This is a genomic window from Cellulomonas gelida, assembly GCF_006538725.1.
Taxonomy (GTDB): Bacteria; Actinomycetota; Actinomycetes; order Actinomycetales; family Cellulomonadaceae; genus Cellulomonas; species Cellulomonas gelida.
Genome location: NZ_BJLQ01000003.1, coordinates 55,486 through 112,698 on the forward strand (window position 1 = coordinate 55,486; position 57,213 = coordinate 112,698).

At 72.2% G+C, this 57,213-nt stretch carries 52 protein-coding genes and 1 other RNA gene (2 of these 53 cut by a window edge); 32 read left to right on the plus strand and 21 right to left on the minus strand.

Going from position 1 to position 57,213, the window contains the following annotated elements:
- The 4 genes in view from CGE01nite_RS01725 to CGE01nite_RS01740 are tightly spaced (at most 18 nt apart) and all read right to left on the minus strand, a layout consistent with a single transcriptional unit that may run on beyond the window.
- Positions 1-798, minus strand: partial view of a DUF2705 family protein gene (locus CGE01nite_RS01725; RefSeq protein WP_229747460.1) — the 5' portion only. 9 nt of this gene lie to the left of the window's left edge; only the first 798 of its 807 coding nucleotides appear in the window; the start codon lies at positions 796-798; the stop codon falls past the left edge of the window.
- Positions 795-1,859 (minus strand): ABC transporter ATP-binding protein, encoded by a 1,065-nt coding sequence (locus CGE01nite_RS01730; RefSeq protein WP_141368604.1) that lies wholly within the window; start codon positions 1,857-1,859, stop codon positions 795-797. Before CGE01nite_RS01730 ends, CGE01nite_RS01725 begins: the two co-directional genes overlap by 4 nt.
- Before the next feature lie 18 nt (positions 1,860-1,877).
- The gene (locus CGE01nite_RS01735) at positions 1,878-3,002 is read right to left on the minus strand and encodes a sensor histidine kinase (protein WP_048343829.1); all 1,125 of its coding nucleotides are present in this window, start codon (positions 3,000-3,002) and stop codon (positions 1,878-1,880) included.
- A 5-nt stretch (positions 3,003-3,007) separates the two neighbouring features.
- On the minus strand, positions 3,008-3,793 hold the full coding sequence (locus CGE01nite_RS01740) for a response regulator transcription factor (RefSeq protein ID WP_048343830.1): 786 nt from the start codon (positions 3,791-3,793) through the stop codon (positions 3,008-3,010).
- 355 nt (positions 3,794-4,148) lie between these two features.
- On the opposite strand from CGE01nite_RS01740, the gene CGE01nite_RS01745 reads away from it, so the two are divergent.
- The 3 genes from CGE01nite_RS01745 (at position 4,149) to CGE01nite_RS01755 (ending at position 8,621) form a co-directional block, all read left to right on the plus strand.
- Positions 4,149-5,519: a hemolysin family protein gene (locus tag CGE01nite_RS01745; RefSeq protein ID WP_141368606.1), complete on the plus strand. Its 1,371-nt coding sequence runs from the start codon at positions 4,149-4,151 to the stop codon at positions 5,517-5,519.
- The gene (locus CGE01nite_RS01750; RefSeq protein WP_048343831.1) at positions 5,516-6,571 is read left to right on the plus strand and encodes a hemolysin family protein; all 1,056 of its coding nucleotides are present in this window, start codon (positions 5,516-5,518) and stop codon (positions 6,569-6,571) included. The genes CGE01nite_RS01745 and CGE01nite_RS01750 overlap by 4 nt, the downstream gene beginning before the upstream one ends.
- 355 nt (positions 6,572-6,926) lie before the next feature.
- Entirely contained in the window at positions 6,927-8,621 is a 1,695-nt protein-coding gene (locus tag CGE01nite_RS01755) for a M15 family metallopeptidase (RefSeq protein WP_141368608.1), read from the plus strand.
- Between the two features lie 81 nt (positions 8,622-8,702).
- Here CGE01nite_RS01755 and CGE01nite_RS01760 read toward each other — a convergent pair whose 3' ends face one another.
- Positions 8,703-9,638, minus strand: a complete 936-nt coding sequence (locus CGE01nite_RS01760; RefSeq protein ID WP_048343832.1) for an aldose 1-epimerase family protein — start codon at positions 9,636-9,638, stop codon at positions 8,703-8,705.
- A gap of 211 nt (positions 9,639-9,849) precedes the next feature.
- Here CGE01nite_RS01760 and CGE01nite_RS01765 point away from each other — a divergent pair, with 211 nt between their 5' ends.
- The 8 genes from CGE01nite_RS01765 to prfB all read left to right on the plus strand — a co-directional run bounded on the left by CGE01nite_RS01765 (position 9,850) and on the right by prfB (position 15,871).
- Positions 9,850-11,076 carry a TadA family conjugal transfer-associated ATPase gene (locus CGE01nite_RS01765; RefSeq protein WP_141368612.1) on the plus strand — a complete coding sequence of 409 codons (1,227 nt, stop codon included), beginning with the start codon at positions 9,850-9,852 and terminating at the stop codon, positions 11,074-11,076.
- Position 11,077: 1 nt separating this feature from the next.
- Positions 11,078-11,938 carry a type II secretion system F family protein gene (locus tag CGE01nite_RS01770; RefSeq protein ID WP_141368614.1) on the plus strand — a complete coding sequence of 287 codons (861 nt, stop codon included), beginning with the start codon at positions 11,078-11,080 and terminating at the stop codon, positions 11,936-11,938.
- Positions 11,935-12,867: a type II secretion system F family protein gene (locus CGE01nite_RS01775; RefSeq protein ID WP_141368616.1), complete on the plus strand. Its 933-nt coding sequence runs from the start codon at positions 11,935-11,937 to the stop codon at positions 12,865-12,867. The genes CGE01nite_RS01770 and CGE01nite_RS01775 overlap by 4 nt, the downstream gene beginning before the upstream one ends.
- Before the next feature lie 117 nt (positions 12,868-12,984).
- Positions 12,985-13,239, plus strand: a complete 255-nt coding sequence (locus CGE01nite_RS01780) for a hypothetical protein (protein WP_141368618.1) — start codon at positions 12,985-12,987, stop codon at positions 13,237-13,239.
- Positions 13,240-13,298: 59 nt separating this feature from the next.
- Positions 13,299-13,652 (plus strand): TadE/TadG family type IV pilus assembly protein, encoded by a 354-nt coding sequence (locus tag CGE01nite_RS01785; protein WP_255318464.1) that lies wholly within the window; start codon positions 13,299-13,301, stop codon positions 13,650-13,652.
- A gap of 29 nt (positions 13,653-13,681) precedes the next feature.
- Complete coding sequence (locus CGE01nite_RS01790; RefSeq protein ID WP_141368620.1) at positions 13,682-14,158, plus strand: pilus assembly protein; 477 nt, start codon at positions 13,682-13,684, stop codon at positions 14,156-14,158.
- 131 nt (positions 14,159-14,289) lie between these two features.
- The gene (locus CGE01nite_RS01795) at positions 14,290-14,703 is read left to right on the plus strand and encodes a hypothetical protein (RefSeq protein ID WP_141368622.1); all 414 of its coding nucleotides are present in this window, start codon (positions 14,290-14,292) and stop codon (positions 14,701-14,703) included.
- 55 nt (positions 14,704-14,758) lie between these two features.
- Entirely contained in the window at positions 14,759-15,871 is a 1,113-nt protein-coding gene (prfB, locus tag CGE01nite_RS01800) for a peptide chain release factor 2 (RefSeq protein ID WP_141368624.1), read from the plus strand.
- A 366-nt stretch (positions 15,872-16,237) separates the two neighbouring features.
- On the opposite strand, the gene CGE01nite_RS01805 is transcribed toward prfB, so the two are convergent.
- Positions 16,238-17,236 carry a LacI family DNA-binding transcriptional regulator gene (locus CGE01nite_RS01805; protein WP_048343879.1) on the minus strand — a complete coding sequence of 333 codons (999 nt, stop codon included), beginning with the start codon at positions 17,234-17,236 and terminating at the stop codon, positions 16,238-16,240.
- Between the two features lie 302 nt (positions 17,237-17,538).
- On the opposite strand from CGE01nite_RS01805, the gene chvE reads away from it, so the two are divergent.
- The 10 genes from chvE (at position 17,539) to CGE01nite_RS01855 (ending at position 29,553) form a co-directional block, all read left to right on the plus strand.
- The gene (gene chvE / locus CGE01nite_RS01810; protein ID WP_141368626.1) at positions 17,539-18,693 is read left to right on the plus strand and encodes a multiple monosaccharide ABC transporter substrate-binding protein; all 1,155 of its coding nucleotides are present in this window, start codon (positions 17,539-17,541) and stop codon (positions 18,691-18,693) included.
- Positions 18,694-18,932: 239 nt separating this feature from the next.
- Complete coding sequence (gene mmsA, locus CGE01nite_RS01815) at positions 18,933-20,453, plus strand: multiple monosaccharide ABC transporter ATP-binding protein (protein ID WP_048343944.1); 1,521 nt, start codon at positions 18,933-18,935, stop codon at positions 20,451-20,453.
- Positions 20,450-21,682, plus strand: coding sequence for a multiple monosaccharide ABC transporter permease (mmsB, locus tag CGE01nite_RS01820; RefSeq protein WP_048343881.1), 1,233 nt, complete (start codon positions 20,450-20,452; stop codon positions 21,680-21,682). Before mmsA ends, mmsB begins: the two co-directional genes overlap by 4 nt.
- 49 nt (positions 21,683-21,731) lie before the next feature.
- Entirely contained in the window at positions 21,732-22,934 is a 1,203-nt protein-coding gene (locus tag CGE01nite_RS01825) for an ROK family transcriptional regulator (protein WP_048343882.1), read from the plus strand.
- A gap of 71 nt (positions 22,935-23,005) precedes the next feature.
- The gene (locus CGE01nite_RS01830; RefSeq protein ID WP_048343945.1) at positions 23,006-23,776 is read left to right on the plus strand and encodes an ATP-binding cassette domain-containing protein; all 771 of its coding nucleotides are present in this window, start codon (positions 23,006-23,008) and stop codon (positions 23,774-23,776) included.
- 200 nt (positions 23,777-23,976) lie between these two features.
- Positions 23,977-24,666, plus strand: coding sequence for a cell division ATP-binding protein FtsE (gene ftsE, locus CGE01nite_RS01835; RefSeq protein ID WP_048343883.1), 690 nt, complete (start codon positions 23,977-23,979; stop codon positions 24,664-24,666).
- Positions 24,667-24,678: 12 nt separating this feature from the next.
- Positions 24,679-25,596 carry a permease-like cell division protein FtsX gene (ftsX, locus tag CGE01nite_RS01840; RefSeq protein WP_048343884.1) on the plus strand — a complete coding sequence of 306 codons (918 nt, stop codon included), beginning with the start codon at positions 24,679-24,681 and terminating at the stop codon, positions 25,594-25,596.
- Between the two features lie 2 nt (positions 25,597-25,598).
- Positions 25,599-26,948, plus strand: a complete 1,350-nt coding sequence (locus tag CGE01nite_RS01845; protein ID WP_141368628.1) for a M23 family metallopeptidase — start codon at positions 25,599-25,601, stop codon at positions 26,946-26,948.
- A 178-nt stretch (positions 26,949-27,126) separates the two neighbouring features.
- On the plus strand, positions 27,127-27,597 hold the full coding sequence (smpB, locus tag CGE01nite_RS01850) for an SsrA-binding protein SmpB (RefSeq protein ID WP_141368630.1): 471 nt from the start codon (positions 27,127-27,129) through the stop codon (positions 27,595-27,597).
- Between the two features lie 39 nt (positions 27,598-27,636).
- On the plus strand, positions 27,637-29,553 hold the full coding sequence (locus tag CGE01nite_RS01855) for a DUF2207 domain-containing protein (RefSeq protein WP_141368632.1): 1,917 nt from the start codon (positions 27,637-27,639) through the stop codon (positions 29,551-29,553).
- 54 nt (positions 29,554-29,607) lie between these two features.
- On the opposite strand, the gene CGE01nite_RS01860 is transcribed toward CGE01nite_RS01855, so the two are convergent.
- On the minus strand, positions 29,608-30,672 hold the full coding sequence (locus tag CGE01nite_RS01860) for an ATP-dependent DNA ligase (RefSeq protein WP_141368634.1): 1,065 nt from the start codon (positions 30,670-30,672) through the stop codon (positions 29,608-29,610).
- An 87-nt stretch (positions 30,673-30,759) separates the two neighbouring features.
- Between CGE01nite_RS01860 and CGE01nite_RS01865 the strand changes: the two genes are divergently transcribed.
- From CGE01nite_RS01865 to CGE01nite_RS01875, 3 genes are all read left to right on the plus strand, one after another.
- The gene (locus CGE01nite_RS01865) at positions 30,760-31,899 is read left to right on the plus strand and encodes a matrixin family metalloprotease (protein ID WP_141368636.1); all 1,140 of its coding nucleotides are present in this window, start codon (positions 30,760-30,762) and stop codon (positions 31,897-31,899) included.
- 119 nt (positions 31,900-32,018) lie between these two features.
- Positions 32,019-32,507, plus strand: coding sequence for a hypothetical protein (locus CGE01nite_RS01870; RefSeq protein ID WP_141368638.1), 489 nt, complete (start codon positions 32,019-32,021; stop codon positions 32,505-32,507).
- Positions 32,508-32,654: 147 nt separating this feature from the next.
- Complete coding sequence (locus CGE01nite_RS01875) at positions 32,655-33,044, plus strand: hypothetical protein (protein WP_141368640.1); 390 nt, start codon at positions 32,655-32,657, stop codon at positions 33,042-33,044.
- A 5-nt stretch (positions 33,045-33,049) separates the two neighbouring features.
- Here CGE01nite_RS01875 and CGE01nite_RS01880 read toward each other — a convergent pair whose 3' ends face one another.
- The gene (locus CGE01nite_RS01880; RefSeq protein ID WP_141368642.1) at positions 33,050-33,847 is read right to left on the minus strand and encodes a DinB family protein; all 798 of its coding nucleotides are present in this window, start codon (positions 33,845-33,847) and stop codon (positions 33,050-33,052) included.
- 141 nt (positions 33,848-33,988) lie between these two features.
- Here CGE01nite_RS01880 and ssrA point away from each other — a divergent pair.
- Positions 33,989-34,357, plus strand: a transfer-messenger RNA (tmRNA) gene (gene ssrA, locus CGE01nite_RS01885).
- A gap of 64 nt (positions 34,358-34,421) precedes the next feature.
- Here the strand turns inward: ssrA and CGE01nite_RS16825 are convergent.
- Positions 34,422-34,589, minus strand: coding sequence for a hypothetical protein (locus CGE01nite_RS16825; RefSeq protein ID WP_170210860.1), 168 nt, complete (start codon positions 34,587-34,589; stop codon positions 34,422-34,424).
- A 242-nt stretch (positions 34,590-34,831) separates the two neighbouring features.
- Between CGE01nite_RS16825 and CGE01nite_RS01890 the strand changes: the two genes are divergently transcribed.
- The 6 genes from CGE01nite_RS01890 (at position 34,832) to CGE01nite_RS01915 (ending at position 46,172) form a co-directional block, all read left to right on the plus strand.
- Positions 34,832-35,338, plus strand: a complete 507-nt coding sequence (locus tag CGE01nite_RS01890; RefSeq protein WP_141368644.1) for a hypothetical protein — start codon at positions 34,832-34,834, stop codon at positions 35,336-35,338.
- Positions 35,339-35,567: 229 nt separating this feature from the next.
- The gene (locus CGE01nite_RS01895; protein WP_218022587.1) at positions 35,568-40,550 is read left to right on the plus strand and encodes a 2-oxoacid:acceptor oxidoreductase family protein; all 4,983 of its coding nucleotides are present in this window, start codon (positions 35,568-35,570) and stop codon (positions 40,548-40,550) included.
- A complete protein-coding gene (locus tag CGE01nite_RS01900) occupies positions 40,550-43,378 on the plus strand; it encodes a sulfide/dihydroorotate dehydrogenase-like FAD/NAD-binding protein (protein WP_141368646.1) in 2,829 nt (942 codons plus the stop codon). The genes CGE01nite_RS01895 and CGE01nite_RS01900 overlap by 1 nt, the downstream gene beginning before the upstream one ends.
- 64 nt (positions 43,379-43,442) lie before the next feature.
- A complete protein-coding gene (locus CGE01nite_RS01905) occupies positions 43,443-44,600 on the plus strand; it encodes a methyltransferase (protein ID WP_174773402.1) in 1,158 nt (385 codons plus the stop codon).
- A 108-nt stretch (positions 44,601-44,708) separates the two neighbouring features.
- Entirely contained in the window at positions 44,709-45,605 is an 897-nt protein-coding gene (locus CGE01nite_RS01910) for an SDR family oxidoreductase (RefSeq protein WP_141368648.1), read from the plus strand.
- Between the two features lie 90 nt (positions 45,606-45,695).
- On the plus strand, positions 45,696-46,172 hold the full coding sequence (locus tag CGE01nite_RS01915) for a CoA-binding protein (RefSeq protein ID WP_141368650.1): 477 nt from the start codon (positions 45,696-45,698) through the stop codon (positions 46,170-46,172).
- 15 nt (positions 46,173-46,187) lie between these two features.
- On the opposite strand, the gene CGE01nite_RS01920 is transcribed toward CGE01nite_RS01915, so the two are convergent.
- A complete protein-coding gene (locus tag CGE01nite_RS01920) occupies positions 46,188-46,502 on the minus strand; it encodes a DUF5808 domain-containing protein (protein WP_048343897.1) in 315 nt (104 codons plus the stop codon).
- Between the two features lie 42 nt (positions 46,503-46,544).
- On the minus strand, positions 46,545-46,880 hold the full coding sequence (locus tag CGE01nite_RS17515) for a response regulator transcription factor (protein WP_141368652.1): 336 nt from the start codon (positions 46,878-46,880) through the stop codon (positions 46,545-46,547).
- On the opposite strand from CGE01nite_RS17515, the gene CGE01nite_RS16830 reads away from it, so the two are divergent.
- The gene (locus tag CGE01nite_RS16830) at positions 46,822-46,995 is read left to right on the plus strand and encodes a hypothetical protein (RefSeq protein WP_170210861.1); all 174 of its coding nucleotides are present in this window, start codon (positions 46,822-46,824) and stop codon (positions 46,993-46,995) included. The genes CGE01nite_RS17515 and CGE01nite_RS16830 overlap by 59 nt on opposite strands.
- 7 nt (positions 46,996-47,002) lie before the next feature.
- Here the strand turns inward: CGE01nite_RS16830 and CGE01nite_RS01930 are convergent, their stop codons facing one another.
- The 10 genes from CGE01nite_RS01930 to CGE01nite_RS01975 form a co-directional block, all read right to left on the minus strand.
- Positions 47,003-47,731 (minus strand): GNAT family N-acetyltransferase, encoded by a 729-nt coding sequence (locus CGE01nite_RS01930; RefSeq protein WP_170210862.1) that lies wholly within the window; start codon positions 47,729-47,731, stop codon positions 47,003-47,005.
- Between the two features lie 124 nt (positions 47,732-47,855).
- Entirely contained in the window at positions 47,856-48,284 is a 429-nt protein-coding gene (arr, locus tag CGE01nite_RS01935) for an NAD(+)--rifampin ADP-ribosyltransferase (protein ID WP_048343949.1), read from the minus strand.
- Positions 48,285-48,647: 363 nt separating this feature from the next.
- Complete coding sequence (locus CGE01nite_RS01940) at positions 48,648-49,235, minus strand: hypothetical protein (protein WP_141368654.1); 588 nt, start codon at positions 49,233-49,235, stop codon at positions 48,648-48,650.
- Between the two features lie 41 nt (positions 49,236-49,276).
- Complete coding sequence (locus CGE01nite_RS01945) at positions 49,277-49,924, minus strand: DUF6318 family protein (RefSeq protein ID WP_141368656.1); 648 nt, start codon at positions 49,922-49,924, stop codon at positions 49,277-49,279.
- 265 nt (positions 49,925-50,189) lie between these two features.
- Positions 50,190-50,516, minus strand: coding sequence for a TM2 domain-containing protein (locus tag CGE01nite_RS17520; RefSeq protein WP_218022590.1), 327 nt, complete (start codon positions 50,514-50,516; stop codon positions 50,190-50,192).
- 460 nt (positions 50,517-50,976) lie between these two features.
- The gene (poxB, locus tag CGE01nite_RS01955; protein WP_141368658.1) at positions 50,977-52,698 is read right to left on the minus strand and encodes a ubiquinone-dependent pyruvate dehydrogenase; all 1,722 of its coding nucleotides are present in this window, start codon (positions 52,696-52,698) and stop codon (positions 50,977-50,979) included.
- A 64-nt stretch (positions 52,699-52,762) separates the two neighbouring features.
- On the minus strand, positions 52,763-53,347 hold the full coding sequence (locus CGE01nite_RS01960; RefSeq protein WP_141368817.1) for a TetR/AcrR family transcriptional regulator: 585 nt from the start codon (positions 53,345-53,347) through the stop codon (positions 52,763-52,765).
- Between the two features lie 82 nt (positions 53,348-53,429).
- Complete coding sequence (locus CGE01nite_RS01965) at positions 53,430-54,437, minus strand: DUF2804 domain-containing protein (RefSeq protein ID WP_229747457.1); 1,008 nt, start codon at positions 54,435-54,437, stop codon at positions 53,430-53,432.
- Between the two features lie 65 nt (positions 54,438-54,502).
- Positions 54,503-56,206 (minus strand): alpha-amylase family protein, encoded by a 1,704-nt coding sequence (locus CGE01nite_RS01970; RefSeq protein ID WP_141368660.1) that lies wholly within the window; start codon positions 56,204-56,206, stop codon positions 54,503-54,505.
- On the minus strand, positions 56,203-57,213 hold the 3' portion of the coding sequence (locus CGE01nite_RS01975; RefSeq protein ID WP_141368662.1) for a TIGR03885 family FMN-dependent LLM class oxidoreductase. Its footprint extends 21 nt past the window's final position; 1,011 of the gene's 1,032 nt are visible here — the last part of the coding sequence; the start codon falls outside the window, past its right edge — the gene reads right to left on this strand; its stop codon occupies positions 56,203-56,205. Before CGE01nite_RS01975 ends, CGE01nite_RS01970 begins: the two co-directional genes overlap by 4 nt.

Genomic DNA, 57,213 nt, shown 5'->3' on the forward strand with positions numbered 1-57,213 from the left:
GTCGCGACGCAGCGTCGTGATCCGGCCGATCGCGGACAGCACGACGACGTAGGCGAGCAGGACCAGCAGGCCCTGCCACCACGACAGCAGCGAGGTCATGCCGGTCGCGCTGTAGAGGCTGCCGCCCGAGACGGCCTCGCCCGCCGCACCGGGCAGGAACGCCGCGACGCGCGAGCCCCACGACGTCAGGCCGAGCACGACGCGCGCGATGGGCTCCACGAACTGCGTGAAGGCGAGCACGACGACGATCACGGCGACCTGGTTCGTGAGCACCGAGCCGAGCGCGGTGCCGAGCAGCGCCCACAGCGCGAGCGCGAGCACCGACAGGCCGATCGAGCGCCACGTCGAGGCCGAGTCGAGGAACGTCTCCTCGCCGATCGCCGCGAGCACGCCGGCCCCGACCAGGACCGCGGCGGCCGTGCCGACCGCGCCGAAGAGCAGGCCGACGACGCCGTTCGCGCCGAGCTTGGCGAGCAGGACGCGCGTGCGGCTCGGCTCGGCGAGCAGGGTGGGCGTGATCGTCTTGTGCCGGAACTCCGCCGAGAACGCGAGCGCCCCCACCAGCAGCGGGAAGACGTAGCCCAGCGAGACCGCGACCGTGTAGACCGAGCGCACGACGGCGTCGGGCGTCAGCACGACCTCGTCCCCGGTGCCCGTCGTCGTCGTGTCCTGCGACAGGCTCCAGCCCAGTCCCGCGGCGATGAGTGCCATGTACGCGGCCATGACGGCGAGCAGGATCCACCACAGGCGGGTCGTGACGAGCTTGCGGTACTCGGCGACGAGCGCGGCGCGCATCATCGCTCACCTCCCTGAGGGGCGTGGGTCGTCGGTGCGTCGCCGTACGAGGCGCCGGCGGGGGGAGCATCCTGGGCGGGCGAGGCGTCGCCCGGAGCAGCCGTGAGCTGCAGGAACAGGTCCTCGAGCCCGACGTCGTGCCCGGTCAGGCGGTGCAGCTCGACGCGCCCGGCGAACGCCGCGGCACCGACCTGCGGCGCGGCGACGTCGAGCAGCTCGTACGCGGTGGCGTCGCCGTCGCGGCTCGTCGAGCCGACCGTCCAGCCCTGGGCCGCGACGAGCGCGTCGAGCGCGGTGCCGTCGGGCGAGACCACGCTGACGCGCGACCGCGCGAGGCGGGCGAGGTCCGGCAGGGACGAGGCGTGCACGAGCCGGCCACGGGCGATGATCACCACGTCGTCGACCGTCTGCTCGACCTCGGACAGCACGTGGCTCGAGACGAGCACGGTGCGACCCTCGCGGGCGAGCGCACGCAGGAATCCGCGCAGCCAGGCGATGCCCTCGGGGTCGAGCCCGTTCGCGGGCTCGTCGAGCAGCAGCACGGGCGGGTCGCCGAGCAGCGTCGTCGCGAGCGCGAGGCGCTGGCGCATGCCGAGCGAGAAGCCGCCCACGCGCCGCTTGGCGACCTCGGACAGGCCGACGAGCGCGAGCACCTCGTCGGCGCGCGAGTCCGGCACCCCGACCTGCGGCGCGTACACGCGCAGGTGGTCGCGCGCCGTGCGGCCCGGGTGGAAGCTCGCGGCCTCGAGCGCCGCGCCGACGACGTGCGCGGGCCGCTCGAGCTGGTCGTACCGCAGCCCGCCGACCGTCGCCGTGCCGCTCGTGGGCGCGACGAGCCCGAGCAGCATCCGTAGCGTCGTGGTCTTGCCGGCGCCGTTCGGCCCGAGGAAGCCGGTCACGCGGCCGGGACGGACCTCGAACGAGAGGTCCTCGACCGCGTGCACGGCGCCCGCTCCGGCGCCGAAGGTCTTGGTCAGGTGCTCGACGCGGACGACTCCGTCCGTCGCGTCGGCCCGGCCGCCCGCGGGCGGCCGATCGTGCGTGGTGGGGGGTGCCTGGCTCATGTGCGGCACCCTACTGTTCTAGTTGCGATAGAACAAGTGGCCGCCGGTGACGGGGCGCACCGCACCCGGCAGCGTCACCCGCATGGTGCAGCCCTCGGGCACGTCGGCGACCTCGATCGTCCCGCCGTGCAGCTCGACGGCCCAGCGCACGATCGCCAGGCCCAGACCCGTGCCGCCCGTGGAGACCTGGCCGGTCGCAGCGGGGGAGTTGCCCCGCACGAACCGCTCGAACACGTGCGCACGCTGGTCGCGCGAGATGCCCGGCCCGTGGTCCACCACGTCGATCCGCACGTTCCCGCCGGCCAGCCGCGCCACGAGGCGCACCTCCTCGTCGGGCGGCGAGTGGCGGACCGCGTTGTGCAGCAGGTTGGCGATGACCTGGTGCAGACGCTCGGGGTCGGCGCGGACCGTCAGGTCCTCGGGCTCCACGTCCACCGGGAAGCGCAGGTTCTTCGACGCCCCGACGAGCGCGGCACCGTGCGCGGCCTCCTGCAGGAACTCGACGAGGCGCAGCTCGGTGAGCTGCAGCGGCACGTCACCGGCCTCGAGGCGGGACAGGTCGAGCAGGTAGGTCACGAGGCGCCCGAGCCGCTCGGTCTGCGCGAGCGCGGCCTCCATGGTCGCGGGGTCCGCGGGCGAGACGCCGTCGACGATGTTCTCGAGCTGCGCCTGCAGCGCGGTCACGGGCGTGCGCAGCTCGTGCGACACGTTCGCGACGAGCTCGCGGCGGAAGGCGTCGGCCTGCTGCAGGTCGTCGGACATCGTGTTGAACGCCTCGGCGAGCTGGCCGACCTCGTCGGCGCTCGTCGCGCGCACGCGCTGCGAGTAGTCGCCGGCTGCCATCCGGCGCGCGGCCTGGGTCATGTCCCGCAGCGGCGAGGTCATGCCGCGCGCGAGCAGCTGTGTGAGCACCAGGGAGATCGCGATCGCGAGCGGGAACGTGCGCGACGGGCCGAACTCGTACGACAACCCGATCCACGTGATGAACGAGGCCATCGTCACCGTGGCGGCGACGAGGACGCCCAGCTTCATCTTGATCGACCGGAACCGGTCGAGCGGTCGCACGTCGGGCAGGCGCGCACGGTTCGGGGCACCACGCCCGTGGCGAGGGCTCTGCCTGGCCTCCTGGCGAGGGCTGCTCATGCGCGTCAGGTGCCGGCGCCCTCGCCGGACGCGGCGTCGTCGGTGACGGGCTCGAACGCGTACCCGACGCCGTGGACGGTACGGATGAGGTCGGCACCGAGCTTGCGGCGCAGGGCCTTGACGTGCGAGTCGACCGTGCGCGTGCCGCTCGCGTCGACCCAGTCCCAGACCTCGGCGAGCAGCCGCTCACGCGTCAGGACGGTGCGCGGCGAGGCGGCGAGCGCGACGAGCAGGTCGAACTCGGTGGGGGTCAGGTGGACCTGCTCGCCGTGCCGCACGACCCGGCGCTGCGCCTTGTCGATCGTCACGTCGCCGATCGCGAGCGGCGGGTCGGGCGCCTCGGCCGCCTGCAGCTCCACGGCGCGTGCCGCGCGCTCGGTGCGCCGCAGCAGCGCCTTGGTCCGCGCGACGAGCTCACGCATCGAGAACGGCTTGGTCATGTAGTCGTCGGCGCCCACGCCGAGCCCGATCAGCATGTCCGTCTCGTCGTCACGGGCCGTCAGCATGAGGACCGGGACCGGCCGCGCCGCCTGGATGCGTCGGCACACCTCGAGGCCGTCGATGCCGGGGAGCATGACGTCGAGCACGACGACGTCGGGGGCGAGGCGAGCCGCCGCCTCGACGCCCGCGAGACCGTCGCCGACCGCCTCGACGGTCCAGCCCTCGGCGGACAGCCGTCGCGCGATCGCCTGCGCGATCGCGGGCTCGTCCTCGACGACCAGCACCTTCGTCGCTCCCGCAGGCCGGGCGGCACCGCCGACGCCGCCCGCGGCTCCTCCCACCGTGGTCATGCCCCCAGACTGGCACAGCACGTCGTCCACAGCCCTCTACGCGCGGCATGACGCGCTGGGCGAGGCGCCCGTATGATGGCGCCACTATGAGCAGCTCAAGTAGCTGCCGGCGTCCCACCCCCACCGCTCCGACCGTCTGCACGGTCGACGAAGCGGCGGCAGGGTCCGACGAAGCCGGCCCCCACCTGAGAACCCGCGTCGCCCACGAGCGGCTCGCCCCCTCCCCGCTGCGCACCCGCGCCTCACGCTCCCGAGCATCACGCACCCGAGCGTCAGGCACCTCTGTGCCCGGCCGCGGTGCGCCGCGAGCGGCAGACCGGTGCGCTGAGCCGCGGCGACGCCGCGCGGGGCGCACGTGCTGACTGAGTGGCTGCTCGTCGTCCTCGGCGTGGTGCTCACCCTCGGGACTGCGGTGTTCGTCGCGGGGGAGTTCTCCCTCGTGACGATGGACCCCGGTGTCGTGGAGAAGCAGACCCGCCCCGACGACCGGCGGGGACAGTCCGTCCTCAAGGCGCTGCGCGGCCTGTCGACCGAGCTGTCGGGCGCGCAGGTCGGCATCACCGCGACCACCGTCCTGCTCGGCTACACCACGCAGCCCGCGGTGCAGAAGCTGTTCGCGGGCTGGCTCGGCTCGGGCGCGCTCAGCGCGACGGCCGCCACGACCGTGGCGATCGTGCTGGCCATCGTGTTCGTCAACGGCTTCTCGATGCTCGTCGGCGAGCTCATCCCCAAGAACTTCGCGATCGCCAACCCGTACGCGACCGCACGCGTCGTCGCGCCGCTGCAGCGCGGGTTCACGCGTGCGCTGCGGCCCGTCATCGCCTTCTTCAACGGCAGTGCGAACTGGCTGCTGCGGCGCATGGGCGTCGAGCCCCGTGAGGAGCTGTCCGGCGGCCGGTCGCCGCAGGAGCTCGCCGCGCTCGTGCGCCGCTCGGCAGAGGTCGGCACGCTCGACGAGTCGACCGCGACCCTGCTCACCAACTCGCTCGAGTTCGAGACGCTCACCGCCGTGGACGTCATGACCGACCGGCAGCGGATGGTCGCGGTGCGTCGCGACCAGAGCGCCGCGGACGTCGTCGCCCTCGCCCGCCGCACCGGCCACTCCCGGTTCCCGGTCCTCGGTGACGGCAGCGACGACATCGTCGGCCTGGTGCACCTGCGCCGCGTGGTCGCGGTCCCGTTCGCCACGCGCGACCAGGTGCTCGCGACGACGCTCATGGACGTCGCGCCGCGCGTCCCCGAGACCGTGCACCTGGGTCCGCTGCTCGTGGAGCTGCGCGGGCACGGCATGCAGATGGCGGTCGTCGTCGACGAGTACGGCGGCACCTCGGGCGTGGTCACGCTCGAGGACGTCGTCGAGGAGCTGGTCGGGGAGGTCGCCGACGAGCACGACCGTGCGCGGGCGGGCGTCGCGCGCGCCGCGGACGGCACCTGGCACCTGCCGGGTGTCACGCGGCCCGACGAGCTGCGCGAGCGCACCGGGCTCGTCGTCCCTGACGACGGCCCCTACGAGACGCTCGGCGGCCTCGTCATGGCGCAGCTCGGGCGGGTCCCCGACGTCGGTGACGCCGTGGAGATCGACGGCGTGCACATCGAGGTCGAGCGCATGGCCGGCCGCCGGGTCGAGCGCGTGCACGTGTGGCCCGCGACCGACGACGAGATCGACGACGACGGCCCGGACGGCGACGACGGACCCGGTGCACGCCGCACGAGGAGCGCACGATGAACGGCACGCTCGCGCTCGCGATCGCCGCCGCGCTGCTCGCGGCCAACGCCTTCTTCGTCGGTGCGGAGTTCGCGATCATCTCGGCGCGCCGCTCGTCCATCGAGCCCAAGGCCGCCGCGGGTGACCGCCGCGCCCGGACCGTGCTGTGGGCGATGGAGCACGTCTCGCTCATGCTCGCGTGCGCGCAGCTCGGGATCACCGTGTGCTCCACGAGCCTGGGTGTCGTCGCCGAGCCCGCGATCGCGCACCTCATCGAGGACCCGCTGCACGCCGCGGGTGTCCCCGACTCGTGGACGCACCCGATCGCGTTCGTCGTGGCGCTCCTGATCGTCGTGTACCTGCACGTGGTGCTCGGCGAGATGGTGCCGAAGAACCTCGCGGTGTCCGGGCCGGACCGCGCCGTGATGTGGTTCGGGCCTGCGCTCGTCGTCGTCGCGCGTCTCGTGCGTCCGCTGATCGTCGCGCTCAACTGGCTCGCGAACCACGTGCTGCGGCTGTTCGGCGTGGAGCCCAAGGACGAGGTGTCGTCGGCGTTCACCGCGCAGGAGGTCCAGTCGATCGTCGAGCGCTCGCAGGCGGAGGGGCTCCTCGAGGACGAGCAGGGGCTGCTCGCGGGGGCGATCGAGTTCTCGGACCGGACGGCGCGGCAGGTCATGGTGACGGCCGATGCGCTGGTCGCGGTGGATCCGACGACGACGCCCGCACAGGTGGAGGAGCTCGTGGCGCAGACCGGGTTCTCCCGGTTCCCGGTCCGCGACGACGGCGAGCTCGTCGGCTACCTGCACCTCAAGGACGTCCTGTACGCCGAGGAGCAGGACCGCGACGCGCCCGTCCCGCGCTGGCGCGTGCGCGCGCTCGCGGTCGTCGGGCCGGACGACGAGATCGAGGCCACCCTGGCCGCGATGCAGCGCACCGGTACGCACCTGGCGCGCGTCGACGGCGAGGCCGGTGCGGTCGGCGTCGTGTTCCTCGAGGACATCCTCGAGGAGCTGGTCGGCGAGGTCAGCGACGCGATGCAGCGTGGCGCTCTTCCGGAGCGGCCCGTCGGCTGAGCCTGGCCCTGCTCCACGGGCCCCCGGCGCGGTGCACGAAACCTTCACAATCGTCGTGGGGCGTGCGACGCGCCGGGGGGTCTGTCCGGATCTGTGCCGCTCTGGTCCGGGTCGGACCGCGCCGATCACCGGGTCAACCGGCGTGTCGTTCGGCGTGTCGGCGTGGGCGGTGTGGGAGCGCGTTCCTCCGTTCGACTGGACGGCCGTCCAGGGGGTTGGACGCGGGCGGGTGAGCCGTTATGGTTTCGTGATCGCCGGCGATGGTGCGGGGCCGGGGCAGTCCCGCGGGCCGGCGTGCTCCATGTTCAGGTTCGTCATCCGTGCCCCACGCGGGCGCCCGGTCTCGGGAGGTGCTGTGGTCGATCGTGACCAGGCGTCGGCCCCGTTGACCCGCCGCCAGATGCGTGAGGCAGAGCGCGCCGCCGCGGAGCGTGCCGAGCGGTCGGTCTCGCACGTGGCCCCGGAGCGCACCGGCCAGAGCCGGTCCACGCACGTGGCGCACGCCGCGTGGGACCCGCGTCCTGTGGCGTCCCCAGGCGCCGGGCACACCCCGGGCGGTGGCCAGCTCTCCGGCGCGGGGCACGCTCCCGGCGCCGGGTACGGGACGCTCCCGGGCGTTCCTTCCCGCAGCCTGTCGCGCGGGCCCGACGGCCAGGAGTCCGCGGCGCGCACGGCGCGTCGGCCCGTGGCGGCTCCCACGGCCCCGGCAGCGAGCCCCGCGCCGCGCGCCGCTGCCGCGCAGCACACCCCGAGCTGGGTCCCCACCGAGCGTCGGTCGGTCTCGCAGCCGCCCGTGACGCGCGGTGCGGCGGCCACGGGTGCGGCGCACCCGAGCGGAGCGTCCCTCGAGCCTCCGGCATTGCCCGAGATCTTCGTCGCACCCGAGGTCCCCGTCGCCCCGGCCGTGTTCGTGGCGCCGGCGTCGCCCGAGCCCGCCTCACGCGTCGCGCCCACGACGGCGATCGCCTCGCCCGCAGCGCTCGCCGCTCCCGCCACCCCGCAGTGGCCGGCGACATCGTCGCGCCGGCCCGCACCGCGTGCGACCACCCTGCTGTCCGACGAGACGGTCGTGCTCGACGCGTTCGTCGCGCTCGACGAGCCGGTCGCACCCGAGGCGTCGATCGCAGCCGAGGAGCCGGTCGCCGCGTCGACCCCCGCGCCCGTGCGTGAGCAGACCCCGGCCCCGGTCGCCGTCACCGCGAGCGAGGCCGCGCCGGTCGGCGCCGTCGCCGCCCCGCGGGCGGCGACCGCACCCCGGGTCGTGGCCCGTGGGGGCGACGAGCAGCGCAGCGAGTCCGATCACGTCGTCCGGGCGCAGGCCCGCACGCTCGCCAGGGCCGGGCGCAAGGCGGTGCGGTTCGGTGTCGTCGGCGCGCTCGCCGCGGTGACCGTCGCCGTCCCTCTCGGCCGCGGCTCGCTCGGCAGCACCGACGTGCTGTCCGGCCTGCCCAGCGACCACGGCACTCTGCCGACGACCGTCTCGGCGCTCACGGCCATGCCGTTGTCCGTCTCGCCGCCCGCCTCGCTCACCACGGTCGACTCGGCGATCCTCGACGCCCGCGGGGCCGAGCTGGCCAGCCGCGACGCGTCCCGGCAGCCGATCCCTGGGTGCGACCCCTCGGCGCGACCTGCCGGTGAGAACGGCCGCCTCGCGCGAGGCGACCTGTGCGCGCTGTGGGACGGTCACACGCAGATGCGCGCGGACGCCGCCTCCGCGCTGGCCGAGCTCAACGCGGTGTACGTCGCGCGGTTCGGCGCCGACATGTGCCTCGCGTCGGGCTACCGGACGCTGCAGGAGCAGTACAGCGTCAAGGCGCGCAAGGGCGGGCTCGCGGCACCTCCCGGCAAGAGCAACCACGGCTGGGGCCTGGCGGTCGACTTCTGCAGCGCCATGACGAGCGGCGCGCGCTGGACGTGGCTCAACGAGAACGCCGGCACGTACGGGTTCGAGAACCCCGAGTGGGCCCGCCCCGGTGGCTCGGGTCCGTACGAGCGCTGGCACTGGGAGTACACCAAGGGCGTCATGGCCGACGGCGAGTACTACGGCTGACGCCCCACCCCGACACACGACGATGCCCTCGTCCACGCCTGGAGCGTGGGCGAGGGCATCGTCGTGTGGACGGTGCGGGCGTCACTCGAGGCGCAGGCCCCAGCGGGCCTCGTGCGCTGCGCCCGGCGCGAGCTCGACGAGCAGGTCGCCGGTGCGGAACGCGTCGGCGACGCAGGTCATGGGCTCGACCGCCACACCCCGGCGCGCGATCGCCGGGACGTAGTCGCCCGTGCAGACCTGCCAGGCCTCGAACGCCGCGTCGGCCCACATGGCGGTCGTGCGGCCGTCGGGCGTGGTGAGCCGCGCCCAGGTGAGCCCGGCGTCGTCGCGCACCGGTGCGAGCCAGGCGTCGTCGAGCGCGATGCCGCGCAGCACGCGGGGCTCGAGCAGGTCGTACCGTCCCTCGACGTCCTCGTCGCCCGTGGGCAGCAGGCGCTCGTCGACCGTGACGTGCAGGCTCGCGCCGAGCTGCAGCGCGCACTCGTCGAGCGAGGCGTCGCCGGGCGAGAGCCAGGGGTGGAAACCGAGCCCGTACGGCGCGCTCGTCGTGCCGAGGTTCGTGGCGCGGGTGGTCACCTCGAGGCCGCCGTCGCCGAGCGCGTACGTGACGTCCAGGCGCACGGGCCACGGGTAGCCGTGGGTCGGGACGATCGTGGTCGTGAGGGTGACGGTGTCGGCGCCCGCCTCGCCCGCGACGACGAACGGCGTCGTGGCGACCAGGCCGTGCAGCGCGGTCAGCCGGTCCGGCTCCGTGATGGGCACCTGGTACGTGCCGCCGGCGTAGCCGTACAGGCCGTCGGCGAGGCGGTTCGGCCACGGCGCGAGCGTGGCGCCCGAGAACGCGGGGGCGATCTCGTCCTCGGCGAACGGGAGCACCACGTCACGCTCGCCGACGCGGTACTCGCGCAGGCTCGCGCCCACCGCGGCGACGACGGCGTACTGCTCGCCGTGCCGCAGGACGTGCTGGGTGCCCGAGGGGGCAGGGGTCTGGACGACGTCGTCGAGAGGGCTGTTCACGGGCCCCACCGTAGTCCTCCGAGCAGGGCTTTCGAGTCGCTGCGGGCACGACGCGCGGGCCGTCGCGGGGCTGCCCGTCCGGGTGGTGCGAGCCGGACTGTGGACAGACGACTGCGGCACCTGCGGGGAGTCCCGTAGGGTGCGCATGCCCTGAGCGGATCGGACATCTCGGGCATGCGGCCGGTGGTGGCATCGACGAGCAGGGGGACAGATGGACGGCGTCGGGATCCTCGAGGACGAGGTGCGCGAGCTGATCCGTCGTCGTGGCATCGACCCGGTGCGCGACCGGCCGGGTGTCACGGCGCTCGTCGACGAGGTGATCGCCGACTACGACGCGCGCTCGGTGCTGGGCGCGGTCCCGCCGCTCGTCGAGCCGGGCGCCGCGCACAAGGCGGTACTCGACGCGGTCGCGGGGTTCGGGCCGCTGCAGGTCTACCTCGACGACCCGGACGTCGAGGAGATCTGGATCAACACCCCGCAGCAGGTGTTCGTCGCGCGGCACGGCGAGGCCGAGCTCACCACGACGATCCTCACCGCACCGCAGGTGCGCGAGCTCGTCGAGCGGATGCTCAAGGTCTCGGGGCGGCGCCTCGACCTGTCGAGCCCGTTCGTCGACGCGACCCTGCCCGGCGGCGAGCGCCTGCACGCGGTCATCCCCGACGTCACGCGCACCCACTGGGTCGTCAACATCCGCAAGTACGTGGTGCGGGCGGACCACCTCGACGACCTCGTCGCGCTCGGCTCGCTGCCGCCCGACGCCGCGACGTTCCTCACTGCCGCGGTCCGCGCGGGCCTCAACGTCCTCGTCTCGGGCGCGACGCAGGCCGGCAAGACGACGATGCTCAACGCGTTGGCGGGGGCGATGCCCGTGCGCGAGCGCGTCATCTCCTGCGAGGAGGTCTTCGAGCTGCGGCTGGCCGCGCGCGACTGGGTCGCGATGCAGTGCAGGCAGCCGAACCTCGAGGGCGCCGGCGAGATCCCGCTGCGGCGCCTGGTCAAGGAGGCGCTGCGGATGCGCCCGGACCGCCTGCTGGTCGGCGAGGTGCGCGAGGCCGAGGCCCTCGACCTGCTCATCGCCCTCAACGCGGGCGTCCCCGCGATGTGCACCATCCACGCCAACTCGGCGCGCGAGGCGGTCACCAAGCTGTGCACCCTGCCGCTGCTCGCCGGCGAGAACGTCTCCGACCGGTTCGTCGTCCCGACGGTGGCCTCGTGCGTGGACCTCGTCGTGCACCTGGGGCACGACGCGCGTGGCCGGCGCCGCGTCCGTGAGGTCCTCGCGATCCCGGGGCGCACCGAGCAGGGCGTGGTCGAGACCGCGGAGATCTTCGCGTGGCGCGACGACAGGCTCGTGCGTGCCGACGGCTTCCCGCCTCACCCCGAGCGCTTCGCGCGCATCGGGGTCGACCTCGCGGCGCTCCTGCGGTCGAGGGGGTGACGTGGACGTCGTCGTGGGACTCGTGCTGGGCGCGGGCGTGGGGTGCGTGTGGTGGTCGTTCTGGCCGCGGGCCGCGTCGTCCGACGCGCGTGCCGGGAGGTGGAGCGCCCGGGTGCAGGACGAGCTCGTCCAGGCGGGTGTCCACGGCGTGACGCCGGGCGGGCTCGTCCTGGCGAGCGTGCTGCTCGCGGTGGTCACCCTCGTCCTCGCCGTCGCGCTGACGCGGGCACCCACCGTGGCGCTGTTCTTCTCGGCGTTCTCGGCCGCGGGGCCGCTGGCGATCGTGCGCGGCCGGGCACGGCGGCGCCGGTCCCGCCTGCGGCAGCTGTGGCCGGAGGTCGTCGACCACCTGGCCTCGGGGATCCGTGCCGGGCTGTCGTTGCCCGAGGCCGTCGCGCAGGTCGGCGAGCGCGGGCCGGTCGAGCTGCGCGCGCAGTTCCGGGCGTTCGGCGAGGACTACCGCGCGACGGGCCGGTTCGCCGAGAGCCTCGACCTGCTCAAGGCGCGCCTCGCCGACCCGGTCGCGGACCGCATCGTCGAGGCGTTGCGGATCACCCGCGACGTCGGCGGGACGGACCTCGGGCGGCTGCTGCGCACGCTGTCGGGCTTCTTGCGCGACGACGTGCGGACCCGTGGCGAGCTCGAGGCGCGGCAGAGCTGGACCGTGTACGCGGCCCGGTTGGCTGCAGCCGCACCCTGGATCGTGCTCGCGGTGCTCTCGACGCGCACGGAGGCGGCGGCCGCCTACGACACCCCCGCAGGGTTCGTCGTGCTGCTCACGGGCGCCACGTGCACCGTGATCGCGTACGCGGCCATGCTGCGCGTCGCGCGGCTGCCCGAGGACCCGCGGGTGCTGCGATGAGCCCCGTCGTGCAGGGCGCGTTCGCGGGGCTGCTCGCGGCGTGTGGCGTGCTCGTCGTGATCGCGCGTGTGCGCGCACGCCGGATCACGCTCGACCAACGGCTCGCGCCCTACCTGCGGCCGCGACGCACCGGCTCGCGGCTGCTCGGTTCGCCCGTCGTGCGCGGGCCTGTGCCGGTCCTCGAGCGACTCGTCGCTCCCGTGCTCACCGACGGGGTCCGGCTCGTGGCGCGGGTCGGCTCGCCCACCGCGGAGCTCGCGCGGCGGCTCGTACGGGCGGGTCGGCTCGAGACTGTCGAGCAGTTCCGCGCCGGCCAGGTGGTCTCCGGGGCGCTCGGGCTCGCCGCGGGCCTCGCACTCGCGCTGGTCCTGGCAGCCACGCGCGGCTCGGCGACGATCGCCCTGCTCGTGCTGGTCGGCGTGTGCGGGTTCGCGGGCGTCCTCGTCCCGGACTGGTTGCTCGGTCGCCAGGTCCGCGCACGTGAGGGCCGCATCGTGGCCGAGCTGCCCACCATCGCCGAGCTGCTCGCTCTCGCCGTCGGTGCGGGTGAGGGGGCGTTGGGCGCGCTCGAGCGCGTCACGCGCAGCACGCACGGCGAGCTCAGCGTCGAGCTCGAGCGCACGCTCGCCGACGCGCGTGCGGGCATGCCCATCACCCAGGCGCTCGACGGGCTCGCGGACCGGACGGGTGTCCCGGCGCTGGCGCGGTTCGCCGAGGGGGTGGCGGTCGCGGTCGAGCGGGGTGCGCCACTCGCGGACGTGCTGCGCGCCCAGGCGCAGGACGTCCGCGAGGAGGGCAGACGCGTGCTCATGGAGACCGGCGGCCGCAAGGAGGTGCTGATGATGATCCCGGTGGTGTTCCTCATCCTCCCGGTGACGGTCGCGTTCGCGGTCTTCCCGAGCGCGGTGCTGCTGCGGGTGGGCCTGTGACGGCCGACGAGACCTCCAAGACCGACGAGACCGACAAGACCGACGAGACCGGGCCCCCGGGGCCGCAGCACGAGCCCGCCCCGCCGAGCGGTGGGGCGCGCAGACAAGGAGGAGCACATGATCAGGACAGGCCGTGCGAGGGCGCGTCGGTACCGCACGACGCTGCGGGACGTGCCTCTGAGGTGGACGGCGCGTTCGCACGCGTGGCTGGGGCAGCGGGTGCTCGCCGCTGGCCGGCCGGACCGCGGCGACGTGCCCGGGTGGGTGCTCGTGACCTTGATGACCGCCGGGATCGTGACCGCGCTGTGGGTGCTCGCCAAGCCCCTGCTCGAGAACCTGTTCCAGGACGCGGTCGAGGGCGTGCACGGCTGACACCGCGGCACGGGCGCGTCTCGCGGTGCGGTGACGGGAGCGAACACGGGAGTGCTGTCGTGGACTTCGTGCTGGTCGGCGGGCTCGTCCTGCTGCTGGTGCTCGGCATCGTGCAGCTCACCCTCGCGCTGCATGTGCGCAACACCCTGATCGACAGCGCGTCCGAGGGGGCCAGGTACGGGGCGCTCGTCGGACGCTCGCCGTCGGACGGCGCCCAGCGCACGCGCGAGCTCGTGCGGGGGTCGCTCGCCGACCGTTACGCGGGCGAGGTCGACGCGACGGCCGTCTCGCGCGACGGCGTCGAGCTGGTCGAGGTGCGCGTCCGCGCACCGCTGCCGGTCATCGGGCTGCTCGGTCCGGCGGGCGGGCTGACGGTCACGGGTCATGCGATCGCCGAGGACTCGCTGCCGTGAGCGGTCGCGCGGGAGTGCGAGGGTGTCGGGTGTGCGCACGGTTGCGCGCTCGCTGGACGGCCGGGTCTGCGGGCCGTGGCGAGGACGCCGGGAACGCCGTCGTCGAGTTCCTCGGGCTGTCGCTCGTGCTGCTCGTCCCGCTGGTGTACCTGGTCCTGGTCCTCGCCCGGATCGAGGCCGCGAGCTACGCGGTCGAGGGCGCGGCGCGCGAGGCGGCACGCGTGTACGTCGCGGCCGACGACGCCGAGTCCGCCGCCGCGCGCGCGGTCGCGGTCACCGGCGTCGCCCTCGCCGACCAGGGGTTCGACGACGACCCGTCGGAGGCGCTCGCGATCGCGTGCGAGCAGGACCCCTGCCTGCGCCCCGACGCGCACGTCGAGGCGCGCGTCGAGGTCGTGGTCCCGCTGCCCTTCGTGCCCGGGTTCGTGCGCGACGTCGTCCCGCTCGAGGTGCCCGTCAGCGCGCGGCACGTCGCGGTGGTCGACGAGTTCCGGAGCGTCCGGTGACGGGCGGGGTGCGTGCGTGGGTCGCTCGTCGCGGCGGCGCGCTGCGAACTCGTCTCGACGACGAGTGTGGTGGCGAGGGCGCCGGGCGGACCGGTGCAGACGGGGGGACAGGTGCGGCCGAGCGTGGGCAGGTGCTGGTGCTGACGATCGGTGTCGTCGTCTTCGCGGTGCTGCTCATCCTCGTGGTCGCGTCCGCTGCCCAGGTGCACCTGGAGCACAAGAGGCTCGTCGCGCTCGCGGACCTCCTGGCGCTCGAGGCGGCCGACTCGATCCGCGACGAGGTGTACTACGGCGAGGAGGGCGACGCGCGGATCCGGGTCACGGACGCATCCGTGCGCGACGCGGTCGAGTCCTACCTCGCGGAGCACCCGGGGCAGACGCGCGGGTGGCGCCAGGTCGCGGTCCAGGAGGCGACGGCGACGGGAGCTCGTACCGCCCGGGTGTCCATCGTCGCGCGGGTGCGTCCCGCGGCCACCGCGTGGGTGCTCGCGGCGTGGTCCGACGGAGTGGTCATCGAGGCCACGTCCAGCGCGACCGCGGACTGAGCGCCGAACAGCGGCTCGTCGGCAGACGCCCCGGGTGCCGGTAACCTGACTCGTTGTGGCCACCACCGACTTTCCCGCTGAGATCCGTGATCTGCGCACCACCCTGGCGTCCATCCAGGCGGTGAGCGACCCGACCGCGCTCCGGGCGAAGATCGCGCAGCTCTCCGAGGCGGCCTCCGCCCCCGACCTGTGGGACGACCCGGACTCCGCGCAGAAGGTCACGAGCGCGCTGTCCGCCACGCAGGCCGAGCTGGAGCGCGTCGACCGGCTCGCCGGCCGGATCAACGACCTCGAGACGCTTGTCGAACTCGGGCAGGAGATGGGCGACGAGGACACGATGGCCGAGGCCGAGGCCGAGCTCGTCGCCATCCGCAAGGACCTCGACGCACTCGAGATCCGCACGCTGCTCGCGGGCCAGTACGACCAGCGCGAGGCCGTGGTCACGATCCGCTCGGGTGCGGGCGGCGTCGACGCGGCCGACTTCGCCGAGATGCTGCTGCGCATGTACCTGCGCTGGGCCGAACGGCACAACTACCCGACGACCGTGCTCGACACCTCCTACGCGGAGGAGGCCGGGCTGAAGTCGGCGACGTTCGAGGTCAAGGCGCCGTACGCCTACGGGCACCTGTCCGTCGAGGCCGGCACGCACCGCCTCGTGCGCATCTCGCCGTTCGACAACCAGGGACGGCGTCAGACGTCGTTCGCGGCCGTCGAGGTCATCCCGCTCATCGAGCAGACGGACTCCATCGAGATCCCCGAGTCCGAGATCAAGGTCGACGTGTTCCGCTCGTCTGGCCCCGGTGGGCAGTCGGTCAACACGACCGACTCCGCGGTGCGGATGACGCACATCCCCACGGGCATCGTCGTGTCGATGCAGAACGAGAAGTCCCAGATCCAGAACCGAGCCGCGGCGCTCCGCGTCCTGCAGTCCCGCCTGCTCCTGGTCCGCCAGGAGGAGGAGCGCGCGGCCAAGAAGGAGCTCGCGGGCGACATCAAGGCGAGCTGGGGCGACCAGATGCGCTCGTACGTGCTTCAGCCATACCAGATGGTCAAGGACCTGCGTACCGAGCACGAGGTCGGCAACCCGGCCGCGGTGTTCGACGGCGACATCGACGACTTCATCGAGGCGGGCGTCCGCTGGCGCCGCGCCCAGGAGATCTCCGCCTGACCCCACGGGCCTCCGCCGGGCCAGCAGGTGCCCGGCCAGTCCGCGGAGCACCCCGGCGAAGCCTGCGGGGACCGCGCACGGTTCGCCCGAGGCTGCGGTTGCTCCGGGTGTGGGGCGCCTTGGCCGGAGCAGGTGCTGGCTCGCGTCGGTGGTGGGGGCTGAGGCTGGGGTTGCTCCGGGTGTGGGCGGCCTTGGCCGGAGTAGGTGCTGGGTCGCGTCGGTGGTGGGGGCTGAGGCTGGGGTTGCTCCGGGTGCGGGCGGCCTTGGCCGGAGCAGGCGCTGGGTCGCGGAGCAGTCGGGTGCTGGGTGCGCGGAGAGCGCGGAGCGCGTGCTCGGGGTCGGTGTCGCGGTCGGGGTGGGGACCGGTCAGCCGACGGTCGAGGCGCGGACCGTGAACGACGTGGGCAGGACGATCGGCTCGCGCGGGACCGGGGTGCCGCGGAAGCTCGCGAGCAGGGCACGCGCGGCGGCCTGACCCATCTCGCGGATGGGCTGGTGCACCGAGGTCAGCGGCGGGTCGGTCTGGGCGGCGGACGGCAGGTCGTCGAAGCCGACGACGGCGACGTCGTCGGGGATCCGCAGTCCCGCACGGCGCAGCTCGGCCATGGCACCCGTCGCCATCGTGTCGTTGTGCGCGAACAGCGAGTCGAAGTGCAGCCCCGCCTCGAGCGCGCGGGCGACCGCGGCCTGCCCTGATTCGAACGTGAAGTCGCCCTCGACCGCCCGCAGCGGGTCGAGCGTGAGCCCGGCGGCGCCGAAGCCCTCGGCGAAGCCCGCGAGGCGCTCCTGCACGCACCCGAACCGGGGGTCGCCGCTGACGACCAGGGGCTCGCGCCGGCCGATCTCGAGCAGGTGGTGGGCGGCGGCGAGAGCGCCGAGCCGGTTGGTCGTCGCGACGGACCCGAACATCGGCTCGTGCCCGCGGTCGTCGACGAGCACGACGGGCAGGCCGTCCTCGTGCAGGCGCGTGATGTAGTCGAGCGTGCCCCCGGGCTCGACGACGAGCAGCCCGTCGAACGCGCGCGCGGAGACGTGCTCAGCGAACCGTCGCATCGACTCGTCGCCCTGCGTGGTGGTGAAGACGAGCATCCCGTAGCCCTCGTCCTCGACGGCCTCGATGGCGGCCTGCACGACCTCGCCGATCCACGGCCACGTGAGCGAGGGCAGGAGCATCGCGACGATGTGCGTCGAGCCGCGGGCGAATGCGACAGCCCGCGCGCTCGGGACGTAGCCGAGCTCCGCGATCACCGCGCGGACCCGCTCGGCGGTGCGCTCGTCGAGCTCGTCGCGGCCGTTGAGGACGCGCGAGACGGTGGTCTTGGAGACCCCGGCCCGCTGCGCGACGTCGCGGATGGTGACTGGCACAGCGCCGATTGTCCCGGTTGCGGCGCGGATCGGGGCAGGTTCGAACGGGCGTAACCCGGGAGTGTGACGCAGGACACATCGGATGACTTCGCATCGTGAAGCGAACGTATCTGGTCACGCGCAGATCACGCTCAACACGCGGAAGGACACACTTTGATAACGCCACTTGCGCTGTCATGGCTTTGAGTCTTGAATTCAGCCGTCACCTCGGGGTGGTGAACCATCGGCGGCTCACCCATGCGGGACCGGCATCGTCGTCGGCCCGACGCTCCCCAGAGGATGTACCAGAGGAGTAGACGACGATGTCCCAGACCTGGAAGAAGGTGGCGGTCGCGATCGCGACCGCCGGCCTTTTCGCCACCTCGCTCGCGGCGTGCAGCAGCGAGCGCGAGACGCCGCCGGCCGCGACGGGCGGCGCGACTGACGCCGCGACTGACGCGGCGAACGGGGGCGGCGGCCTCATCGGCATCGCGATGCCGACGAAGGCGCTCGAGCGGTGGAACCGTGACGGTTCGCACCTCGTGGAGCTGCTCGAGGCCGCTGGCTTCGAGACGAGCCTGCAGTACGCGGACAACAAGACCGACCAGCAGATCAGCCAGATCGAGAACATGATCAACGACGGCGCCAAGGTGCTCGTCATCGCCTCGATCGACGGCACGACCCTCGGCCCGGTGCTCGAGCAGGCCGCGGCGAAGGACGTCAAGGTCATCGCGTACGACCGCCTCATCAACGAGACGCCGAACGTCGACTACTACGCGACGTTCGACAACTACAAGGTCGGCCAGCTCCAGGGCCAGTTCATCGAGGACGCCCTCGGCCTGAAGGACGGCAAGGGCCCGTTCAACTTCGAGCCGTTCGCCGGTTCGCCGGACGACAACAACGCGAAGTTCTACTTCCAGGGCGCCTGGGACATCCTCAAGCAGTACGTCGACAGCGGCAAGCTCGTCGTGCCCTCGGGCAAGGCGCCGGCCACCGACGACGCGTGGAAGAACATCGGCATCCTCGGCTGGGGCTCGGACGACGCGCAGTCCGAGATGGAGAACCGCCTCAACTCGTTCTACGGCGGCGACACCAAGGTCGAGGTCGTCCTCTCCCCGAACGACTCGCTCGCTCTCGGCATCGCGCAGGCGCTCACCGGCGCCGGCTACAAGGCGGGCGAGGGCTGGCCGGTCCTGACCGGTCAGGACGCTGACCAGGCCAACGTGCTCAACATGCTCGCGGGCAAGCAGTCCATGACCGTCTGGAAGGACACGCGCGCCCTCGGCGACGCCGTCGCGAAGATGGTCGAGGAGATCACCAGCGGCAAGGAGGTCACGACGAACGACAACGAGACGTACAACAACAACGTCAAGGTCGTCCCGACCCTCCTGCTCGACCCGCTGGTCGTCACGCCGGACACCGTCGAGAAGGACCTGGTCGACTCGGGCTTCTACAAGGCCTCTGACCTGGGTCTGTGACCCGAACCTGACGCAGGCCGCCGCCGCACACGCACGATCGTGCGGCGGCGGCCCGTCGGGGCGCCGCCCTCAGGCGGCACCGTCAGGGTCCGCCAGGGCGGACCGGTCGTGACCGGGCAAGGACCGAGGACGAGATGGACACCACAGCAGGACCGGGCGCCACGGCAGCACCGGGCAACACAGCAGGACCGCAGGACGCTCCGGGAACGGGCGCCGCGGCACCGGAGCACATCCTCGAGATGCGGGGCATCACCAAGCGCTTCCCCGGCGTGCTCGCACTCTCCGACGTGAACCTCTCCGTGCGGCGGGGCGAGATCCACGCGATCTGCGGTGAGAACGGGGCCGGCAAGTCGACCCTGATGAAGGTGCTCTCGGGGGTGTACCCCCACGGGAGCTACGACGGAGACATCGTCTTCGAAGGCCGGACCGCGGAGTTCAAGAGCACGCGGGACTCCGAGCACGTCGGGATCGTGATCATCCACCAGGAGCTCGCGCTGTCGCCGTTCCTGTCGATCGCCGAGAACATCTTCCTCGGCAACGAGCGGTCCGCCCGCGGCGTCATCGACTGGAACCACACGAACTCCGAGGCCGCCAAGCTCCTCGCTCGCGTGGGGCTCGACGAGCGGCCCGACACGCGCATCATCGACATCGGTGTGGGCAAGCAGCAGCTGGTCGAGATCGCCAAGGCGCTCTCGAAGGAGGTCAAGCTGCTGATCCTCGACGAGCCGACCGCGGCGCTGAACGACGAGGACAGCGCGCACCTGCTCGGCCTGATCAGCGGTCTGCGTGACCTCGGCATCACCTCGATCATCATCAGCCACAAGCTGAACGAGATCGAGGCGATCGCGGACACGACCACGGTCATCCGTGACGGCCAGACGATCGAGACGATCGACATGCACGGCGAGGACGTCAGCGAGGAGCGGATCATCCGCGGGATGGTCGGTCGTTCGCTCGACCACCGGTTCCCGGAGCACACGCCGACGATCGGCGACGAGGTCCTGCGCATCGAGGACTGGACCGTGCACCACCCGCTGGACCAGTCCCGCAAGGTCGTCGACGGCGCCTCGCTCAACGTGCGGCGCGGCGAGATCGTCGGGATCGCGGGCCTGATGGGTGCCGGGCGCACCGAGCTGGCCATGTCGGTGTTCGGGCGGTCCTACGGGTCGCACATCTCCGGTCGCGTGTTCAAGGACGGTCAGCAGGTCACCCTGCACACCGTGGGCGCGGCGATCAAGGCCGGCATCGCGTACGCGACCGAGGACCGCAAGCACTACGGGCTGAACCTGATCTCGACGATCCGCGACAACGTCTCGGGTGCGGCGATCTCCAAGGTCTCCGAGCGAGGCGTGATCGACCGCAACGAAGAGCTCAAGGTCGCCGAGCGGTTCCGCAAGGACCTCAACATCCGCACGCCCAGCGTCGAGGCGCTCGTCGGCAAGCTGTCCGGCGGCAACCAGCAGAAGGTCGTGCTGAGCAAGTGGATCTTCTCCGACCCGGACGTGCTCATCCTCGACGAGCCGACGCGCGGTATCGACGTCGGCGCGAAGTACGAGATCTACACGATCATCAACAGGCTGGCTGACGCCGGCAAGGGCGTCATCGTGATCTCGTCGGAGCTGCCCGAGCTGCTCGGCATCTGCGACCGCATCTACACCCTGTCCCAGGGCCGCATCACGGGCGAGGTCGCCCGGCAGGACGCGACCCAGGAGCGACTCATGCACTACATGACCATGGAGAAGGACGTGACTCCCCGATGAGCACCGACACCAACCTTGCCCCTGCGATGCCTCCCGGCGAGCAGGCGCGCATCCCGCTGAGCCAGCGCCTGTCGGGCCTGGGCGGCAACGCGCGGCAGTACGGCATCTTCGCGGCGCTCATCGTCATCATCCTGCTGTTCCAGGGTCTGACCGACGGCCGTCTGCTGAAGCCGGACAACGTCGTCGCCCTGTTCCAGCAGAACGCCTACGTCATGGTCCTGGCCATCGGCATGGTGATGGTGATCGTCGCCGGGCACATCGACCTGTCCGTCGGGTCGGTCGTCGCCGTGGTCGGCGGGATCATCGCGGTCTCGATCTCCGACTGGGGCCTGCCGTGGTGGCTGGCCGTCATCCTCGGCGTCGTGATCGGTGCCGCGATCGGGGCCTGGCAGGGCTTCTGGATCGCGTACGTCGGGATCCCAGCGTTCATCGTCACCTTGGCGGGCATGCTGATCTTCCGCGGGCTCGCGCTCGTCGTCGTCGGCCAGACGATCCGCGTCAACAACGACTCGTTCAACTCGATCGTGTCCGGCTCGCTGCCGAACTTCCTGGGCTTCACCTCGGACATGGACGTCGTGACGCTCGTCATCGGTGCCCTGACGATCGCGGCGTTCGCCGTCGCGCAGCTCCGCGCCCGCATGCAGCTGCGCAAGCACGACCTGCACGTCGAGGCGCTCGGCCTGTTCATCGGCAAGCTCGTCGCCGTCGCGGTGGCGGTCGGCTTCCTGGCCGTCCTGCTGTCGCTGTCGGCCGGCGGCATGCCGATCATCCTGGTCATCGTCGGCGTGCTGATCGTCGTCTACACGTTCCTCATGGGCCGCACGGTCTTCGGCCGGCACATCTACGCGGTCGGTGGCAACCGGCCCGCCGCGAGCCTGTCGGGCGTGCGCACCAAGCGCGTCGACTTCATGATCTTCGTGAACATCGGCGCCCTCGCCGGCATCGCGGCGATCATCACGACGGCCCGTGGTGGTGCCGCCGTCGCCGCCGCCGGGCAGAACTTCGAGCTCGACGCGATCGCCGCGTGCTTCATCGGTGGTGCGGCGGTCACGGGCGGCATCGGCCGGATCTCGGGTGCCATCGTCGGTGCGCTCATCATGGGCGTGCTCAACATGGGCCTGTCGATCATGTCGGTCGACCCGTCGTGGCAGCAGGCGATCAAGGGCCTCGTGCTCCTGGCCGCGGTGGCGTTCGACCTCATCAACAAGCGACGCGCCGGCACCAGCTGACACTCGTCAGCTGACCAGGAGAACCGTCGACGAACACTAAGGTGCGAGCGTGAGCAGGCGAGCAGGCACGGCCGGCTCCCAGTCGTCCCTTCGTGAGGCCAACCGCCAGCTCGTCGCCGAGACGGTCAAGCGGTACGGCGGTCTCACGCAGGTCGAGCTCGCCGAGGCCACCGGTCTGTCCCAGGCGACGGTGTCGACGATCGTCCGCGAGCTCTACGCCGCGGGGGTCGTCGACACCGTCGCCACGACGCGCAGCGGGCGGCGTGCCCAGATGGTCACGCTCGCCCGCCGCGTCGGTCTGGCGGCCGGGATCCAGATCGGGCACCGGAACCTGCGTGTCGCGCTCGGCGACTTCTCGCACGAGATCCTCGCGGAGCAGACCCTGCCGCTCCCGGTCGAGCACCGGGTCGACACGACGCTCGACCGCGTCGCACTGCTCGTCGTCGACCTGCTCGAGCGGGTCGGCGCCTCGCTCGAGGACATCGTGGGGATGGGCGTCGGGGTGCCCGCGCCCGTCGACTCGGCCACGGGCATGATCTCGGTCGAGGGCATCATGCCCGGCTGGGACGACGTCCACCTGGGCCAGGTGCTCTCCAAGCGCCTGGGCCTGCCGGTGTACGTCGACAACGACGCGAACCTGGCCGCGTTCGCCGAGTTCAGCGCCGGTGCGGCGCGCGACCGTGCCGACTGCCTGTTCCTGCGCGCGTCGTACGGCGTGGGCGCGGGGATCGTGCTCGGCGGCCAGGTGCTGCGCGGCTTCGCGGGCACCGCGGGTGAGATCGGGCACCTGACGGTCCGGCCCGACGGCGAGCTGTGCCGGTGCGGGCGCCGCGGCTGTCTCGACACGGTCGTCGGCGCGGGCGCGCTGCTCGAGGCCGTCGGACCGGTGCCCGGCATCGCGAGCCTGCGGGACATCGTGCAGCGCGCGAACCAGGGCGACGAGCGCTGCGGCGACGTCGTCGCGGAGGCCGGGGCAGCGATCGGCGCCGCGCTCGCCGGGCTCGTGCTGGCGGTGAACCCGCAGGTCGTGGTGGTGGGCGGCGAGCTCTCGGAGACGGGGGAGACCCTGGTGGCGCCCTTGCGCGCGGCCCTGCTGCGGCACGCGTTGCCCAACCGCATCGCGCCGCTCGAGGTGGTGCGCGCGAGCCTCGGCACCCGCGCGGAGATGGTGGGCGCCCTGGCGCTGGCGGTGCAGTCCACGGACGTGCCGCTGCGCGTCGAGGAGACGGTCGACGTGGAGGGGCTCGGATGACGACCGTTGACGGCCGACGAGTGGGAGACTTCACTGACCAGCAGCACGACGACGTGGAGCAGGTGATCACGATGAGCCCATCGCCCGTCCCCCTGCTGTCCATGCGGGGGATCAGCAAGAACTTCGGCGCGGTCGAAGCTCTCGCCGGTGTGGACCTGGACGTGTTCGCGCACGAGGTCGTCGCGCTCGTCGGCGACAACGGTGCCGGGAAGTCGACGCTCGCCAAGGTCGTCGCGGGCGCGTACACGCCCGACTCGGGGCTCATCGAGATCGCCGGCGAGCCCACGTCGATCCCGACTCCCGCGGCCGCCCGGACGCTCGGCGTCGCGACGGTCTTCCAGGACCTCGCGCTGTGCGACAACCTCGACGTGACGGGGAACCTGTTCCTGGGCCGTGAGGTCCGCCGGGGCGGACTGCGCGACGACGGCTACATGGAGGCCACGGCCCGCCGCGTGCTGGAGGCGTTGAACAGCCGCATCCCGTCGGCCCGCACCCCGTTGTCGACGTTGTCGGCAGGTCAGCGGCAGTCGGTCGCGATCGCGCGCACGCTCATCGGTGACCCGCGCATCGTCGTGCTCGACGAGCCGACGGCCGCGCTCTCGGTGGCCCAGACGGCCGAGGTCCTCACGCACATCGAGCGCCTGCGCGAGCTGGGGCTGGCGGTCATCCTCATCAGTCACAACATGACGGACGTGCGAGCGGTGTCCGACCGCATCGTGGTGCTGCGTCACGGCCGCAACAACGGCACGTTCGACGCCGCGACGACGAGCCACGAAGAGGTGCTCGCGGCGATCACCGGCGCCACGGTGCGTCGCTCGCCGCGCCTGCACGCGCTGCGCTGACCGGTTCGTCCGCACTTCGGCGCGTTCGTCCTCGCGCGTCCGGAACGACCTTCACGCGACCTCCGCGTCTGCACGGCGTGTCGGCCCGCCGGGCTCATGGGCCCGGTGCCTAGTCTCGACGAGCCGGGCACCGCTCGGCGGCCGGGGCGTGCCCCGGTCACGTCGTGCGGACCCGCCGCCGGACAGCCAGAGCGAGCAGCGTGATCAAGTTCGAGAACGTCACCAAGGTCTATGCGCGCGGTGCCAGGCCCGCGCTGGACGGCGTGTCGCTGGACGTCGAGCGCGGCGAGTTCGTGTTCCTCGTCGGGGCGTCCGGGTCGGGGAAGTCGACGTTCCTGCGGCTCGTGCTGCGCGAGGAGCGGGCGTCCGCGGGCAAGGTGTTCGTCGCGGGCAAGGAGCTCGGCTCGCTGTCGTCGTGGAAGGTCCCGCAGCTGCGCCGACAGATCGGCGCGGTGTTCCAGGACTTCCGGCTGCTGCCGAACAAGAGCGTCTTCGAGAACGTCGCGTTCGCGCTGCAGGTGATCGGCAAGCCGCGGCACCAGATCCTGGCGACCGTCCCGGACACGCTCGAGATGGTCGGGCTGGCCGGCAAGGAGAAGCGCCGCCCGCACGAGCTGTCCGGTGGCGAGCAGCAGCGCGTGGCCATCGCGCGCGCGTTCGTCAACCGGCCGCAGATCCTGCTGTGCGACGAGCCGACCGGCAACCTCGACCCGACCACCTCGCTGGGGATCATGCGCCTGCTCGACCGGATCAACCGCACCGGCACCACCGTGGTCATGGCCACGCACGACGACGAGATCGTCGACCAGATGCGCAAGCGCGTGGTCGAGCTGTCGACGGGCGAGCTCGTGCGCGACCAGTCGCGCGGCGTCTACGGCTCGGACCGCTGAGGGGGACCGGCCGTGCGACTGCGATTCATCCTCTCCGAGATCGGCATCGGTCTTCGTCGGAACCTGTCGATGACCATCTCGGTCATCCTCGTCACGTTCGTCTCGCTCACGTTCGTCGGGAGCGCTGCCCTGCTGCAGCTGCAGATCGACAAGATGAAGGACGACTGGTACGACAAGGTCGAGGTCTCGGTCTTCCTCTGCCCGGCGACGTCGCCCGAGCCCACGTGTGCCGGCGGCGAGGTCACCGAGGACCAGAAGCAGGCGATCCGCGACGCGCTCGACGAGCCCGAGGTCGCGCCGCTGATCGTCCAGCCGATCTTCTTCGAGACCAAGGAGGAGGCGTTCGCCTCCTTCAAGAAGCAGTTCGGCGACCAGTCGTGGGCCTCGGTCGCGACCGTCGAGGACATGAACTCCTCGTTCCGGATCAAGCTCACCGATCCGTCGCAGTACCAGGTGGTCGCGGACGTCGTGTCCGGGCGGCAGGGCGTGGAGTCCGTGCAGGACCAGCGGCGCCTGTTCGATCGGCTGTTCCTGGTGATCGACCGCGCGACGCTGCTCACGGGTGGCCTCGCCGCGGTGATGCTGATCGCGGCGGTCCTGCTCATCACGACGACCATCCGGCTCTCGGCGCTCTCGCGCAAGCGTGAGACGGGCATCATGCGGCTCGTCGGCGCGTCCACGATGTTCATCCAGCTCCCGTTCATGCTCGAGGGGGCGATCGCCGCGACGATCGGCTCGCTCATGGCTGTCGGCGGGCTCTGGTTGGGTGTGCAGTACCTGGTCACGGACTGGCTGGGCGGTACCGTCTCCTGGATCCCGTACGTGACGACCTCCGACGTGCTCACGGTGGCTCCGCTGCTGGTCGCGTCGGGGATCCTGTTGGCCGCCATCTCCTCGCTCGTGACCCTGAGCCGCTACACGAAGGTGTGAGCATGCGTCGAACCACGCGCCCCACCCGTCAGTCGACGAGCCCGGCCCGGCAGGCCTCGCGGCCCGCCGCGCTCGCGGAGATCGTCGGGCTCGTCGCGACGATCGTGCTCGGCGCGGTCGCGGCGCCCGCGATGGGTGACGCGATCGACGACCGGCGCGCGGCGGCCGAGAAGGAGAAGAAGACCAACGAGCAGCGGCGTGCGGACGCCGAGGAGGTGCTCGAGGGCCTCGAGGGCGAGCTCGGCGCGGTCTCGGACCGCCTGCTCGAGATCCAGACCCAGCTGCCCGCGGCGCGGCTCGCGCTGCAGGAGGCCGAGGCGGAGTTCGCGAAGGCGAAGCGTGAGGCGGCGATCGTCGCGGCCCGGCTCGAGGACGCGCGCGACCAGGCCAAGGACCTGTCCGCGACCATCGAGGCCGACTCCGACGAGGCGACGCGGATGCGCGAGGCCATCGGTCAGATGGCGCGTGAGGCCTACCGCGGCGGCGGCGACGTGTCGAGCGTGAGCATGATCCTCGACGCGGACTCCTCCGAGGACTTCATCGAGCGTGCCGACCTCATGAGCCAGGCGCTGCGCACCCGGGCGCAGGTGCTCGACGACCTGCAGGCGACCGAGTCGGGCAACCGTAACTCCGCGCAGCGGCTCGAGGCAGTCGAGGCGCGCATCGGCGAGCTGAAGGACGAGGCCGACGCCAAGGTCGCCGAGTCCCAGAAGGCGAAGAAGGCCGCCGAGGCCGCGAAGGCCAAGCTGGACGCGCTGCTCGTCGAGCAGCAGGAGAAGCAGGACGCGCTGCTGGCGAAGAAGGACGAGATCGCCGAGAAGCTCAAGGCGATCGACGCCGAGGCGAAGCAGATCGAGCAGGACCTGGCCAAGGCGATCGAGGAGCAGCGCAAGCGCGACGCCGCCAAGAAGCCCGACCCGGCAGACCCGCCGGCGGCCTCCGGCACGCTGTTCGTCAACCCCACGCAGACCCGGCCGATCCATGTGACGTCCGAGTACGGCATGCGCTTCCACCCGGTGCTGCACTACTGGCGCCTGCACGCGGGGATCGACCTGCGCGACTACTGCGGCAACGACGTCTACGCGGCGAGGTCCGGCACGGTGCTGTGGACGCAGTACCGCTACGGGTACGGCAACCAGGTGATGATCGGCCACGGCACCGTCGGCGGCAAGACGCTCGCGACGAGCTACAACCACCTGTCGCAGTTCGTCGTGCGGCCGGGCGCGTCCGTCAAGGCGGGTCAGCTGATCGCGCGTGCGGGCAACACGGGGACGTCGGGCGCGTGCCACCTGCACTTCGAGGTCTACATGAACAGCGCGACCGTCAACCCGCGCCCGTACCTGCCGCTCTGACCGGTCACGCGGGCCCCGTCGCGGATAAGCGCGAGGGGTTCCTGGCGGCAGGCAGGTAGGCTCGTCCGGCGCACGACGAGCGTGCGTGAGGGCTCGTGCGCGCCACGGGCGGTCCATCGGGACCGCGCCGGCCGCTGGCAGCCCGACGAGCGAGAGACCTGACGAGAAGGGGTGCGCGGTGGCCAAGGAACCCGGGCGCAAGCTCGTGGCCGCCAACCGCAAGGCCCGCCACGACTACACGATCGAGGACGTCTTCGAGGCCGGCGTCGTGCTGACCGGGACCGAGGTCAAGGCGCTGCGCGCTGGCCGCGCGTCGCTGGTCGACGGCTGGTGCGAGATCGACGGCGGCGAGGCGTGGCTGCACGGGGTGCACATCCCCGAGTACGCGCAGGGCACGTGGACCAACCACGCGCCGCGCCGCAAGCGCAAGCTGCTGCTGCACCGCGAGGAGATCGAGCGGCTCGAGTCGCGCACGCGCGAGAAGGGCCACACGATCGTCCCGCTCGCGCTGTACTTCCTGGACGGCCGCGCAAAGGTCGAGATCGCGCTCGCGCGCGGCAAGAAGGACTGGGACAAGCGCCAGGCGCTGCGCGAGCGGCAGGACAACCTCGAGGCGCAGCGCGCGATGCGGGACCTGCGCGACCGCTGAGTGCTCGGCTGGTCGCTCGGGCCGCGATAGGTTGCGGCCGTGACCGCTCTCGATGCCCTGCGCCGACGTCCCCGACCAGGTCGAGCGCTGCGACGCGCCGGGCTGACGCTCGGGCTGGCCGGAGCCGCGCTCGTCGCGAACGGGCTGGTGGCCTCCGCCGCGCCGGACCAGACGAGCGGACGGGAGATCACGCGGTACGACGTGACGGCCGTCCTGAGCGCCGACGGCGTCGCGCAGGTGTCGATCGACTTCGACTTCGACTTCGGCGACGACCCGGGCCACGGGCCCTACCTCACGCTCCCCACCCGCCAGGGGTACGACGAGACGCACGATCGCGAGTTCCGCTACAGCGGGCTGTCCTCCTCGAGCAGCACCGGCGCGCCCGCGCAGCTCAACCAGGAGGACGACGGCGACGCGCTCATCCTGCGGATCGGTGACCCGGACGTCGACGACGTCTCGGGGGTGCAGACCTACCAGCTGACCTACACGGTCGACGGCCTGGTCAACCCCGCGAACGAGCAGCACTCGGGCGACGAGCTGTACTGGAACGTCATCGGCACGGGCTGGGAGATCCCGCTGGGGGACCTGAGCGCGACCGTGACCGGCCCTGCCGACGTCGAGGGTGCGGTCTGCTTCGCGGGTCCCGAAGGGTCGGCGGACCCGTGCACCTCGGCGGATGCGCAGGGCGCGACGGCGACGTTCACGCAGGACCTGCTGGACCGCGGCGAGCCGTTCACGACCGTGACCGGTTGGCCCGCGGGCACCTTCCCGGGTGTCGAGCCGATCGTCGTGGAGCGTCCTGACCCGGCCGCCGCCTGGGCACCGGCCTCGCCGCTCGGTGGCGTGGCGCTGCTGCTCGCCGCCGGGGGCGCCTGGCTCGCGATCCGGCGTGTGCGCCGCACGGGCCGCGACCGCGCCTACCTTGGCCTGACCCCGGGGCTGCGGCCCGTGAGCGGCCAGGAGGTCGGCTCGGGCTACCGCGACAAGCGCACGCCCGTGGCCGTGCAGTTCACGCCGCCGGCCAACGTGCGGCCGGGCGAGCTCGGCACGCTCGTCGACGAGAAGGCCGACCCGGTCGACGTCACCGCGACGCTGATCGACCTCGCCGTGCGCGGCTACCTGCGCATCGAGGAGGTCCCGCGCGCCAACCCGAAGAAGAAGCCGAAGGACTGGACGCTCGTCGCGCTGCGCGAGCCCGACGCGGCGCTGCTCGAGTACGAGGCGCTGCTCATGGACGAGATCTTCACCGGTCGGCCGACCGTCAAGCTGTCCGACCTCAAGACGACGTTCGCGTCGTCCATGTCCAAGGTGCAGGACCGGCTGTACGACCAGGTCACGCGCGTCGGCTGGTTCCGGGCGAACCCCAAGTCCGTACGCGGATCGTGGCTGGCCACGGGGATCGCGCTCATCGTCGTCGCCGGCATCACGCTGGTCCTGGCGATCGCGCTCAGCGAGTCGGGCGTGCCAGGACTGCTCAACGGCGTCGGACTCATCCCGATCGCTCTCGGCATCGTCGGCGTCGTCGTGCTGGTGTGCGCGTCGCACGCCCCTGCGCGCACCGAGGAGGGCACCGCGGTGCTCGCCGAGTCGCTCGGCTTCCGCACCTACCTCACGACCGCCGAGGCGGACCAGATCCGGTTCGAGGAGGGTGAGGACGTCTTCAGCCGCTACCTGCCGTACGCGATCGTGTTCGGCGTCGCCGAGCGGTGGGCGCGCGTGTTCGCCCAGCTCGCCGCGCAGGGCCGCGCCGTCGCGCAGCCCGGCTGGTACGTCGGGTACTACGACCCGCTGCCGGGTGTGTTCTGGGCGTCGGGCTTCGCCGCCTCGATGGACAGGTTCCAGTCGGTCGCGACCGAGTCGCTCACCGCTCCGACGCCAGGCTCGTCGGGCGACTCCGGGTTCTCCGGGGGCTTCTCCGGCGGTGGTGTCGGTGGGGGAGGCGGCGGGGGCTGGTGAGCCCGCGGTCTCCGCGCGCCCTCGGCGGGTCGGCGGGCGCGCTCGTCGTGCCCGTTACGGACGCCGGCCCAGGATGTCCGCGAGGTCGAAGCCGACCGGCTCGTCGAGCTGCGCGTACGTGCACGTCGCCGGGTCACGGTCGGGGCGCCAGCGGCGGAACTGCGCCGTGTGCCGGAAGCGGTCGCCCTCCATGTGGTCGTAGGCGACCTCGACCACGAGCTCGGGGCGCAGCGGGACGAAGCTCAGGTCCTTCGTCGCGTTCCAGCGGCTGACCGCACCCGGCAGCCGGTTGCCCGCGTGGGCCTCGGCGTCGGCCCACGCCGCCCACGGGTGGTCCTCGACGTCCGTGCGCAGCGGGGCGAGCTCGTCGACGAGCGCCGCGCGCCGCGCCATGGGGAACGACGCCGCGACACCGACGTGCTGCAGGTGGCCCTCGTCGTTCCACAGGCCCAGCAGCAGGCTCCCGACGATCGGGCCGGTCTTGTGCCAGCGGAAGCCCGCGACCACGCAGTCCGCGGTGCGCTCGTGCTTGACCTTGAACATCGTGCGTTTGTCGGGCTGGTACGTACCGTCGAGCGGCTTGGCGACCACGCCGTCGAGCCCCGCGCCCTCGAACTGCGTGAACCAGCGCCGGGCCTCGCCCAGGTCGCCGGTCGCGGGCGTGAGGTGCACGTCGCCGGCCGCGCCGGCGAGCGCGTCCTCGAGCCGCGCGCGACGCTCGCGCAGCGGTGTGCTCATAAGGTCGTCGTCGCCGAGCGCGAGGACGTCGAACGCGACGAAGCTCGCGGGCGTCTGCTCCGCGAGGAGCTTCACGCGCGACGCGGCGGGGTGGATCCGGTTCGTCAGCGAGTCCCAGCCGAGGCGATCGCCCTCGACGATGACGATCTCGCCGTCGAGGACGCACCGCGGGGGCGTGTGCGCCTTGATCTGCTCGACCAGCTCGGGGAAGTAGCGCGTCATCGGCTTCTCGTTGCGGCTGCCGAGCTCGACCTCGTCGCCGTCGCGGAAGACGATCGTGCGGAACCCGTCCCACTTGGGCTCGACGTGGCCCGTGTCGGGGATCTCCTTGACCGACTTCGCGAGCATGGGTGCGACGGGCGGCATGACGGGCAGGCGCATGTCGCCATCCTGCCCGCCCGGTACGACATCGGCACCGGTTCGGTGGACAGGGCTCCAGAGGCCGACGCGATGTGCCGATGATGGGGCGTGTCCTTCGACGACCTCCCGCGCTCGCCGTCGGGACGCATCCCGCAGTGGGTGATCGACGAGGCCCAGGGGAGGGCGGCGACACCCCCACCCTGGCGTGCGGACGCCTACGACACGTCGGCCGAGGCCGCCGCGCAGGCGGCGTGGCGTGCGGGACGGCGTGCCGGCCCGGCCGGTCTGCCGCGCAACATCGTCGGCGACCAGGACTGGCAGTACGTCCACCCGGGAGCGCGACCTCAGCGCGGCCGGAGGACGTTGCGGGTGCGGCGCGCGCGCTGGGCCGTGGGGGTGCTGTGCGGGCTCCTCGGTGCCGCGTGGGTCGGGGTGTGGTTGCAGCAGCTGCCCGAGCTCTCGTGGGACGCGGTCATGGCCGAGCTCTCGCGCAAGCCCGTGAGCCGCGCCGACCTCGAGGCGACGGGGACGCTGCTCCCGCCCGAGTCGGTGCCCGGCGGTGGGGGCATGGGCGGTCCCGAGCCCGGCCACGAGGAGGCGGCCGCGCCGCTCGGCGCACCCGCGCCGGTCGACTGGGACGGCGCGCCGTATGCGTTCCTCTCCACGCAGGCCCGCCCCGACGGGCTCGAGGTGCCCGTGACGTGGTCGCCGTGCCGGCCCGTGCACTACGTGGTCAACAGCGCCGGAGCGCCTGTGGGGTTCGCCGACGACGTCGCCACGGTGGTGGCCGAGCTGGCGGACGCGACCGGGTTCGTGTTCGTCGACGACGGTCCGACGGACGAGTCGGCAGGCCCGGACCGGCCGATCTACCAGCCCGAGCGCTACGGCCGACGGTGGGCGCCGCTGCTCGTGCAGTTCTCCGACGAGACGCTCCAGTCGGGGCTCGAGGGTGACGTCGTGGGGCAGGGCGGGCCGCGCACGGTCCGCCGTGAGGACGGGCTGCTCGTCGCCGTCTCCGGCACGGTCTGGCTCGACGCCTCGCTGCTCGAGAGCCAGCCCGTCGACGCCGAGCCCGCGCACGTCGGGGTGCTGCGGCACGAGCTGGCGCACGCGCTCGGGCTCGACCACGTCGAGGACCGGACCCAGCTGATGAACCCCGAGACGCGCGGCGAGTTCACGACGTTCCAGTCGGGCGACCTGTACGGCCTGTCCCAGCTCGCCCGCGGGGTGTGCGCGCCGGACCTGTGACGTGCGCGTTCGTCGCCCGATCTTCAGGGAACTCTCATCGTCGGTTCAGCCGTTCACCCGGTACCGCGACTTGAGTGGTCTCGGCGGCGCCGCCCCGGCGCCACGGAGGAGGGACGACGATGGCGATCGACGACGGTTCCCGAGCGCGCGACACCCGGTGCGACACCCCGGTGCGCGGGCGGCGGCGGGGCATGGCGATCGGCGCGGTCCTCGCGGTCGGTGCGACCGTCGTCGGGCCTGCGGCTTCGGCAACGGCCGGTGCGACCGCCGACGAGCGGCGTCCACTGACGGCGCCGTCGTGGCCGGGGCTGGCATCGACGGACTCGTCCTCGGGGGTGCTCGAGGTCTCGGCGGCGGGGGAGTCCGGGCCGGTGCGGGGTGCCGCGCTCGCCGTGGCCGCCGGCGGGATCGTCGTGACGCACTCGCACGTCGTGGCGGGTGCGACGTCGATCGTCGTGACCGACCCGAGCACCGGTCTGCGCTCCGCGGCCTCGGTGCTGGTGCGCGACGAGCGCGCGGACGTGGCCGTCCTGCAGCTCGCCTCCGCCGACGGTGTTCGGCTGGCCACGCTGCGCGACGGTCTCCCCGACTCGGCGGAGTCGGCTTGATGCCTGGGGCAGCCCAGGTGTGACGCGTCACCTCACCCCGCAGCGTGATGCTGTGTCCGAAACCCGAGTGATTCGGGGCGGGATCGTTCCCACAGCCGGTGTCGGCGTGCCTAGATAGCCCCCTGCCACGTTGCTGACGAGGGGGCGATGCGTATGGACGAGGTGATGAGAGCTGTACCCGCGCTCGCGCGGTCGGTCGAGTCGGCCGACCGCGTGCCCGGGCTTGCCGGCGTGCTCGCGATCGTGGGGGTGATCGCGATCGGCGCCTTCATGATCGCGCGCAACTCGCGCCCCCATCCCACGCGCGAGGACCTGCCGTCCGTCGTGCTGGACCTGGAGGAGCGCGGCTACCTCGAGATCGAGGCCTTCTTCGAGCGCGGTGCACCCGACTGGCTGCTGCACCGGCGCCGACTCCCGGACCGGAACCTGTCCGAGCACGAGACCGGGTGGTACTTCGCGATATTCGGCACGCGACTCGCGGCGTCGGTGGCGTGGTCCCAGGTGCGCCCGCCGCACTCGCCGCACCCCACGGGCTGACCGCCTCAGTCCGTCTCCGCGGACGGCTCGGCGCGCCGTCGTTCGAGGACCGCCAGGTCGCGCTCGGCGAACTGGCGGTGGTACCACTCCTCGTTGAGCAGGACGCTCAGGCACTCGCGCACGGGGAACGGCCTCGCGGGTGGCCAGGAGTCGCCCTCGAGCGGGACGGTGTGCTCGTCGAGGCGGTCGTCGGTGAGCCCGCTCAGGAACGTGCGCACCGTCGCCTGGCGGTCGGCGCGCACCGCGAGAACCTCGTCGAGGCTGGGCCTGACCTCTCGGTCACGGGGGATCCCCGGCTTGTCCGACATCTGGTCCCAGGGCAGGTCCAGCGGGTCCCACGGCTCCGGGACCCGCAGGATCGCCCGCCGCACCCACGAGTCCGTCACGAACAGCAGGTGCCGCAGCGTCTCGATGAACGACCACTCCTCGTCGACGCTCACGTGCAGGTCCGCGGGATCGAGCGCGCGCGCCCGCTCGACCGTGCCGTCCCAGAGGCGCTCGAGCAGGTACCAGGCCTCGCGGAACCCGGTCGGGTCCGTGGGCCGCATCTTCACGCGGTCGGGGTCTCGGCGGTCCAGCTCGGCGTTGACGTACGCGCTGACCTCGACCCCGTTGATCGTGAGGTTCTCGACCTCGCCGGTGATCGTGGCGTCCACGAGCTCGACGCCGTCGAACCGGGCACCCCGCAGGTCGGCGCCCCGTACGTCGATGTCGATCAGGCGTGCTCGTCGGAACACCGCGCCCGTGAGGTCCACGTGCGTGAAGCGGGACCCGCGCAGGTCCTCGTCGGTGAAGTCGACCATGCGCCCGACGCTAGACCGCGCCTCCGACACCCGCCCGCGAGCCCGCCCGGGAATCACGGCGACGACCGGCCCGTTGCCCAGGTAGTCTGGTCCCGTTCGGCTCGCGCTGGTCGCGGACCGGGCAGCTTGAAAATTCCACATGGGGGTGATCGGTTTCGACGGTGATCGTCGAGCCAGGAGAAGCGGGTCGAGGACGCACGGTTATCTCGTCAACGCTCCGTGCAAATCACAGGTGCCGATTCCAAGAGCACCGACTTCGCCCTCGCCGCCTGAGCGAGCTTCGAAGTCCGTCGGCCTAAGTACGCTCTCGACTTAGCTCCCGGCGTCATCTAGAGAGCCACTGCTGGTCCTCATCGTCAGTGTGAGGATCGGGACTTCTAGCTGACTGGGCCCGTCCACCTTCCCGTCCGTGGGAGTGGTGGGGGCCGAGAAAATCCATCACGGACTGCACCCGGAGAAGTCCTGGTTCCACGTCATCGGACGCGGGTTCGATTCCCGCCACCTCCACTTCTGTTGCGCGAAGGCCGCCGTCCCAGTGGGGATTGGCGGCCTTCGTCGTGCTCGGCTGCACCTGTCATCGGGTCAGCCTCCAGGTGCGGGGCCATCGAATGCAGCCCGTCGCGCGGTCGTAGCCTTCGGACGCCACCTCCCAGCCGGCGTTGAACGCCATCATCTCGGGATCGGCGAGCCATCGCTGCCGCACGACGAACTCGGAACGCGCGGGCACGTGCAGCTCGAGCACGTGCGCAACGTACACCTGGTCTCGCGAGGCCCTGCTCATGGCGATCCCGAGAGAGGCCGCCCCGTCGAAGGCCCGTGACGACGCACTCGGTGAGGTCGGACCGCTCGCCCGTCCCCACGCCTCCGTGCTGGCGAGGAGGGCCGCTGGTGCTCGTCTTCCGCGCTGGTGCCCCCATGGCTACGCTCGGACGTACCCATGGGGGCGTCAGTGTCTCGGCCGGCAACGGCATGGAGGTCGACAGCATGGATGGGGCAGGGTCAGAGCGCGATCGCTCGACGCCCCCGGACGTCGGCCCGCCTCGCACCGACCTCCCCGCGCCGCTCGGAGCGGCCGAGGAACAGCGGCTGCAGTGGCAGATCCGCGTCCAGGCGGCCGCCGCCCGCCGAGCGGCCGCGCTCGGCCGGTTCGGCACGCCGTTCGACGTGGCGCTCGCCTCGGTGTGCGACGAGCTGGACCGGTCCTTCTGGACCCGCGACGAGTGGGGTTCGTCGTTCGACCGCGCGCACTTCGCGCGCACGGTCGTCGGGCTCGTCGAGGGGTCGGGGGACCGCCCCGACCCGGTGCTCGTGACCGCGGTGCTGGACAGCCTGGAGTACACCCTCACGACGCCGCTCGCGTACGGGCCCGCGGGCGCGGCCTGGGCGGAGAAGCGATGCACCACGGACTGCGAGGACACGGTCACCGCGGACGCGGTGGCGGCGATCTTCGAGGCGCGTGCGCTGACGGCCCGGGGTTGCCCCAGCGACTGACGCACAGGCGGGCGGCGCGTCCGGTCGCACCGGCCCGGGGGGACTTCAGTCCCCTCATCGGCGCGCGCCGCGAACTTACGATGCGAGTGACCCAGTTGGGCCTGTGAGGAAGCAACGAAGCCCCTCGCCAGCCGTCCGACCTGCGACGACGTCATCGGCGCCGTAGATCGTGGCCGTCCCGGAGCCCGTCCGCACGGTCCAGTCCACGACTCGCACCCGGACGCGCACAGTGACTGCTGACCAGCCGAAGTACCCGGGCATCCCGGACGTCATCAACGGGAACGGCGCCGTTGCCCACGTGATGAAGCACGTGTGCGGCGGGGTGATCGGCTACCCGATCACGCCCTCGACAGAGATCTCCGAGACGTTCGAGGCGGCCCGGGCCGAGGGCCAGCTCAACGTCTGGGGCAAGCATCCGTTCTTCGTCGAGGCCGAGGGTGAGCACTCGGCGCAGAGCGGTGCGTTGGGCGCGGCCCTCACGGGCGGGAACTTCATCTCCAACGCCTCGTCGAGCCAGGGCATCCTCTACGCGCTCGAGTCGCACTACGTGACCGTGGGCAAGAAGATCGGTGGCTTCGTGCTGCAGGTCGCCGCGCGCGTGGTGAGCAAGCACTCGCTCAACGTGATGGCCGGGCACGACGACATCTACGCGCTGCTCCCGGCCGGCTACACGGTCCTGTTCGGGTCCAACCCGCAGGAGGCGGCCGACCTCGCGGCGATCGCGTACCGGACGTCGTCGCTCTCGCTGATCCCGGTCGCGAACACGTTCGACGGCTTCGCCACGAGCCACGTCATGAGCGAGGTGCTGCTGCCCGAGCCGGACCTCCTGCGGGAGTACCTGGGCGACCCCGCCGGGCGGATCCCCGCACCGACTGTCGCGCAGGAGATCCTGTTCGGCGCCAAGGGACGCGTGTTCCAGCTGAACCAGTACCTCGACCGGCACGTGGTGGACTTCGCGGCCGACGACCTGTCGGCGCTGCGGGCCCACCTGGCGGCGATCGCGGACAAGGTCGAGGCCGACGACGCCGGCGACCTCGTCGGCGAGACCGCGGTCTGGGTGCCTGACGACCTGCAGGCGCAGTGGCGCCGGGCCTGGGTGAACGCGTGGCCTCAGGGCACGCGCCAGCTCGTGCCGGCCCTCGTCGACCCGCACAACCCGGGGCTCACGGGCCCGGTGCAGAACCAGCCAGACTTCCAGGCCGGCGCGGTGGACCACCGCACGCACTTCGTCTCCTCGGTGCCGTCGCTGGCCCGTCAGGCGATGGCGGAGTACGGCGAGCTGACCGGCCGTGAGTACTCCCCGGTCATGGCGTACGACTGCGAGGACGCCGACTACGTCATGGTCGGGCTCGGCTCGATCACCGACGACGTGCGCGCCGTCCTGCCGTACCTGCGGTCGCAGGGGCTCAAGGTCGGCGTCGTCTCGGTCAAGCTGCTGCAGCCGTTCCCGGAGGCCGAGCTGGTTGCCGCGCTCGCAAGCGCGAAGTCCGTCACGGTCCTCGAACGGTCCGACGACACCGCGCTGACTCGCCTCGTCACGCAGGCGCTGTTCCGTGCGCGGTCGAACGCGTCCCACCCGGACGAGTTCCCCGGCATCCCGGCGCTGACCGCGACCCCTCGCCTGACGACGGCGATCTTCGGCCTCGGCGGGCACGACGTCCAGCCGCGGCATCTGGTGGCCGCCTTCAAGAACATGGTGTCGCCGACCGGCTCGCCGCTGGTCTACATCGGCTCGCAGTTCTTCAGCGACACCCCGTCCGGCGAGCTCGCCGGGATCCAGGAGAAGCTGCGCGCCGCGTACCCGGAGACCGAGCTCATGGCGCTCGTCACGGAGCCGAACCCGCAGGTCCTGCCCGACGAGGCGCTGCGCATCCGGTTCCACTCGGTCGGCGGCTACGGCACCATCGCCACCGGCAAGCTCCTGACCGACATCCTCGCCGGGGTGCTCGGCATGTACTCCAAGTCGGCGCCCAAGTACGGCTCGGAGAAGAGCGGTGCGGCGACGAACTTCTACATCACCCTGTCGCCGGAGCCGGTGCTGCTCACGAATGCCGAGCTCGAGGACGTCGAGGTCGTCGTCTCCCCGGACCACAAGGCGTTCATCCACACCAACCCGCTCAAGGGACTGGCGGTGGGCGGGACGTTCATCATGCAGTCCGACCTGGCGCCGATCGACGTGTGGCGCAGCCTGCCCGCGCACGCGCGGCGGACGATCCGCGAGAAGGAGATCGCGCTCCTGGTCATGGACGCCTTCAGCGTCGCGAAGAAGCACGCCCCGACGCCCGAGCTCGAGACCCGCATGATGGGCATCGCGTTCATCGGCGCCGTCGTCGGCTGGGTCGACCGGGTCTCCCAGGGCGCCACGCGCGACGAGATCCTCGAGAAGGTGCGCCACGAGCTGACGAAGAAGTTCGGTCGCAAGGGCGACGCGATCGTCAGCTCCAACATGGCGGTGATCACCGACGCGATCGCGGCGGTCCACCCGATCGACTACGACACCGACGAGCTCGTGGCGGTCGACGCCGAGCCGGCCGCCGTGCGTGCCCGGTCCGTGGCGCTCTCGGCGTCGATGTGCCCGGTCGCGGCGGAGCCGCGCGCGACCGCGCTCTTCGACCCCGCCTACTACGAGGACCTCGCCGCGCGCCCGTTCCGCGAGGGCACCGTGGGGGAGTCGCCCGTGCTCCCCGGCGCCGGGCTGTTCATGCCGGTCGGCACGGGCCTGCACAAGGACAAGGGCATCTTCCGGCGCACCGTGCCGGTGTTCGACCCGACCGCCTGCACCGGCTGCCTCGAGTGCGGCATCGCCTGCCCCGACGCGGCGATCCCGAACACCCTGCACGAGATCCACGACCTCGTGCGCGCGGCCATCGACGGCCTGGACGCCCCCGAGCCGCAGCGCGAGTCCCTGCGCGCGGTGGCCTACGTCTGGTCCGAGCAGATCCGCGAGGGCCTGCGGGCGGACGGCGGCGCGACGTCGCTCGCCGCGGTGGCCGCCGCCACGGTCCCGGACACCGGCCAGCGTGCGCTCGCGCGGCACGCGACCGCCGTCGTCGAAGCGCTCGCGGCCTTCCCGGTCGCGCGGACGCGTCCGTTCTTCGACTCGATGGAGAAGGAGACCCCGGGCACCGGTGCGCTGTTCTCCGCGGTCGTCGACCCGTGGAAGTGCACCGGCTGCCTGCAGTGCGTCGACGTGTGCGGCCCGCACGCACTGGTCGCCGCCGAGCAGGACGCCAGCCTCGTCGACCTGCTCGAGCAGCGGTTCGAGACCATGGCGGCGCTGCCCAGCACGCCGAAGCGGTTCGTCGCCGACGCCGCGACGCCGGACGGCGACGTCAAGCGGATCGTGCTCGACCACGCGAACTACTACGCCATGGTCGGCGGGCACGGCGGCTGCCGCGGGTGCGGCGAGGTCACCGCGATCCGCCTGATGACCGCGCTGTCCCGGGCACTGGGCGAGGAGCGCAAGCGGACGCACGTCGCCGAGCTCGAAGGCACGATCGAGCAGCTGGCCGCCAAGCTCGCCACCGTCGAGGACGCGGACCGTCGCGAGCACCTCGGCTCGCTCATCGGCGCCCTCGACAAGGCGCTGTACCTCTACGAGGGCGGCCCCACCGGCACCGGCCCTGCCTCGACGGTGATCGCGAACTCGACCGGGTGCTCGTCGGTCTACGCCTCGACGATGCCCTTCCAGCCGTACCTCGACCCGTGGGTCAACAGCCTGTTCCAGGATGCGCAGCCCTTGGCCGTCGGCATCTACGAAGGTCTCGCCTCGCAGCTCGTCCCGGAGGTCCGCGCCCTGCGCGACGCCGCGCTCGAGCTGGCCGACGCCTACGACCCCGCAGTCCACGGCAAGGCCGGCGCGACGCTGACGTGGCACGAGCTCACGGCACAAGAGCGCGCGCTGCTTCCGAACGTCCTGACGATCGGCGGCGACGGCGCGTCCTACGACATCGGCTTCGGCGCCATGTCGCGCGTGCTGACCAGCGGCACGCCGATCAAGGCACTCGTGCTGGACACCGGCGGCTACTCCAACACCGGAGGCCAGGCCTCGACGGCGTCGCTCACCGGCCAGGACGCCGACCTGGCGCGCTACGGCAAGGCCCACGCGGGCAAGCGCGAGGTGCGCAAGGAGATCGGCGTCATCGCGGCGTTCCACCCGAACGTCTTCGTCGCCACCACCGCCACGGCGCTGCACGGGCACTTCCTCGCCGCGGCGATGAGCATGCTCGAGTTCGACGAGGGTGCGGCGGTCATGGAGATCTATGCCCCGTGCGGCACGGAGAACGGGATCGCCGAGGACCTGTCGAACCGCCGCTCGCGGCTCGCGGTCGAGAGCCGGGTCAGCCCGCTGTTCGTGCACGACCCGCGCCGGGGTGGCACGCTGCCGGAGCGGTTCAGCCTGGACGGCAACCCGGACGTCGACGCGCTGTGGAGCACCTCGACCCTCGAGTACGTCGACGAGAGCGGGAACCTGCAGCTGCTGCAGGCACCGCTGACGCCGGCCGAGTTCGCGCTCGGCGAGGTGCGCTTCGCCAAGCAGTTCACGAAGGTCGCGGACGACGACGACGCGCACCTGGTCCCGATCGCCGAGTTCGTCGAGCTGTCCGACGACGAGCGGGCCGGCAAGGTGCCGTTCGTCCACGCGACGGACGCGGGCAAGCACCTGATCAAGGTCGCGTGCTCGTCGGCCATCGTCGCGCTCGTCGAGGACCGCAAGCACCACTGGCAGACGCTGCAGTACCTCGCCGGCTTCGGCGAGGCGCGGCTGTCCGCGGAGCACAGGGCGCAGCTCGCCGACCTCACCGCCAAGTACGAGGCGGCGTCCACGGCCCGCGAGACCTCGCTCGACGAGATCGCCGCGGCGATGGCCGAGCTCGCGTCGTCGTCGGCCGCCCCGGCGAGCCCGCCGACGTTCTCGTTCAGCGGCGCAGCGGCTGCTCCGGCCGCGGCGCCCCCAGCGGCCGCGGCGACGGCGCTCGCGGACCGGCCCGTCTGGCTCGACCCGGCCGACCAGCACCTGTGCAACGACTGCGGCACCTGCTACCAGGAGCTCCCGGCGCTGTTCGAGAAGGCGACGGTCGTCATCGACGGCGAGGCGCGTGTCGTCGGCCGTCTGAAGGAGAGCGCGCTCGACGGCCTTGAGGTCACCCCGGACATGGCCAAGCGCATCGCCCGGGTCAAGGCCACCTGCGACGCGGAGATCATCCACTGATGAGCGCCACCGACACGCCGCCGCGGTCCAGCCAGGACGACGTCCTGCGCTGGGTCGGGGCGCGCACCGCGCTCGACGCGACGCGCGAGGAGGTCGAGGCTCTCGACGCGACACCCGGGGTCGCGACCTTCCGCCACCAGCTCGACCTGCTCGAGCGTCGGCTCGTCGCCGACCCCCGCGCCTTCCGCGACCTGTTCATCGCCGACGGCATGGCGGCGGTGGCCTGGGAGTTCCGGCAGCCCGAGCTCGGCCGGGACTTCGTCCTGCGCCTGTGGGACATGCTCCTGCGGGACGACGACGTCTCGACGCTGCTCATGCGGTTCGTCTGGGACCTGCCGCTCGGCAAGAAGCGTCTGTTCGTCAAGGCGGTCGACGCGCACCTGTCCGACCGCTACCCGATGGTCAAGGGCCTCGCGACCGACTGGCCGGCCGGCAGCACGATCCCCCCGTACGTCCGCGACGCCGACGATCGCGCCGAGGACTTCGGCCTGGTCAACAAGGGCTACCTCGGCTACATGGACCTCGGCTACACCCGGCGGGAGGTCGAGCTGCTCGTCTGGCTCGAGGCGATCCGGGACAAGCAGTGCTCCGACGCTCCGTGCGAGCTCGGCGTGTTCCTCGAGGCGCACCAGCCGCCGAAGTTCGGCTGCCCGGTGAAGATCCACATCCCCACGATGATGGAGCTCCTCGGCACGGGGCGGTTCACCGAGGCCCTCGAGCTGCTGCACTCGTGCAACCCGCTGCCGAACGTCACCGGGCGCGTGTGCCCGCAGGAGCTCCAGTGCCAGGCGGCGTGCCTGCACAAGACGTCGATGCAGATCGGCCAGCTCGAGTGGTTCCTGCCGGAGCGTGACAAGCTCGCCCACCCGGGCGCGGACGCGGCGCGGTTCGCCTCGTTCCCGAACCCGTGGACCATGGCGGCCAAGCCGCCCGTGGCGATCGTCGGGTCCGGCCCGTCCGGGCTCATCAACGCGTACCTGCTGGCCGCCGAGGGCTTCCCGGTCACCGTGTTCGAGGCGTTCCACGAGCTGGGTGGCGTGCTCCGCTACGGCATCCCCGAGTTCCGCCTGCCGAACGAGCTGATCGACGACGTCGTGCGCAAGATCCGCCTGCTCGGCGGCCGCTTCGTCACGAACTTCGTCGTGGGCAAGACCGCCTCGCTGCAGGACCTGCGCGACGCGGGCTTCTGGAAGATCTTCGTCGGCACCGGCGCGGGCCTGCCGATGTTCATGAACGTGCCCGGCGAGCACCTGCTCAACGTCATGTCGGCGAACGAGTTCCTCACGCGCGTCAACCTCATGCACGCCGACTGGGAGAGCACCGAGACACCGCTGCCGTTCGTGCGGGGCAAGAACGTGCTGGTCATCGGCGGCGGCAACACCGCGATGGACGCGGCCCGCACGTCCCGGCGCCTCGGCGGACACGTGACGATCGTCTACCGGCGTACCCGCGCCGAGATGCCGGCTCGCGTCGAGGAGCTCGAGCACGCGCTCGAGGAGGGCATCGCGCTGCTGCCGCTGCGGTCGCCGTCGGAGTTCCTCGCCGACGGCAGCACCGGGTTCGTCAAGGCGGCGACGCTCGACGTCATGGAGCTCGGCGAGCCCGACGCGTCCGGCCGTCGACGCCCGCTGTCGACGGGCAGGACCGAGCAGGTCGAGGCCGACCTGGTGATCATGGCGCTCGGCAACTCGTCGAACCCGATCATCAAGGACTCCGAGCCGCGCATCGACGTCTCCCGGTGGGGGACGATCAACCTGGCCGCGGACGGCACGCAGCAGACCACGCTCGAGGGCGTGTACTCCGGCGGCGACGCGACCCGCGGCGGGTCCACCGCGATCAACGCGGCCGGCGACGGCCAGGCCGCCGCGCGCGAGATCATCGGCGACGTCGACGTGCCGCACGCCGAGGTCACGCGCATGGTCGAGGCCGCCCACGGCTACACCGACATGGCGGCCTCGGACGCCGTGATCCTCGCCAAGCGGAACCTGTCGCCCGGCATCGAGGAGCTCGTCGTCCGGGCGCCGGTCATCGCGCGGTCGGCGCAGGCGGGTCAGTTCGTCCGCGTGTTCCCGCGGCTGGGCGGCGAGCTCATCCCGCTCACGCTGGCGGACTGGGACGCGGAGGCAGGCACGGTCTGCCTCGTCGTCCAGGCGATGGGCGTCAGCTCGATCGAGATGAACGCGATGCAGCCCGGCGACGTCCTCGCCGGCATCGCCGGCCCACTCGGTCGACCGTCGGACGTGCACCGGTACCCGGACGACGAGACCGTCGTGTTCACCGCCGGCGGCCTCGGCCTGCCGCCGGTGTACCCGATCATGCGCGAGCACCTGCGGCTCGGGAACCACGTCACGCTCATCGCCGGCTTCCGCACCAAGGACCTCATGTTCTGGACGGCGGACGGTGAGCGGGTCGCCGCCCTGCAGGCCGAGTTCGGCGACCGCCTCGAGGTGGTCTACGCGACCAACGACGGCTCGTACGGCGTCGAGGGCTTCGTCACCAGGCCCCTCGGGGAGATGCTCGAGGCCGGTCGGAAGATCGCCGAGGTCGTCACCATCGGCCCGCCGATGATGATGCGGGGCGTCTCGGACCTCACCCAGCCGTACGGCGTGCGCACGGTCGCGTCGCTCAACTCGATCATGGTCGACGCGACGGGCATGTGCGGTGCGTGCATGGTGCCCGTGGTGATCGACGGAAAGCTGGTCCGCAAGCACGCGTGCATCGACGGACCCGAGATCGACTCGCACCTCATCGACTGGGACAAGTTCTTGCCCCGGTTCGGGCTGTTCCACGCTCAGGAGCAGGAGGCTCGGACGCGACACGGCCTGTAGGTGGCCCGGCCCGCACGACCGCCTCGCGTCCTGCCGTGCGCACCCGAGGAGCTAGCCTCGGGGCGTGGATGAGGCCGCTGGGAACGACGAGACCGATCTGCTCGCTCAGCTGCGGCGTCACCCCGATGTCGAGGCGCTGAACCTGCACGCGGTCGATGCGAGCGACCGGCTGATCCTCGACGAGGCGTCGTCGGCGCTGGACGCCGAGAACGGGGCGCACGTCGTCGTGATCGGCGACCACCACGGCGCGCTGACTCTCGGCGCGATCGCACGGCACGGGCTGGCCGGGGTCCGCACGCACCAGGACCGGCTCCTGGGCGAGCGGGCGCTGCGCGCGAACGCCGCACGGCTGGGAGTCGGCGGCTTCACCCAGCTGGAGCTGACGCCTGAGCTCGTCGACGGGGCGCGGCTCGTCCTGCTCCAGCTCCCACGCTCGCTGGACGCGCTCGACGAGATCGCCGGGCTGGTCGCCGCGCACGCCGACCCCGAGGTGCTGGTCGTCGCGGGTGGGCGCGTCAAGCACATGACGACGGCGATGAACGACGTCCTGCGGCGGCACCTCGGCGACGTGCAGGCGAGTCTGGCCCGGCAGAAGTCACGCGTGCTGGTCGCCTCACGGCCGCGTCCCGCCGACGAGCGGCCGGCATCGACGTGGCCTCGGAGCGAGGATCACCCGGACCTGGGCGTGACGGTCTGCGCCCACGGAGGCGTCTTCGCCGGGTCGGGGATCGACATCGGTACGCGCGCGCTGCTCCAGCGCGTCGACGCGATGCCCATGGACGCGACGTCGGCGCTCGACCTCGGCTGCGGGACCGGGGTACTGGCTGTCCTCCTGGCGAAGGCGAACGACGGGCTCACCGTCACGGCGACCGACGAGTCGGCCGCCGCGGTCGCCTCCGCTCGCGCGACTGTCACGGCGAACGGTCTGCAGGATCGCATCGCCGTCGTGCGCGCAGACGGCGCGGACGGGGTGCCGGATGCCAGCGTCGACCTCGTCGTGCTGAACCCGCCGTTCCACGTCGGCGCCGCGGTGCACGCCGGAGCCGCGCACGCCATGTTCGCCGAGGCCGCGCGGGTGCTGCGCCCGGGCGGGGAGCTGTGGGCGGTGTGGAACTCGCACCTGCGCTACCGGTCGACCCTCGAGCGCGTCGTCGGGCCCACCCGGCAGGTCGCCCGCGACCCGAAGTTCACCGTGACGGCCTCCACACGCGCTGCTCGCTGACGCCGCACGGCGCGGGCACGGAGGCCACGTCGGCGCGATCGTCGTTATCGTCTCGGGCAGGAGCCCGGGTGCACCGGGCCTCTGCCCGCTTCCGCGAAGGAGATGACGATGGCGTCGGATCAGCTCACGTTCGACAACCCGGTCGAGCGGCACTCGCACATCAAGCCGCACGCCTCGTGGCAGCCGCTGCCGGGCCTCGACGCGAAGCTCGACCCGAAGGCCGACCACGGCGAGACCTCGTACCGCGGCACGGGTCGGCTGCCCGGGCGCAAGGCGCTCATCACCGGCGGCGACTCGGGGATCGGCGCCGCCGTGGCCATCGCGTTCGCGCGCGAGGGCGCTGACGTCGCGCTGAGCTACCTGCCCGAGGAGCAGGTCGACGCCGAGGCGATCGCAGAGCACGTGCGCGCGGCCGGCCGCACGGTCGTCCTGCTGCCCGGCGACATCCGCGACCGCGAGTTCTGCCGCACCCTCGTCGCCGACGCGGTCGCGGGGCTCGGCGGGCTGGACATCCTGGTGAACAACGCGGCGCACCAGGTGTACCACCAGACGTTCGACGAGCTCGACGAGGCCGATCTCGACCGCACCATTCAGACGAACCTGTACGCGATGTTCTGGATCACGCGCGACGCGCTGCCGCACCTGGGCCCCGGGGCGACGATCATCAACAGCACGTCGGTGCAGGGGTACAACCCGTCGCCGATGATCATCAACTACGCGTCGACCAAGTTCGCGATCATCGGCTTCACCAAGGCGCTCGCGGCCGACCTGGCTCCGCGCGGCATCCGCGTGAACGCGGTCGCGCCCGGCCCGGTCTGGACGCCGCTGCAGGTCTCGGACGGGCAGCCGAGCGAGAAGCTCGACGGCTTCGGCGAGTCGTCCTGGCTCGGTCGCACGAGCCAGCCCGTCGAGCAGGCGCCGGCGTACGTGTTCCTCGCCTCGCCCGAGTCGAGCTTCGTCGTCGGCGAGGTCATCAACGTCAACGGGGGCGCGAACGTGCCCTGACGTCCCGCCGCGTCGGTCGGTCCTTTGGTCCCTCTCGGCGCCGGGGCCGCGTCACTAGCGTCGTGATGACGACTCGATGTGGAGCGGATCATGACCAGCACCAAGGAAGCGGCAGCAACGTTCCTCGACTCGCGCAGGATCGCGGTCACGGGGGTCTCGCGCACGCCAGGGAGTCACGGCGCGAACGTCGTCTACACCCGCCTGCGGGACGTGGGCTACGAGGTGTTCGCGGTCAACCCCCACGCCGAATCCGTCGAGGGCGACCCCGCTTACGCGAACCTCGCGGCGATCCCGGGTGGTGTCGAGGCGGTCGTGGTCGCGACGAGCCCGCAGCACGCGGGGGCGACCGTGCAGGAGGCGATCGACCTCGGCATCACGCAGGTGTGGATGCACCGGTCGGTGGACAAGGGCAGCGTCGACGACGACGCCACCCGGCTCGGCCGCGAGAACGGTCTGACCGTGATCGACGGCGGTTGCCCGCTCATGTTCGGGCGCCCATCGGACCGCAGTCACCGCGTGATGTGCCGGCTCTTCACGCTGACGGGCCGGGTCCCGCGCGAGGTATGAGGGCGGACGCGCGGGTCAGTCGGACGACGACGCGGCCTGGCGGACCAGCGCGTAGACGCGGCCGAGGTTGAGCGTCCAGCCGACCCCGAAGACCCGCGGGCCGAGGACGTGCTCGGCGTCGGGGTCCCAGAGGCGCTCGCGGAAGCGCGCGATGGTGGGCGGGCGCAGCTCGTAGGGCACGAAGCCGGCGACCACACCGTGCCACGTGCGCTCGTCGCTCGGCTTGCGCAGCTCCTTGACGACGGCCGCGACGGCGAGAGCGACGCCGATCGCTCGCACGACGTCCTTGACGCCGGCCTGCCGCTTGCTGTCCTTGCCTCGTGCGGTCATCGGGACTCCTCGCTCGCGGTCTGCACGGCCATCATCCAGCGCTCAGCCCCGCTCGGCCAGGGCTACTGCTGCCACGTCCGTGCGGGAGCGGACGCCGTGCTTCGCGTAGACGTTGCGCAGGTGGTCCTCGATCGTCGTGGGGCTGAGGCACGGCGCGGCGGCGGCCTCGCGCGTCGTACGGCCGGCGCCCAGTGTGCGGGCGACCTGCTCCTGCGGGGTGAGGGGGCATGAATCGGAGCCGGGTGTGGTTGACCTGGACGTGAGCGCAGGTGGTGCGCACGAGGGCTCGACCAGGGAGCCCGACGAGGAGGGAGCGACGATGTCGCAGACGCTCGGGTGGACCGACCCCCGCGAGCAGATCGAGTTCAGCGTGCTCATGGCCGACGGACGCCTCGCCGGTCGGACGTTCGAGTCCCGCGAGCAGGCCGAGGCGTGGGCGCAGCCCGACGAGCAGGTCGTCGAGTACAACCTCGTCTGCGAGTGCGCGGTCTGACGCCCGGTCAGCGCGACGGTGTGCGCACCGTGCCGAACACCGTGCGGCGCCGGAGCTGGAAGCCGAGCCGTTCGTAGATCGCGATCGCGCGCGTGTTCGCCTCGGCCGCGTGCAGCAGCGCCCGGTCGCCCCGTTCGTGGATGTGGTGCGCGACGTCGAGCACGAGGCGCGTGGCCAGGCCCTGGCGCTGGAAAGAGGCGTCGGTGCAGACCGCGGAGATCTCGGTCCAGCCGCCGGGCTGCAGACGCTCGCCGGCCATCGCCACGAGTCGTCCGTCCCGTCGCAGGCCGACGTAGCGACCGAGCTCGTGCGTGCGCGGTGCGAACGGACCGGGCTGCGTCCGCTCGACGAGCGCGAGCATCTCGGGCACGTCGTCGGCGCCGAGGAGCACGGCTTCGTCGTCGGGTCGTGGCCGGAGCGCGTCGGTCTCGACGAGCTGCACGCCCGCACCACGTGCGACGACCTCCCAGCCGGGCGGCAGCGCCGGGTCGCTCCCGGAGACCGGGAAGAGCTGGCCCGGCCCGACGAGGTCGAGGACCGCGTCCCACACGTCCGGGTCGTCCCACGAGCGCACGGCCGCGAACGGCGAGACCTCGGGCAGGTAGCGCCGCGCGATCTCGTTGCCCTCGGACAACGCCGCGTGCCGGCCCGTGAGCGAGTGCCACGCAGGGTTGTCCAGGACGTGGACCGCTCGATCGGGCGCGGCCGGCACGGCGTCCAGGGTCTCGGCTGCCACGGTGGTTCCTCTCCTCGTCGGACCGTCGGCCGGATGCTAGGCGCGTGGTGCGACGGCGCAAGGTCCATCGCCCAGCTTCCCGCGCAGTGAGACCGCACGTGGGTGGCGCGGACGTGGCGGCGGGTCACTCGTCGATGGCTTCGATGCCCTCGTCCTCGAGTGCCCGCAGGTGGTCGAGCATCGCCTGCAGCACGTCCGGCGGGTGGGGCTGCCACGGGGTGACCTCGGCGACGACGCGCAGCGGCTCGCGGGTGCGGTACGAGCGAGTCGGGTTCCCGGGGAACCGCTTGTCGGTGAGGTTGGGGTCGTTCTCGATCCGACCGACGGGCTCGACACGGTAGATCCGTCCGCGTCCCTCGCCCTGCGCGAGCTCGGCGCCCCAGATCGCGGCGTCCATCGTCGCCGTGAGGTAGACGAAGCTCGCCGTGCGCCGGGAGCCGTAGTTGGAGCTCCGCCCGGGTTCGAGCAGGTCGCCGGGCCGCAGGTCGGCCTTGGTGCCGTGGAAGAAAGGCCCAGCATCGTCCACCTCGACCGGTGCGCCCGTCTCCGTCACGTCCACCCCTCACGCTCGTCGGTCGCTCACGTGTGTCTGCGCGCAGCGTAGGTCGGCTCCCCGCGCTGCCGCCATCGGGTCGTGCGCGCGCCGCCCGTGATCGCGCGGCTCCGACGGGGTCCGGGGTGCGCTCAGTCGGTGAGACGGGTCCGGAGCTCGATGACGTCGAACGGCTCGCTGCTGGACTCGGTGGTGGCTCTGCCGTCGATCGTGCGCCACTTGTGCAGCGGGTCGGCCGCGACTCGGTAGCGGCCGCGCCAGGACGTCGTCAGCCGGACGACGCTGCCCTGGTCCGGGGTGACGAACGTGTGGGTGACCTCGAACGACGGGTAGGGCTCACCGGGGACGTCGGTGGAGAACCGCTCACCGTCGTCGAACGCCCCAGTCCCAGGCGAAGGGTTCCGCGACGATCTCGACGTCGAACCCGGCGATCTCGGTGTCGAACGCCTGCGCGTCGGCGAGGGTGTGGAGGATCGCCGGCTTGTTTACGAGCAGCTCGTCGGCTGGCTGCACCGCGACGTCGGGCGGTGCGATGTGCAGCACGCGGAGGTCCTCGATGCTGACCGGTGGCAGCAGGTGCTCGGGGCACGACCAGCCGACGAGCATCTCCCAGTCCGACCACGCCGCCTGAGGGCTGACCCGGAACCGGAACCACAGCGGAGCGATCGCCGGACCGTCCTCGCACGTCGGGCCTGTGATCTCGATCCCGGGCGGGACGTAGCACCGCTGGTCGATCCCCGGCTCCTCGACGTCGGTGTCGTCGTCGCACCGCGCCGCACGCTTGTACTCGTCCAGCCTCTCCGCCTCGGAGACGGAGGCTGCACGCCACGCCTGCTCCCGCTGGGCGCCAGCGAAGGCTCGCGCGTGAAGGGAGTCGTCGCCGGGTGCAACGACGTCGACGGTCTTGGCGCTCGCTGTCGAGGTCCCGAGCGTCAGAGCAACCAGACACACTGCCAGGATCCCGAGGGTGCGCCGGGCCGGATGACGCATGGCTACATGACCTCGATCAGAGACGGGTCGACGCCGTTGACCTGCCAGCCGGTGCCGTCCCACTTGAGCAGCAGGGTGGCGCGGCTGTGTCGCGTGTCTGGGAAGTCCTCGACGACGTGCCCGGCATGGTCCACGGTTTGCGACGGGTGCTCGATGAAGGTCACCCATGTGACGAAGTCCGCGGAGTCGAACGTGCTGGCGCCGCTCTCAAGGACCTCGATGGCGCCGCCTTCACTATGCCGCTGCTTGGCGAGGTCCGCTCGCATCGAGTCGACGACGCCGGAGCAGTAACCGCACGACGGACCAGAGAGCGCCTCCCATGTCCCGCTGTCGCCGGTCGCGAAGAGGTACGGGAAGAGCGACATGAAGTACTCGGCCACGGCCGCTGCGTTCTCCTCGGTGGCGGGACCGTCGAGAGCGGCGGGCGGGGTCGGGGCGACGGTGACGTCGGCCAGTGCGGCGGTCGGGGTGGGCGACGGCTCAGGGGTCGGGCTCGGTGTGGCCGTGACCTGCGGGGTCGACGACGCCGTGACGGCTGGCGGGGAGGTCGGGCCCGCGCCCCCGCTCCCGGAGCAGGCCGCGAGCGCCAGGCCGATCCCGACGACTGCCGCGGCTGCGAGCGCGCGTGTGGTGCCCCCGTGATGACGCATGCCGGGCAAACTACCCGAATCGGAACCCTCGGGGGCGAGGCGGCTCCCGGTTGTGGACAACCTCGAGGACCTGGTGACGCCGTCGCCACGCCATGCCTGACGCGGAGCCCGGAACGGCCTCGGGCACCGACCGCACCCAGGTCGTCTCGGTCGTCGACGCCGGGTGTCCCTCACCACCGACGAGAGGGCCGGTCCCGCACGTCGCGGAACCGGCCCTCTCGTCGGTCGTGCCGCCCGGCGTCGAGCCGGACGTAGGTGCAACTCGTCAGTGGCGGACCTGGACCACCGACGCGGACGCGTCACTCGAGAACTGGCTGAAGTCGGGCGGGTTGAGCGCCGAGCCGATGGACGAGGCGACCACGAGCACAGCCGTCACGATCCATGCCAGCTTCTTGTGCTGGTCGTAGCCCGCGAGGGGTCGGCCGTACTTGTCCTTCTGCTGCCCGGCGAGCACCAGGATCAGGTCGATGAGCGCCCAGATCCCGCAGCCGCCGAGCGTGAAGAGCTTGGCCAGGCCGGTGCCGACCTTGCCCAGGTAGAAGCGGTCGACCCCGAAGATGCCCAGGAAGTACGCCAGCAGCCACGTCGCGATGAACGACTTGTCGGACTCGACGGGAGCGCCCGGGTAGGTCGCGCCCGGTCCACCGAAGGCGGGAGCGCCATAGGCCGGGGCCCCGTAGGCGGGTGCGGCGGGGTACTGCGGGGGCTGCGGGGCACCGTAGGCGGGCGGCGTGCCCGGCGTCGGCTGCTGCGGCTGGTTCTCGGGCGTCGGTGCGCCGGGGTACTCCGAGGACACGCGGGCTCCTGTTCGTCGGGAGGGGCCCCGGGCCACGAGCGTCGGGGCGAGCGCGTAGCGTACCGAAGCCGCAGGTCACCGCGGCACCTGTCTCGCGTGACGGGTGCCGGGACCGGTCTCGTCACCGACAGACGGGCCGCTTCCGGGAGGAATCGGTCGCCGCCCGGCTGCCGAAGGTCGCTCGTCGCGGACCGGGACGACGAGCGACCCTCGGCAGCCGCGTGCGGCCCGCCGAACGGGCGCCGGAGCCCCGAGGTCAGAAGACCTGGCGGAGGTTGGCGCGGGTCAGGTCGAGCAGCTCGTCGCCCCGACCGGACAGCAGCGTGCGCAGCGCGTAGAGCGCGAAGCCCTTGGCCTGGTCGAGCTTGACCGACGGCGGGATGGTCAGCTCCTGGCGCTCGGTGACCACGTCGACGAACGCCGGACCGTCGTACGCGAACGCCTGCTCGAGCGCGCCGCGCAGGTCCGAGGACTTCTCGACCCGGAACGCCTTGAGCCCGGCGGCCTCGGCGATCGCGGCGAGCGACGGGTTCTCGAGGTCGGTCGCGCTGGTGACAAAGCCGGCGGCCTTCATCTCGAGCTCGACGAAGTTGAGCGACGAGTTGTTGAAGACGACGATCTTGACGGGCAGCTTGTTCTGCGTGAACGTCAGGAGCTCGCCGAGCAGCATCGCGACGCCGCCGTCGCCGGACATCGCGACCACCTGACGGCCCGGGAACGCGGCCGCTGCGCCCGCGGCCTGGGGGAGCGCGTTGGCCATCGACCCGTGGATGAACGAGCCGATGAGCTTGCGACGCCCGTTCATCGTCAGGTAACGAGCGGCCCAGATGACCGGCGAGCCGACGTCCGGGATGAACACGGCGTCGTCGGACGCGATCTCGTCGATCAGCTTGGCGACGTACTGCGGGTGCAGCGGCTGCGAGCCCTTGCGCGGCGTCGCGAGGTCGTCGAGCTTGGTGCGGGTCTTGGCGTAGTGCGCCAGCGCGTCGTCCAGGTGCGAGCGGTCGGACTGGCGCGACAGCCGCGGCAGCAGGCCCAGCAGGGTCTCGCGGACGTCGCCGACGAGCCCGAGCTCGAGCGGCGTGCGGCGGCCGAGGCGCTCGCCGCGGATGTCGACCTGGATGACCTTCGCCTTCTCGGGCAGGAACGGGCGGTACGGGAAGTCGGTGCCCAGCATCAGCAGCGTGTCGCACGACTCCATGGCCTTGTACCCGGACGCGAACCCCAGCAGGCCGGTCATGCCGACGTCGAACGGGTTGTCGTGCTCGACGAACTGCTTCGACCGCAGCGTGTGCACGATCGGCGCACCGAGGGTGTCGGCGAGCGCGAGCAGCTCGGCGTGCGCGCCCTCGACACCTGCACCGGCGAGGATCGTCACGCGCTTCGCGTCGTTCAGGAGCCCGGCGGCCGCCGCGAGCTCGTCGTCGGACGGCACGACCCGCGGCTTGGTGGCGCGGATGGGTGTGACGGTGGCGTCGTCGGCCTCGGCGAGCGCGACGTCGCCGGGGATCACGACGACGGCGACGCCCTTCTGCTCGATCGCGGCCCGCATCGCGCTCTGCATGACCCGCGGCATCTGGACCGGGGACGCCGCGTACTCGACGTACACCGAGCACTCGCGGAACAGCTCCTGCGGGTGGGTCTCCTGGAAGTAGCCCGAGCCGATCTCGGAGGTGGGGATGTGCGCGGCGATCGCGAGCACCGGCACGCCCGAGCGCTGCGCGTCGAACAGGCCGTTGATGAGGTGCAGGTTGCCCGGTCCGCACGAGCCCACGCAGACCGCGATCTCGCCGGTCAGTGCGGCCTCGGCGCCCGCGGCGAACGCCGCTGCTTCCTCGTGGCGCACGTGCACCCAGTCGATCCCGGAGCCGCGCAGCGAGTCCGTGAACCCGTTGAGCGAGTCCCCGGGGATGCCGTAGACGCGCTTGACGCCCGCGGCGACGAGCGTGTCGACCATGTTCTTGGCGACGGTGGTCATGCGTGGTCTCCCTGATGTGGGTGGGGTGGTGCGGCGGGGTGTGCCGCGCGGGTGGAGCTCGAGGTCAGGTCGTGATCGCGGGCCAGACGAGGGCGCACACGTGCTCGGCGAGGTCGTCGTCGAGCGGGGCGTGCCCCCAGATCAGCCTGTGGTACGCGGGCGCGAACAGCGCGTCGACGACGAGCGCGGGGTCGGTTCCGGCGCGCACCTCACCGGTGGCGATGCCGCGCTCGAGGTGGCCGATCGCTGCGTGACGGCGGGGTTCCATCCACTGGTCCAGCAGCGCGGTCGCTGTCGCCGCGTCGGTGATCGACGCGGACATCAGCTGGCGCAGGAGCCGTCCGGCGGGGGTATCGCGCAGCAGGTGGACGAGCGCCTCGACCTGGGCGGTGAGTGCGGTGCGCACCGGGAGGTCGTCGTCGAACTCGATGCTCGCGTGGAAGCGGTCGAGCAGTCCTTCGAGCAGGACGGCGGCCGACGAGGGCCACCACTTGTAGAGCGTCGTCCGCGAGACGCCCGCGCGCGTGGCGATCGCGTCCATCGTCGGCAAGGTCTCGCTGCCGAGCGCGAGCTCAGCGGCGGCGTCGAGCACCGCCTGCCGGCGCTCGACCGACCGCGGACGCCCGCGCGGCGCGCCCTCCGATTTCATGGACACGCTGTTCACTATATCCCCGCTCGCGCCACGGTCCCGTGTCTCGCCGGTCACAGGCTGGGCATGCGGCCGGTGCCGCTCACCAGAGCTGGTTGACGTCCTCCGCCGAGCCCAGGAGGTCCTCGATCTCGAGCCGCGTGCCGTCGTTGAGCGTGACCCAGCCGGACCAGTGGCCGAAGCACTGATGGGTGGACGAGCGCACGACGCGCAGGTCGGTGTGCGAGACGCGGTCGTGGAACGGCGTGAACGTGAGGTCGGCGCACGCGCCGCGGACAGTCCACGGGTCGGTCCAACCCCCGTCGGTCCAGGTCCAGGTCAGGTCCTCGCGGAGCTTGTGCAGGCGCCCGTCGACGACGACCGCGTTCTCGGTCGAGCCGGTCCCGTCGGTCCACCGGCCGCCGAGCTGCAGCCCGACCGTGCGGCCGTCGACGACGCCCGCGCCGAAGCCCCAGTTCCACGACAGCTCACGCGGCCAGTACCCGCGGCCGTGGTCGAGCACCGCGAACGAGCCGAGCGGCACGTCGAACGTCCGGCCGTCGACCTCGAGCCGCCCGACAACCGGCCGCGCGACGTCCTTCACGGTGTACTGGAACGTGCGCGAGTCCCACGGCACGACGACGCCGAGGCGCTCGTGGCCGGCGGGCAGCGCAGCGGTCGCGCCGAGGCGCACCCGGGCGGTGCGGGCGCGCAGGCGCGTGCCGTGCTCGTCGTCGTCGAACCTTGCCTTGACGGCGCGCGTCGCGGCGCTCGCGGGTCCGTCACCCAGCGTGCCGGGCAGGCGGGTGCCGAGCGCGAGGGGTGCGATGGCGACCGTGTCGACCTCCTCGCCCGTGCCGCGGTCCAGCACCCACAGCTGCGTGAGCCCCGCGTAGTCGAGCGACGAGATCGTCACTCCGACGACGTGCGTGGGGGTCAGGACCGCCCAGTACTCCCACCGCTTGGCCCGGCCCCAGCGTCGTGCCCAGCGGCCGACGCGGTCGGTGTCGTGCAGGGGAGTGCGGGTCCAGCCCACCGCGTCGGGGTTGAGCCGTCCGGAGGGCAGCTGCAGCGGGACGGGGAGCGTGATCTCCTGCGCGTCGATGAGCACGCGGGGATCGTCGCAGACGGACGAACGTCCGGACGGTGGGCGCGCCTGTGTCCGTGCCAGGGTGGTCAGATCAGGCGGCGTTCCGTCGCGTGCACCACGCGTAGCCAGCGGTAACCGTAGCCCGGCAGCTCCAGGGTGGTGCGGCCACGCGCGTCCAGCGCGGCCTCGCCGGGATGGAGCAGGTCGACGAGCCGGACCGGTGCACCCTCGCTCGAGCAGTCGCTCAGCTCGAGCGGAACGCTGACCGGCTCGGGGGCGAGGTTGTGCAGCGCGACCATCGAGCCGTCGTCCCAGGTCGAGCGGTGCGCGAGCACGGCGTGGTGCGGCTGGTCGAGGATCTCCACCTCGCGCGCCCAGCCCAGCTCGGGGCTCTCGCGGTAGCGCCGGGCCAGGAGCCGCATGAACGCCAGGAGCGAGTCCGGGTCGAGCCGCTGCGCGGCCACGTTGACGTGCCGGGGACCGTAGCCGTCCTCGACCACCGGGCCGGGCAGGCGGGACGGTGCGGCCCGGCTGAAGCCGCCGTTGCGCTCGGCGGTCCACTGCATCGGGGTGCGCACCGCCATGCGGCCCTCGGCCGCGAGGTTCTCGCCCATGCCGATCTCCTCGCCGTAGAACAGCACGGGGGTGCCGGGCAGCGAGAACAGCAGCGAGTAGACCATCCGGATGTGGCGCGGGTCGCCGTCGAGCATGGTCGGCAGGCGACGGCGCAGACCGCGCCCGTACAGCTGCATGTCCTCGTCGGGCCCGAACGCGGCGAAGACCTCAGCGCGCTCGTCGTCGGACAGCTTGTCGAGCGTGAGCTCGTCGTGGTTGCGCACGAACGTCGCCCACTGCGCATCCCGCGGGATCGTCGGACGCGCGGCGAGGGTCGCGGCGAGCGGGCGTGCGTCGTGCCGCGCGAGGGACAGGTACAGCTGTTGCATCCCGACGAAGTCGAACTGCAGCGTGAGCTCCGTGCCGTCGGAGGTGCCGTCGCCGTCGTCGTCGCCGAAGAACTGGCGCTGCTGGTCGTACGGCAGGTTCACCTCGCCCATGAGGACCGCGTCACCCGATCGCCTCGTGAGGAACGACCGCAGGTCGCGCAGGTAGTCGTGGGGGTCCTCGAGGTCGTCGTCCGGGCCCTTGGCGGTGTCCGCGAGGAAGAACGGCACGGCGTCGACGCGGAACCCCGACAGTCCGAGCTCGGTCCAGTAGCCGACGACCTTCGCGATCTCGTCCCGCACCTTCGGGTTGGCGGTGTTCAGGTCCGGCTGGTGGCGGTAGAAGCGGTGGCGGTAGTACTCGCCCGTCGCGTCGTCGCGCGTCCAGATGCCGGTCTCCTGGTCGGGGAACACCACCTGGTCGCTCGTGTCCGGCGGCTTCGTCGCGCTCCATACGTAGTAGTCGCGGTAGGGCGAGTCCTTGCTGCGCCGCGCGGAGCGGAACCACGGGTGCCGGTCGCTCGTGTGGTTTACGACGAGGTCCGCGATGACCCGGATGCCGCGGTCCCGGGCGGTGCGGATCAGGCGCACCAGGTCGCCGACGTCGCCCAGCCGGGGGTCGACACCGAGGAAGTCGGTGATGTCGTAGCCGTCGTCGCGGTCGGCCGTCGGGTAGAAGGGCATGAGCCACAGGCACGTGACGCCGAGGTCCGCGAGGTGGTCGATGCGCTGCGTGAGGCCCTGCAGGTCCCCGACGCCGTCGTCGTCCCAGTCCATGAACGTCTCCACGTCCAGGCAGTAGACGACCGCCGTCTTCCACCACAGGTCACTGGTCTCGCGCAGCCTCATGCCGCCACCTCCCGCAGCCCGGGCAGCAGGTGCTCGCCCGCCATGTCGAGGAACCGGTCGAGCGTCGCGGACCGCGGCGTCGCCGTCGGGTCCGCGCTGGGGTGCTTGTCGTCCGACGCGCGGGGGTCGGTCGCCACCTGGTGGACGTACACCGCGTCGAAGCCCAGGCCGACGAGCGCCGCGAGCCGGTCACGCAGGCGCGACGGGTCGTGCTCGACGAGCACCGCCCGACGCACGGCCTCGTCGGACACATGTGGGGCGAGCGAGTCGAACGACTCGGGCAGGTCCAGGTCCCACGCCACGGGCGGGCCGAACACCTGCACGCCCCACTGCTCGCGGGCCACCGCCATCGCCTCGTCGGGATCGGGTGCCCACGCGACGTGGACCTGGAGCGCGGCAGTGCCGCGGCCGCCGGCGTCGCGGTACGCGGCGAGCACGTCGCGCAGGCGGTCGGGATGCTGGTTGACGGTGACCAGGCCGTCGGCCCAGTCGGCGTGCGCGGCCGCGGTCGCGGGGGTCACCGCGGGCCCGATCAGGGCGGGCGGCTCGTCGGGCAACGTCCACAGCTTGGCGCGGTCGACCCGCACGAGGCCGTCGTGCGTGACCTCCTCGCCCGCGAGCAGCGCGCGGATGATCGCGACGGACTCGCGCAGGCGCGCGTCGCGCACGTGCTTGGGTGGCCAGCCGTCGCCCGTGATGTGCTCGTTGACGTTCTCGCCCGAGCCCAGCGCGACCCAGAACCTGCCCGGGAACATCGCGGCGAGCGTCGCGGCCGCCTGAGCGACGATCGCCGGGTGGTACCGCTGGCCCGGCGCGTTGACCACGCCGAACGGCAGGCTCGTCGTCGCGAGCGCCGCACCGAGCCACGACCACGCGAACCCGGAGTGCCCCTGCGCGGCGCTCCACGGCGCGAAGTGGTCGGAGCACATGCCCGCGTCGAAGCCGACCTCGGCCGCGCGCTGCGCCGCCGCGAGGAGGCCCGCAGGGTGGACCTGCTCGTGCGAGTG

What these genes read in the sequence shown, in the direction of transcription:
- CGE01nite_RS01910 (WP_141368648.1), top strand. Translation starts at nt 44,709, where the DNA reads ATGGCGTCGGATCAGCTCACGTTCGACAACCCGGTCGAGCGGCACTCG.
- CGE01nite_RS01970 (WP_141368660.1), bottom strand. Translation starts at nt 56,206, where the DNA reads ATGAGGCTGCGCGAGACCAGTGACCTGTGGTGGAAGACGGCGGTCGTC.
- CGE01nite_RS17515 (WP_141368652.1), bottom strand. Translation starts at nt 46,880, where the DNA reads ATGAGCACGCTGAACTCGATCTGCTCGCGGGGGTCGGTCCACCCGAGC.
- CGE01nite_RS01890 (WP_141368644.1), top strand. Translation starts at nt 34,832, where the DNA reads ATGGATGGGGCAGGGTCAGAGCGCGATCGCTCGACGCCCCCGGACGTC.
- CGE01nite_RS16830 (WP_170210861.1), top strand. Translation starts at nt 46,822, where the DNA reads ATGTCGCAGACGCTCGGGTGGACCGACCCCCGCGAGCAGATCGAGTTC.
- CGE01nite_RS01875 (WP_141368640.1), top strand. Translation starts at nt 32,655, where the DNA reads ATGCGTATGGACGAGGTGATGAGAGCTGTACCCGCGCTCGCGCGGTCG.
- CGE01nite_RS01945 (WP_141368656.1), bottom strand. Translation starts at nt 49,924, where the DNA reads ATGCGTCATCACGGGGGCACCACACGCGCGCTCGCAGCCGCGGCAGTC.
- CGE01nite_RS01915 (WP_141368650.1), top strand. Translation starts at nt 45,696, where the DNA reads ATGACCAGCACCAAGGAAGCGGCAGCAACGTTCCTCGACTCGCGCAGG.
- mmsB (WP_048343881.1), top strand. Translation starts at nt 20,450, where the DNA reads ATGAGCACCGACACCAACCTTGCCCCTGCGATGCCTCCCGGCGAGCAG.
- CGE01nite_RS01780 (WP_141368618.1), top strand. Translation starts at nt 12,985, where the DNA reads ATGATCAGGACAGGCCGTGCGAGGGCGCGTCGGTACCGCACGACGCTG.
- CGE01nite_RS01775 (WP_141368616.1), top strand. Translation starts at nt 11,935, where the DNA reads ATGAGCCCCGTCGTGCAGGGCGCGTTCGCGGGGCTGCTCGCGGCGTGT.
- CGE01nite_RS01845 (WP_141368628.1), top strand. Translation starts at nt 25,599, where the DNA reads ATGCGTCGAACCACGCGCCCCACCCGTCAGTCGACGAGCCCGGCCCGG.
- CGE01nite_RS01870 (WP_141368638.1), top strand. Translation starts at nt 32,019, where the DNA reads ATGGCGATCGACGACGGTTCCCGAGCGCGCGACACCCGGTGCGACACC.
- mmsA (WP_048343944.1), top strand. Translation starts at nt 18,933, where the DNA reads ATGCGGGGCATCACCAAGCGCTTCCCCGGCGTGCTCGCACTCTCCGAC.
- CGE01nite_RS01880 (WP_141368642.1), bottom strand. Translation starts at nt 33,847, where the DNA reads ATGGTCGACTTCACCGACGAGGACCTGCGCGGGTCCCGCTTCACGCAC.
- chvE (WP_141368626.1), top strand. Translation starts at nt 17,539, where the DNA reads ATGTCCCAGACCTGGAAGAAGGTGGCGGTCGCGATCGCGACCGCCGGC.
- CGE01nite_RS01920 (WP_048343897.1), bottom strand. Translation starts at nt 46,502, where the DNA reads ATGACCGCACGAGGCAAGGACAGCAAGCGGCAGGCCGGCGTCAAGGAC.
- CGE01nite_RS01750 (WP_048343831.1), top strand. Translation starts at nt 5,516, where the DNA reads ATGAACGGCACGCTCGCGCTCGCGATCGCCGCCGCGCTGCTCGCGGCC.
- poxB (WP_141368658.1), bottom strand. Translation starts at nt 52,698, where the DNA reads ATGACCACCGTCGCCAAGAACATGGTCGACACGCTCGTCGCCGCGGGC.
- CGE01nite_RS01860 (WP_141368634.1), bottom strand. Translation starts at nt 30,672, where the DNA reads ATGCGCCTGCCCGTCATGCCGCCCGTCGCACCCATGCTCGCGAAGTCG.
- CGE01nite_RS01900 (WP_141368646.1), top strand. Translation starts at nt 40,550, where the DNA reads ATGAGCGCCACCGACACGCCGCCGCGGTCCAGCCAGGACGACGTCCTG.
- CGE01nite_RS01960 (WP_141368817.1), bottom strand. Translation starts at nt 53,347, where the DNA reads ATGAAATCGGAGGGCGCGCCGCGCGGGCGTCCGCGGTCGGTCGAGCGC.
- CGE01nite_RS01830 (WP_048343945.1), top strand. Translation starts at nt 23,006, where the DNA reads ATGAGCCCATCGCCCGTCCCCCTGCTGTCCATGCGGGGGATCAGCAAG.
- CGE01nite_RS01765 (WP_141368612.1), top strand. Translation starts at nt 9,850, where the DNA reads ATGGACGGCGTCGGGATCCTCGAGGACGAGGTGCGCGAGCTGATCCGT.
- CGE01nite_RS01730 (WP_141368604.1), bottom strand. Translation starts at nt 1,859, where the DNA reads ATGAGCCAGGCACCCCCCACCACGCACGATCGGCCGCCCGCGGGCGGC.
- CGE01nite_RS01735 (WP_048343829.1), bottom strand. Translation starts at nt 3,002, where the DNA reads ATGAGCAGCCCTCGCCAGGAGGCCAGGCAGAGCCCTCGCCACGGGCGT.
- CGE01nite_RS01740 (WP_048343830.1), bottom strand. Translation starts at nt 3,793, where the DNA reads ATGACCACGGTGGGAGGAGCCGCGGGCGGCGTCGGCGGTGCCGCCCGG.